A 49,995-nucleotide genomic window follows, 5' to 3' on the forward strand; every position below is an offset into this window, starting at 1 on the left:
TACTAACGGAGTATTGGACGTTAACGCAACAGGAAATCCGGTTTCTTTTGATTGTAACGCATAAGAATGTCCATAGCTTTTAGCAAGCTCCTCCAATGTTTTTTGTGTCCAACCATTCATTTCTTGTGTTGCAACGATATCGGGTTGTAGTTCATTGATGAGTTGTTTATACCTCTCTATGTTTTCAACGGAATCCTTTTGTAGCCCGTATAATACATTGTAGGATAAAATTTTAATTTTCTGTTGGGCTACTACTGCTGGAACATTTATAAAAGCTAGGAAAAAAACGGTTAATAAAACAATTGGAAGTTTATTCTGCATAATATGTTTAAGTTGATCTATTATTTACAATAATACAAAAAAATCTTATATATAGTTAGTTATGATATCGCTTTGGTTTTTGCTTAATCAGGTCAATAAAGTACCGTTGTAGCAATTTTGCATTATCGGTAGTGATAGACAAAACGTAATGCTTGCCATTCGTCTGTTCCGAGAAATGGGTAAAACCCTCATCATCCACTTTTAGTGTACCTGATTTGGAGATATTTAAGAGATTTTCCTCTTGTTCTACAACATAGTATACCGAGGTGAGATCCCAGGTTGGCCTATTGTAGGGGAATGATCTATACTTTTTGTAGGCATCTACTAGGGGATGGTTGGCAGTCCAATCAAAATCCTGCTCAATGGTCGTGGCTGGATAGATAACACTCGTGCCTACTTCAAATGGTGAAAGCACGATACCTGTGGGCCAATTAGCCATGACATACTGTGCTGCAGGACGATCATGGATCACATTAAATTCTGCACGTTTCCGTTCGCCGAATGAGCCTGCCATGACCGAGAGGTATTTCACCTTTCTTGCTACTAGTTCCAGGCCACTTAATGGAGAATGCTTATCCGGGTTAGATTGTAATAATCTGGCAAGGTTGGTAGAAAAACCAACCGATATAACCACTACCGATTGATCTTTCTGCTTAGCCAGAATTTTTCTATAAAGTTCATGTGCCTCTAATAGTTCGTCATGTCTTTCGATCGAATATTTGTATAGTTTGGTTGTATCGTTATACTCAACCATATTCTTACTATAATCTACATAGTCATTAATAAATACACCCTTTTCAATCCTGCCTATAGGAATCTTCTTATAACCGTACCAGGTAGACATCAGGTCAATAAACCGTGTGGAGTAATCCGATTGTTTATTGTTCATAATCGCCAATAAGTTGACTTTCCTCTGGTCTGCATATTTGTATAACATATCCAACGCCAACGCATCGTCAATATCATTTCCCATATCTGTATCCAAAATAACCTTAAACTTGCCCTCCATATAGAACGGATGGGTATGGTGTTGGGAAAATGCATCCTGTCCAAGTAAAATAAAAACTGCTAATACAATATTTTTCATTCTCATATTTTTTATACTACTTATTATTGTCCCGCTGCGATAATCAGTCCCAATCCTACTAAAAATAACAGAAACATCATCGCCAGCTTACCGTTCACATTGATCGGTGAATCCTTAAATTCTTTCCAAATAAACACACCCCACAGCGCTGCAACTAACGTGGCTCCTTGTCCCAGTCCGTATGAAATAGCCGGGCCGGCCTTACCCGCTGCAATTAGGTTGAGTGAATTGCCCACCCCCCAGATTATACCGCCCAATATCCCCGTCAGGTGCGTGCCAAATCCACCTTTGAAGTAAGTTGCGTAGCTCGTCGGATTACCGACAAAAGGACGATTGATTAGAATAGTGTTAAAAAGCAAATTGCTGAGCAATATTCCCACTGAAAATATAAAAACAGCCGTATAGGGTGTCATCTTTCCGAGTTCAGGCGATACAAAGTTTTCCAGATCCATCGAAGCCGCGATAAATCGATAAAAGAAAGCCATCAGTATACCTGCCAATACAGCAAGCACTATACCCTTGGTATTGGCTTTGTCAGTCGTACCTGCACTTTTTAGTTTATAAGCCCAGGCATTGACCAATATAGCGACCATGACCAACGCTACACCGACAAACAGCAAAACAGGATCTCCTTTTGGTGCCGTCATATAGTTGATCAACACCCCAAGCACCAGCGCTATACCCACGCCAACCGGGAAAGCCACCGACATCCCGGCAATAGCAATTGCAGCCGAAAGCAGGATATTGCCGGCATTGAAGACGATACCTCCGATGATCGCACTTCGTATGTTCCCCCATTCAGCCTGTTGCAAATCTGCCACAAAGCCCCTTCCTTCCTGTCCGATGCTCCCAAAGGTAAATGCACTAAGCAATGAAAAGATCATAATGCCCAACACATAATCCCAATAAAACAATTCAAAACGCCAATTCTTGCTGGCAAGTTTCTGTGTATTAGCCCATGATCCCCAACAGAGCATCGTGATAACACAGAAAAATACTGCTTGAAAATAATCGTGTACGATAAACATAATTAATACTTAGATTGTTTGTATAATTAGTAACGGTTCTCTATTTCGTCCAAATATGGCGACGACGATTGCGCACCTAAACGAGTAACAGCTATAGCCGACGCTTGGCCTGCAAACTTCAAAGCTTCCCTAATAGACTTTCCTCCGTTCAAGGCTACAAACAATGCACCGTTAAATACATCTCCCGCAGCTGTCGTATCCAAAGCGGTGACTTTTTGAGCTTCCATATATATATATTCTCCCTCATATAGAGCCAGCGCACCTTTGGCTCCCATCGTGATAATCACATTCTGTACCCCTCTTTCGGTTAAATTTCTTGCTGCTTCTCGTGCAGAAGATACATCATGTACGGATATACCACTCAGAAGGGACGCTTCTTCCTCATTGGGTGTAAGCAGATAAATCTGTGATAATAGGAGTTGCGACAAGTCTTGTGCAGGTGCCGGATTTAAAATAACTTTTGCGCCTCTATTTATAGTTTTAGACACTACATATTCTACAGTTTGGATTGGAATCTCCAATTGCATCAGCATAAAGCTTCCTTCCTCGATCAAATGCTCAACACGCTGTATATCTGTCGGGGACAACGTGCTATTAGCTCCGGGAGCGACCACAATATTGTTTTCACCATTGCGATCTACTGTGATGATCGCTATGCCCGAAGGACTTCCACTATCTATACGGATGTATTCTACATCCACACCCTCCTGTTGTAGCGACTGTAAAGTCATTTTTCCAAAAATATCATTACCGACACTCGACACAAAAAGGACATCACCGCCCAATCTAGCAGCTGCGACCGCTTGATTGGCACCCTTTCCCCCTTGGTTCATAAAAAAGTCCCCACCTAAGATTGTTTCTCCCGGCTTCGGGAAACAATCTGTGCGGATAACCATATCAATATTGGAACTCCCTATAACAATAATTCGCGATTTTGACATCAATATTTGGTATTTATATGTTTATAATTGTTTTGTAGCAGAATTGCACAAACGTTATCGCAATTATAGATTCATCTTTCTTTTAAGAATACAAAATTATAATTATTTGCACCTACTATCTTTTGTTATCAGTAATGAATTTCAATAACGAATATTCAATATTTCCATTATTTTATCGCCTCACTCACCTCAATAGGTAAATCAGACTCCAACACCGTAGCGCCGTCGTTAAATACCGCACGATATTTCTCTGCCCGCTCTTCTTTTGTTGGTAGCTTATCATACGTTGGCGCAGTCGATATCATGCACATCACACCTTTGGATTTAAAGAATTCATACATCGTCTGGTTAGCTTCTTTTATTTCAGGTCCGATATAGACAATCATTCTATCATAGGGCAATCTGGAAGCTTTAAATTCCTCCAAAGCCTTTTTATCCTTTATGTGCATAGATAGGTATTGATTGGGATTTTTGTCTAAATAAAATCTCGCTTGTTCTACGTTATGCACCGTAACCCATACCCATTTATAGGCATTATGCTTTCGAATTATTTCAGCTGTTACCTCCAAAGGCAAATCTTTTTTATCTAGATTGAGGACGGTCTTTCCTTTCGCCCACTTAATCATTTCGTCTAACGTGTTGATACGATATTTAGTGGGATTACCCTGACGGTCTTTCAACCGTAATTTTTTAAGTTCTTTCCAAGTATAATCAGCAACTTTCCCGGTCCCTGTCGTAGTGCGATCTAAGGTTGCATCATGCACCATAATCGGCACACCGTCTTTGGACAAACGTGGATCTATCTCGAAAATAGCGGGAGTATATTTCAACACCTCCTTCATAGCGGCCACGGAGTTTTCAGGAAGTCCCCTCTCCATTGTTCCACGATGACCACTAATAATTTTTTTGCCGGGCGCATACTTAAAGTACGAGTACATCTCCTCTACATTGCTAAAATTCAGTTTATGGAGTTTCTGTGCTGTTACAGAAGAGGCAGTTAATATACATAAGAAGCAGAGCGCAATAGGATGTAGAATGGTTTTCATCTAATTATTTTTCTTTTATTTGTTGATGAGAGCTCTCCCGACAATGTTGGGATCGGTTTCATAATAAATTTGTTAATGGATAAACCTATTTATTTAAGCGTTTAATTTTAGCAATTGGCAACCTTGATGTTGTGATAAAGTAAGTAATGTCAGTGCCGAATTTTCTTGAACCAAGCGTCTATAGTTTTTTAACGGCATCCCTAATTGGCTCGCTAAAAACAATCGGTTCACTCCATTATGCCCAATGACCAAAACGGTTTTACCACTATATCTCTCTATCAAATCGTCATAGAAGGATTGCAGTCGAGAAATCACCTGCATAGCGGTTTCTCCAGTTCTTCCTGCTGCGAACCGTTCAGGTGCTGCCATCCAGTTTGCCCAAGATTCCGGGTCTTTTGTTTGAAATTCATCCGGACGTAAACCTTCCCATTCCCCAAAGTCAACCTCTATCAAACGGTCATCAACTAAAACTTTTTTGGCATTACCTGAGGCAATCTCCGCCGTTTTTCGGGCTCTTTGCAATGAAGAAGAATAAACGGCATCAAAACAGTATTCTTCTAACAATTCATACATTTTCTTCGCTTGGGAAATTCCCTTTGCCGTTAGTTCAACATCCGTTCGACCACAGTATCTGTTTCCGTCGGCATTGAATGATGTTTCGCCATGTCTGAGCAAACAAATTGTAACCATCTATAAATAATTTAATGTCTTAAGTTCCTCTTTGAATTGTTGATATTGTGTTTCATACTGAGCCACTAGTTCCATATCAGGAAAAATCTCCTTTTCCATAATGGTCATGTGGGAAACTGCTTCCGTGACGGATGAATAATAGGTCTTTGAAGCTGCCATGATTGCTGCACCTAATGCACCGCTTGCGGCTTTACATTTATAGATAGGTACGTTCAATACAGCAGCTCTTATCTTTAACCATACCTCACTATTGCTACCACCTCCGGCAGCATACACCGCAGCAACTTTCTCACCGGATAGTTCTTCAATAATTTCATAGGCAAGCCGCTCAATACAAGCTACGCCTTCTAAGTTCGCAGCATACAATTCTGATTTAGATACTTGTTCCGGCGCAATCGCCCGTGCTTGTGGTGCCATTAGCGGATAGCGTTCGCCCTCTTGCAGCAACGGCCAGGCAATTTTACCCGTGGGTATCAATTTCTCCGCCGCTCGGTTCCATTGTAATATATCCGAAGAAAAATCAACGGTAATCCAATCTGCACCCGTATTGCTTGCACCACCCGGCATCCAATACCCTTCGGGGTGTCGATGGCTATATAACCGTCCCAAAGGGTCAATTACTTGGTTTCGTGTTACACCTTTAATGACTAACGTAGTACCGATAGTCGTATTCCAATCGCCCGGCTTAACCGCACCAGATGCCACCTGACTCGCGCAACCGTCTGTCATCCCAACGACTACCTTTATCTTTTTGAGTCCCCAACGGGTAGCTAAACCTTCTTGCAACAGTCCAACCACCGTACCCGATGGAACCACTTTCTGCAGCCATTCTTTTTTCAACCCCAATTCATCGATTATATACGTCGGCCATTTTAAATCGGCGACATCATACCCCGATTTCAATGCATTCGTATAATCTGTTGTGTTATAAATATTAGATAATTTGCCTACTATATAATCCGATGCGTGGATCCATAGGGCAATACGACCTCTCTGTTCGGGATAACGCTCCATAAACCAGAGTATCTTACTGATACCGCTGGAGGCATTAAATCCGGTATAACCATCTTTCACGTGTCTCAAGGCTATTTTCTGAATACGTTTTCCTTGTTCAGCAGACCTTCCATCGCTATACATAATAGCATTATGAAGCGGCTGGTTATTTACGTCCAAAGGAATAACCGTACCGGACGTCGAGGTAACGGATACAGCCTGTATGGCTGACTTATCAAAATCTGCTGACAGTCCATTCAAGATTTCGTCAAGAAGCTTCTCACAAGCATTCCACCAGATGGTAGGTGACTGCTCTTCCCGCGAACGCTCATCTAACACAAAAGAACGGGAAGCAGAAGCGACTAACATCCCCTGCTGATCAACAAGAATAACCCTTGCTCCTTGTGTTCCAATATCTATCCCTATAAAGTATACTTGCATGTTAGGATATGAGTTGTTTAAAGGTTTTACGGGCATTCTTCCACTCTACATATAGCTGTTCAAATTGCTCATGGTTTTCCGGAAATGTTTCATCCAGCAACACCGGTGTTGCATTATCTGTTCCAAGCGCATCATTACAGACAAAAACACCACCCAAAACAGATGCCTGCCGATATGTTGCCCGAATCCGAATGCTTTTACCAAGTAAGTTCGCCAAAAACTGTCGTAGCTTTTTACTTTCTATTCCACCGCCACATGCCCAGATATAGCTTTCCTTATGTTGCGAAACATCGCACAGAAATTTGTAGTTCTCATAAATAGAACAGGCAATATCCCATAAAATAGAAAATACGAAACTCCCTCGCGTAAGCTGATGTGAGACAGGTGCATTAAAAATAAATCCGCCCTTCGTCAGTGGTTCATCTTCATCGGCAATCAACGATCCCAAAGACGCTACACACTGGGAATAACTCGTATTGTCCAATTCCCGTTCAATCACATCATAACCTTCATTCGGGTAAAAAATCTCTTTTAAACGTTGATAGTTCAAGCCCGTAACACCAGCATTAGCCTCTAAAATAAAATGTGATTCATCAATGTGCCTACTTGTCCACGTACGTTGATGGTTGTCTTTAACATACCGTTCCACCATCTTAATGATAGGTGTCGTTGTCCCCGAGACGATAACAACATCATTTGTCGATGGCTCCATGCTGCGTATGGCCAACTGTGTATCTCCACCACCTACTACGACAGCAGCTTCTGCTGAGATGTGCAGTATCTGAGAGACGTCTGAAAGTACTTTTCCCAATACCGTTCCGGATTGTTTCAATGTTGGGAAAATATCATTGGGAATGTCAAACAACGCAATGAGTTCTGTAGACCACTTTTTCCGCTCAACATCATACAACAATGTTTCGGATGCCTGTGAATGCTCATAACAGGTAATGCCTGAAAACTTAAACTGTATCCAATCACTAATACTCATAAAACAGGCCGTCCTTTCAAACAAATCGGGATATATATTACGGAGACCTATCAATTTATATACAGAAAATAGGGACGTCGGATAACGTCCTGACAGTTCGTAAACCAGATCCTTTTGGGTCAGCTCTTTCTCCCACTTGCGACCGCGATGATCGATATTGGGCATGCCCAAGAGGGATAATCCTTCTCTATCGACCACAACAATTCCCTCACGCTGGCTCGTGGATGTGATTGCCTTAATAAGGACTTCTCCTGCATCCGACAACGCCTCCGCTGCCAACTTTAAGATCTGCTGCCATAACGCTTCTGGGTTAAAATAAATGGATTCCTCATAATTAGCATCGGCATGGTACTGTACATTTTCTCTTTTTATGGCCAGTATATCACCTGCTGGCGTTGCTACGCCCACCCTTGCATTACCAGTACCTATATCGACGATTAAATACGCTTCTTTTTGTGCCATAGTCAGTTTGTTGTTTGTTTTTCTAAAACCGCTTTATTTACGAGCTGTTTGATAGTTTTATCGCCCTCATGAAAAAATGCTCGCAAATTGTTGTTCATAATAAAAGCGTGGTGATCTTCCACCTCATGGGTCGCTCCGGCAATATGAGGTGTTGCCAATACATTTTTGTGATGAATCATCTTGTAATCTATCTCATCGGGAGGTTCATGATAAAACACATCCAATACAGCTCCACGAATCTGCTCTGCTTCTAACAACCCCAAAAGATCTTCTCGATTTACTACAGTTGCGCGCGCGGTATTCACAAAAATGGCGTCTTTCTTTAATAAGGAAAGATATTTTTTATCAATCATACCTTGAGTTTCTGCAGTAACCGGCAAATGGATTCCGACCACATCACAAACAGAAAACAATTCGTCTAGACCCACTTTTTTATATACTGGATTAGGATCCTCGTAATAAGGGTCAAAGTATAAAACCTCTGTTGGAAAATTTAACAACATTCGTGCAGTATACTGTCCTACAGCTCCAAATCCGACCATTCCAACTTTTTTACCCGCCAACTCATTTCCTTTAAACTGTAGATACGAGGTATGCGCCCCCTCGCCCCAATTCTTGCCCTCTAGCCAATCAATTGCTGGCAATGTATTTCGCATAAGCGTAATCACATTAGCAATAAACATCTCGGCCACCGCCTGTGCATTTCTTGCCGGTGTATTGAAAACCGGAATCCCTAGCTCAGTAGCTACGTCCAAATCGATGTTGGAAGGTGTGCCTCGGCAGATACCTACAAATTTTAGCTGTGGATTAGCACGTAAAACATCTGCTGTAATTTCATCATGTTCGGATATCAATGCGTCTGCTTTTGTTTCTTCCAATAACACTTTCAATTCCGTTGGATTATATGCCCGCCCATGGGGCTTCCATGACCTATAGATGACTTCATCAAATAACCCCTCTAGTTCTCTCAACGCCTTTTCATTCTCATAAGGCGCTGTAAGTAATACTTTCATCATTATTCGCTAGTGTTTAATCTTATTATTTTATATAATTTCTTTGATTTCTTTCAATTCCGCTATTTTATCTATGGTGATAAATTTGGTCAAGACCGCGCTCAATACATAAAGCCCCGCCAATACCCAGATGACGCCTGCACTACCTATCGTACCAATCAGCACACCGACCAGTGCCGGTCCTACAAATACAGGGAGACCAGCGCCTAAATTCAAAATAGCCATTGCCGCTCCCTTATCTTCCTTGACCAATGAAGGTACCAAAGCCGATAAAGGCACATAGCCAGCCAACAGCGCACCCCATGCTACACCTGCCGCCATAACTGCCCAGTAACTGCCACCAAACCATATCGGTGAATAATAAAATAAAATAGTGGTGATAGCACAGCCTACGCCACCAAACCACATGATCGTGTTCTGCCAGCCCATCCGATCGCCTACAAAACCAAAAATCAAATTGAAGATGATGTTACTTGTGAAAATCGTTCCCCATATTTGCAGCCATTCTTTTGTGGTAAAGCCATGTTCTGCCATATACAAAGGAAGAAATACTGGAAAAGCAAACTGTGCTGTTGTATTGATTACACGCACAATCCCGCCCAGCAATACCTTAGGTTCTTTTTTAACAATGGTAAGTCCATTGGCTAATTCTTTCCATTTCGACCCTTTGGAAGCTTTTGTTTCGAATTTATCTTTATTGAGCACCAAAGCGAAAAATGCTCCTATCAAAACCCAAAATATCGAACTCCACAACGTGTTTTCATAACCTAAACGCCCTATTGCCCAACTAGAATAATAGGCACCAAGCACATTTAATCCTCCTGTGAAAACAAACCAAAACCAACCAACCGCTCTTCCCAACATATTCTGTGGAGTACGATAGGTAACCCACACCATAAATGAATAGGCAAACAATGGATATCCGAAGCCCCGGATTGCATAAAAAAACAACATCGCCCCATAGTCCAGCTTTGCCATCCCTATACCAACAAAACCTATGGTTCCAATAATATAAAGGAGTAAGCCTATAAGCATTGCCTTACGCGGCCCATAACTCTCCGCCAAAACTCCCGAAAACCAAGACGAAATGGCAATAGTAATACCGTATACGGTAAAGAGGGAAGCCGACTGCTGGATATTCATCCCATGCTCGATGAGATAAGGACTTAACCAGCCTTGCTCTACACCGTCCCCCATCATGAAAATTAAAACACCTAAGTATCCCCAGGTTAAATGCGCAGGTATCCCTGCTTTTTCAGAAATTCTATTATTCACACCCATGGTTTATAATTGTGATTAAGTTTGTTCTTCCCATCACCGACTGATAGTCAACGTAGCTTCTACAAAATAGTGATCACTAGGATACCTATCTTTATAGGCATCTCTAATGATGGAGGATGCAATGGATTTTATTTGTTCACCTTTTGTAAAAATGAAATCAATTTTTTTTCCGATATCTTTTTTTTCGTACTTATCCCCTTTAAAAAGGTGTACCGTATATCCTGGTTCCCCGTCGCCGTTAATTTCTGTATAGGAGTCTTTCCAGTCGTACTTGAATACACTTTGCACGACAGGCGTCTCGGCAGAAGCATTAAAATCTCCTACCAGAATTTGCGGAAAATCAGGTGGATATTGAGCAGATTCCTCCAGCACCACTTCTATCTGTTTACGCTTAGCTTCTTTATTAACATGATCTAGGTGTAAATTTATTATCCTACATTCTTTCCCAGTAGATTTATCCAATAGACGCACCCACGAAGCATTTCTGGCACGAGCCGAGCCCCAAGATATACTGCCAGCTACCAGCGGAGTTTCTGACAACCAGTACCCACCTGCAGCCAATAATTCGAAACGCTTTTTTTTGAAAAAAAGAGGATTTTTAGCAATGCCGTGATAACCGGTCCTATATCGATCCATTTCGGGCCCGTCAAATCCAATCCCCCAATATTCTTTTAGGTTTTCTTTCAGGTCTAAGAACTGGTTCTTAAGGACTTCCTGAAAGCCGATCACATCTGCATCTCGCTGCTTTATAATATGCAAACAAGCTTCACGGCGATCGCTCCACCCAACTCCTTTTTTAGCATCATCTTCTAGATCTACTCGGATATTACAAGTTAAAATTTTTAAGCTATCCTTTGCAACAGACAGATCTTTTGCTTCCAGTTTTATTCCACCCCAAAAAGGTAAAACCATAGCCGTTCCCGCATATTGCAGGAACATGCGCCGAGAGTGGTGTAGGTTCTTCTTTTTCATGCTATTACCCTATTATTTTTTCTTCTTCCCCCAAATAAGCACCATGCTTCAACAATTCCGCTCGCAATTCCTCTACGTCAATGCCCCCCGGTGTAGCCTGATGTTTGACCGCTAATTTGGCCGCTCTACCCGCTGCTTCTCCCATCGCCATACAAGGAGCCATGACACGTATAGCCGACATCGCTTCATGTGTAGTCGAAATTGAACGACCCGCCACCAATAGGTTCTTCACCTTTTGAGGCACCAGACTACGGTAAGGGATATCATAACTATCTCCGCACCAAGTTAATGTACAGTCTCCTCCTTCAGGATGATGAATATCTAAAGGATAACTAGCAACTGCTATGGCATCTTCAAAACGGCGTTGACTCAATAAATCCTCTGCTGTCAACACATAATTACCTACAATTCTTCTAGTTTCACGTACACCTAAAAAGGGAGCCATTTTTGTAAAGACAGCCTTCTCGAATCCAGGTACAAATCCTTTAAGGTAGCGTTGGATTTCCTGTACCTGTCGACGCCCTTCCATTTCTCCAAAGGTGAGACTCTCCGGATTGGTACCATCTACACCATTAACTCGAGACATATTTACCCAAATCTCCCCTTCCCGTAATCCTGTAATCAAGATGGTACGTTCTACCGGCAAATTAAGGCCTGCCTCCCGCGCCTTTTGCATAACACTACGCAACCCTACAACGATAAACTGATTGTTTTGACCAAAATATTCGGCAGGAATAAAATCGGTTAAATAAGTACGTGGCTCTTCAACAATACTCATACGTAGCTTCTCGGTATCTACCCCTCCCATACAAAACATTAACGTTGGTGGCTGTACCCCCCCCGATTCATTGCCTTGATCGCATTCTACACCGGCTCGGAAGGCTACATCAGCGTCTCCCGTACAGTCAATAATCGTTTTTGCTAAAATCACTTCTCTACCAGATTTGCTTTCGATAATAACACCCTTTAATTCGTCTCCCTCCATGACCACTCCAGCAGAAAAAACGTAGAGCAACACCTTAACCCCCGCCTCCTCCAATACTTTTAGCCCTATATTTTTTACTGCTTCCGGTTCTACCAATGTCAAACTCATATGCAACGGACACGGTCTATGTTCAGATGCTGCATCTACTTCCTTCAGCCGGTCAATAAATCGCTGGGGCAATCCCTTAATAATCTGGTTTCCTTTTTGTCCCAAAAAACCCAAGATAGGCAAACCGATGGTCATATTTCCGCCTACAAAACTTCGGTTATCTATTAAAGCTACACGCACACCTTCTCCAGAAGCTGCTTGCGCAGCTATTATACCTGCAGGTCCTCCACCTACAACTAATACGTCTACTTCCATTCTCACCGGTGTTTGCCTCGCCGGCTCCATGATTGTTTTTAGCTTTTCCATATTATACATTTATTATGCTATCTATTAGGTTTTTATTTCAATTAACTTCTATCGATTTTACCTGTAGGAGCTTCCTTTTTGACCATCGTCCACAATACCAAGACGGCTAATGGATGCATAAAAGCCATCGCAACGAATATGGTACCTGCATCAACAGATCCCATCATTTGTCCGACGAAATAATTAAAAAGAACAGCCCCCAAAGCACCAAATCCTCCCGCTATCCCTAGTACAGACGCTACATTCTTGACTGGAAACGCTTCGGCAATAACCACACTAACGGTAAAAAGCCAGCTTAAACAGGCTACCGCTACTAGCGCAAAAATCAAAATCGTAAGATAAGGATTATGCACATAGGTTGTTAAACAACACAGGGGAGCAAGAACAGCTACAGATGACAGCATAATCTTTCGTGCTTTTAGCGGCTTTATCCCCTTTCTCACCATTTTATCCGACCATGCCGAAGTACCGATGGCGCCGATATCAGCTACTAAAAACGGGATCCATCCAAACATACCTATCTGCGCCAATGTCAATCCCGATTCTTCTTGTAGATACCCAGGAAGCCAAAAAAGACAGAAATACCAAACGGGATCACTGACAAACCGGATGAGTAGAATGCCCCATAGCGATTTTCGTCCCCACAATTGCCCCCATGAAAAACCAATTTTTGTCCCCTCCTCCCTTGTGTCGCCCACCGCTTCTTTAAATATTTCTGCAGGCGGCTCTACATAGATGAGATACCATAGTAATGCGATGATAAATCCTACAATTCCTGCAACGATAAAGACTGTATGAAAATCATATTTTATAGCTAACCAAGCTACTAGAGGAGGCGCAATGATAGCGCCCACCGAACTCCCCGCAACGCATAAGCTATTAGCAGTAGCGCGAAGTTTTCCCGAAAACCAAATAGTAATTACTTTCAGCTGTGCCGGAAAGTTTGTCGGTTCTGCAGCCCCCAGCAATCCTCTAAAAAACAAGAAGGAGCCAAACGTTCTGGATAGGCCGCCTCCCAAACACGCTGTAGACCACCCTAACACACCGATCAGCATAATTTTTCTTTCACCAAATCGATCAACCAACCAACCCGACACAGGATACATCAATGCATAGAAAACCGTAAACACATTCAAAACTAATGCATATCCCTCATCGCCTAATTCAAATTCATCCTTTAACATAGGTTTTAGAATAGAAACAATCTGGCGATCATAATAATTAAAGACAATAGCCAGAAATATGACAGCGATAATTAACCATCTTCGTCGATTAGGGTGTATTTGAAATATAGGCTTTGACATAGATTTATGTTTCGAATTCAAATCTAAACAAAAAATAAAAAAAAGAAAGAATTTTAAACAAAAAACTTTATTTATTTCTTTTGACATCATCAATGGAATAATATTTTCACAAGCTACTGTTGTAAACCGTAGATATTGGAGCATTAGGTTAAAAGTAGACATAAAAATGTTACATAGACTAGCCGTCATTTATTTACAAACACATTTTACACTTCATAGCACCAAAATTTTAAAAAACAACACAACTATTTTTTTATATTAAAAAATATTTTTTTTACTTTCGAAAAGAACAATATAAACCAATAAAAATGATAAAAAATAAAAGATTTCGACAATTAACAATTGCAGCACATTGAATTAACGTTGTGATTACATAAAAAATATACCTTCGAAACATTATTAAATATTTTTACAAATCTTATAAAATATCATGATATCCTTACGATCTAACATTTATAAAACATGAAAAAACAAGTACATTTACTGCTATTTTGTCTCCTGTTTCAGACTGGACTGGCATTTGCTCAGCAACCCAAAAAAATATCAGGAAAGATCACTAGTGCAGAAGGCGAAACGCTGGAAAGTGTTTCTATTCGCCTAAAGTCATCCAACAATGCCATCACAGCGTCCGATGCAAACGGCCATTATGAAGTCGAAGCAACAGAAGGCGACGTACTGTTATTTTCCTTACTAGGCTATCAAGATGCCGAAGAGATTGTCGGCTCATCATCCACGCTAAATGTCGTCCTCCAATCAAATCTTAGCGAACTGGATGAAGTTGTAGTGGTAGGTTTCGGCACCCAGAAAAAAGGAAATTTGACAGGTTCGGTTTCGATTATAGAGAGCGGGCAATTGGAACGACGACCTAACGTATCGACTTCCGCTGCGTTACAGGGTTTAGCTCCTGGCGTAACGGTCACTACGCAAACTGGTTCCCCCGGAGGAGATGGAGGACAAATCCGAATCCGGGGGATTAGCTCTTTTGGTGGATCCGACAGTTCTCCTTTAGTCATTATAGATGGTGTTGCAGGTACGATAGACAATATTGATTACAACCTCATTGAAAACATCACCGTCTTAAAAGATGCTGCCTCAGCAGCAATATATGGATCACGTGCAGCGAATGGCGTGATCTTAATTACTACTAAGCGGGCAAAAGACCGTTTAGCGGTAGATTACAAAGGGTATACAGGTTTTCAATCTCCGACGGCGATTCCTGAAGTAACGGATGGTTTTACTTATATGGATGTATTTAATAAGGCTAGTTTAAATGACGGGAATGATACGTTATATTTTGAACGTGACATTGAGGATTTTCGCAGACTTTACGAAACTGATCCCAAAAATTTTGATTGGCAGGACGCAATTCTACAGGGTTCGGGATTTACACAGAATCATTTTATCAGTCTCAATGCCAATAGCGGAATTATCCGGGTAGCACCTTCTTTCAGCTATGTAACACAAGATGCCGTGATAAAAAATACTGGCTTCGAGCGTTACACCCTACGCAATAACATGGATATCACTCCGAGTGAAAAATTCAATATCAAATTTGACATTTCACTCACCAATAGAAATCGTAAACAAATTGCTAACGAAGGTACTGTATGGAATTATCTAGGTCGTATGCCGACCATTATCCCTATTCGACGTAACGGCCTATGGAGCGAAGGCTGGGTATCCAATAACCCCGTAGCTTTTATAGAAGATGGCGGCAATCGCACATCGAATAACATCGAGTTATTTGGAAATCTGACATTAAACTACCAACCCGCACCCTGGTTAAACTTAGTCGGTACAGTCGCCCCACGCTATGTGACACAAAACGTCCATAATTTTATTACCCGTATCGAAACATACAATGAAGATGGTTCGTCTGCTGGATCAGCAAATCCCACAACAGAGCTTACAGAAACAGCCTCACGCTTCCTTTATGATAATTATTTTTTCACGGCAACGGCTGATAAAAATATTGGCGATCATGATTTTAAGGTTATGCTAGGTACTTCTCGAGAAGCATATAACGAAAAATACCTTATGGGGTATCGACGTGATTTTATTTACGACACTTACGAAGTACTCGATGCGGGCGCAGACGACGAAACCAGACAGAACGGGGGGAACATTCAAGAATGGTTACTCATCTCTGCCTTTGGACGTTTTAATTATGCATTCAAAAACCGCTACCTCTTTGAAGCTAACTTACGCTACGATGGGAGCTCCCGTTTCGCACCAGCACATCAATGGGCTATGTTCCCCTCGTTCTCTGCCGGGTGGACAATCAGTGAAGAATCTTTTATGGAACCATTACGCAGTACGATAAACCAGTTGAAAATCCGTGGATCATGGGGCAAACTAGGAAACCAAAACATCGGCTCATCCTATTACCCCTTTGCTTCCGAACTTGCTACCGGAAGTATATCCATGGGAGGTGGAACATTCCCGATACTCACTCAAAACGATCTTGCCAATCCTGATTTGAAATGGGAAGCAACAACCATGAGCGGCCTCGGTTTAGACCTTATGCTTTTCAATAAGCTCTCCGTTAACTTCGATTGGTACAGTAAGACGACTGATGATATCCTCATGAGGTTATACGTATCTCAACTGTATGGTATGAATGCGCCTTTCCAAAATGTTGGAAAAGTTTCGAACAAAGGTTGGGAAATAGCGGCTCGATACGATGAAAACTTTGGCGACTTCAAAGTAGGCGTTGGTTTTAACCTATCGGACGTAAAAAACAAAATCCTCAATATGCGAAGTTCGACAATGGGTACATTCTTACGTCAGCAAGAAGGTTACCCCATCAATTCTATCTTTGGTTATATCGCAGAGGGATATTATCAAACACAGGAAGAAATTGACAACGGACCATCGCAATTTGGAACACTGCAACCTGGAGATATCCGTTATCGTGACATCACTGGCGATGGTCGTTTATCCGACGACGATAAGGTCATCATCGGGAGCACCATCCCACGGTATACCTATGGCATAAATCTGGACCTTGGCTATAAGGGATTTAAGTTAAATGCTTTCCTACAGGGTGTAGGAAAAGTGGATGGCTACCTGGATTCACATTATGTTATTCCTACTGTAAATGTGAGCTCCATCAAACCCTGGCAGCTGGATTATTGGACAACGGAAAACCCCAATGCTACCCTACCAAGATTATCAATAGCATCTACCAACAATATACAGAACTCTACTTTTTGGATGAGAAGCGCCGCTTACATGCGCTTGAAAAACCTTCAATTCGGCTATGAAATCCCAAGCAATTTTCTATCGAAATTTAAAATTAATGGTGCATTTCTGTATATAAATGGTCAAAATCTGTTTACGAGAACCAACTTCTACGAAGGATATGACCCAGAAATCAACTACAATGCCGGTGCCTCAGAAGGTGTATCCCTAGGAGGTGGCGCTTATTATCCGCAAGTCAAAGTATACACATTTGGTATTGATCTAAAGTTTTAAAACATGAAAAACATTCAAAAACATATAATAAGGATAGGAATCTGTGCGAGCCTATTCATTTCCTCTTGTGAATTAGATCGAGCTCCTCTGAATGGACCGACAACAGATAGTTTTCCAGAGACATTTGGGGAGACTGAGCTTGGATTACTAGGTGCTTACAAAGGATTAACGTTACTTGATGCCGCGAGTACGCCTATGTTACACGTTATCGACAATGTTACCGATGTCGGGTATACACGCCCGGGAAACAATTATACTCCAGCTATTACAAGCGCATATACAACAGATAATGCGCTGGCAACGAAACCTTGGGGAGCATATTATAAAACGATTGGTCGTGTGCATACGGTACTCGATCATCTTCCAAAATTTGAAGGTACAGTTCCGGACAGCGATTTTAAGCAGCGGGATGCTGAATTACGCTTTATCCGTGCTTACACTTATTCCCAACTCATAGAACTATATGGAGATGCTCCTCTTTTGAAAAATGCCCTTGAATTAGACAGGAACGATATCTACCGTACACCAAAAGCAGAAATTCAACAGTGGATTATTGATGAAATGACGGAAATTGCTGATTATCTACCTGTTTCTTATACGTCTCAAGGCAAAGTCCGCGCCACGCGCATTGCTGCGTATATGCTCAAAGCACGCATAGCTCTTTATTCAAAGCAATATGAGCTCGCCTCGGAAGCCGCACAAACGGCTATAGAACTATCAGCCGGAATCCATGAACTAACACCCTTTAATAGCACGATAGAATTCGCTGGTAAAGATCATACACATGGGGAACCCGATGTAACCAACATATTTGGCCATGATGGCTACGAAAACAGCAAAGAATGGATATGGATAATAGAGTACAATCAAACGATATCGGGAAATGTACACAATCAACAGTATTATTCGGCATCGAGGCTTGGACGTGGCGTGGCGTATTGGGGACCCACTCAGGATTTCATTGATTCCTTTCAAGCACTTGATGGTTTACCAATCACCGAATCATCATTATATGATGCAACAAGCCCTTTTGCCAATCGAGATCCTCGACTTGACATGTATTGCGTTCGTCCAAATTCTCGTTTTATGGGGTATCAATTCGAAATGAATGCCACTTACCCCAAGGTCGCCAATTATTGGCCCGTTATCAACGGCATCAGTGATCAACCGTCATCGATCGACAACACAGATCTCACCAACTCTGCCCGCTCTTATAGCGGCTATCTATGGCGGAAACATTTGGATATAGCAGACTTCAACACTACCTCGGTGAATGGGTTGAGCGATTTAAATGTTGGTATATTTCGTTATGCTGAGCTCTTGCTTTTATACGCAGAAGCTAAAATTGAAAGCAACCAGATTGATGAAACGGTTTATCAAGCTATTAATCAGATCAGAGCTCGTGCGCGTATGCCCGAGTTACCCAATAATCTTACACAAAATGAACTTCGAACAGCGTTGCGTTATGAAAGAAAGATAGAATTAGCAAACGACGGTTTACGTTGGTACGACATCCGCCGCTGGAACATCGCCGAAGACATTATGAATGGATATTTATACCTCAATCGTCCAGCCCGTGGATGGAGTCAAAATACAATAATACGCATTGACGAAAATTATACTCCAAAATACAACCACAACGAAGCGGTCAAGTATTTTGGCACACAAAATGTCATTTATAAAGTCAACAAGGATGAGTACTGGCCTATCTCGTTCTCGGAAATGATTGCTAACCCAAATTTTGAACAGAATCCCGGATATTAAAATTTAAAAACATGAGAACTATTTTTTTTCTTTCTTTCATTTTCTTCACCACTCTTGCACAGATAGGGTCGGCACAAGAAAAATTCGTTAAGCCCCAATTGGAAAATAAAGATTCGTGGAGCATGATTATGCTTCCCGATATACAAAATTACGTTAAGTACAATCGCAATCATCCAATCTTGGATATGATGATGCGTTGGATTGAAGACAACATCGACACCTTAAACATTAAGATGGTAGTTTGCGTAGGCGATCTCGTCGAACAGAGCGACATCATCAATAACGGTCATGACGGAGATCAGTCGGCACAAAAGCAATGGGAAACTGCTGCTCAGGCTTTTGCGCGTCTAAACGGAAAAGTACCTTATATTGCCGCTACCGGCAACCACGACTATACCATCGACCGGAACGGTATACGCACATCCCGATATTCTGAATTTTTTCGCATAGACGACAATTGGTTAAACCGCAAGATAATCGCACAGAACACCGTCAACGAGCAGGGCATCCCTACGCTTGAAAATTCGGCCTATGAAATTAAAGATCTAAATGGCCGAGATTACCTTTTCATGACCGTAGAATATGCGCCGCGGGATACCGTTCTAACTTGGGCCAAACGTGTTGCAGATCTCGAACAATATAAAGATCATCGTATCATACTGACTACACATGCATACCTCAACAACAAAGACATACGCTCAAAAGGGAAACATAGATGGTTTATATACGAGCCGTATGCGATCAACAATGAAATACAGAAATCAGAAAGAATCGATTTACCACAAGCTAATAATGGCGAACAAATATGGCAAAAGCTTGTTCAGCCGGCATCCAATATTGACCTCGTGCTATGCGGCCATATTTCGGGAGAGGGGTATAGGACGGATAAGAACATCGCAGGTAAAGATGTTCATCAGATGCTGTTCGACTCGCAATCGTTGGGAGGAGGACATCGCTACGGAAACGGTGGAGATGGATGGGTTCGCATATTAGAGTTTACACCCGACAATGCTACCGTCCACGTCAAAACTTTCTCTCCCCTTTTTGGCATTTCCCCGACAACACAAGAATATGCATGGAAAACGGACGCTCGAAATCAATACAGTTTTCAGTTAAGTAAATAATATCAAAAAAGGGGAGCAAACCTAGTTGCCCGCTCCCCTTTTTTTAAATACAATGGTCTAGTACACCAACGTGGTTCCCCACTCCCATAATCTCACCTCGCTCGTAAACATATAATCGGTATTCGCCCAAGTCTTAAGGACTTTAATACGAAGATAGCGAACGGAAGGACTATCTTCCCCAAATTCAAACAAATGACCAGCTTCCGCAGCTTGGACGTCTATATCATCATTCTCTCCAACGGGCTTACCGGATGGCTTTACAATTTCGCCGTCTTGCAGCTTTATCCACCCAGTATAACTACCATCGGGAGCCGGATCTACACTGCCCCATATCTCAAATTGCTCAAGATTACCATTTGCATACAATAATTGGTGCTCCGTCATAGAACCTCGTTGCCATAAACGAATTTTACTTATTGCCACTGCTCTACCTAAGTCTATCTGAAAATGGTGCGGTATCCCCGACCCGTTTGCTGTTCGATACCATGCTCTAGCTGGTGCCCCTCCTGCCAGCACACCGCTCCACAGATTAGTAAAATCATTTCCACTACCATCCCAGTCGGGCGCATCGCCCGGAAGGCCATATCGCGAAAAAAGAGCCGGATCAACTTCGTTATCCGCATTAAATTCCAATCGCAAATCCAGCTCCCGATCGACCGATAAAAACGTATCGATAGCAGTAGAGTCTGGTTTGTGCCACGAAGCATATTGAACAGGTGTCTCTTCTTTCCAATCCGTAAGAACTAATTCATGTTGACTAGAATCGATTTCGACAACATGGATTTCATTTTCTTTATTTGTATAAGACACCCTTGTTTTCAATAGCTGTGCACTTGTAGGCCGCCAGTTGAATACCAACGCATTATTTTCTCCGAGTTCTACGCCAGCAAGAGATCTGGGCAATAGCGACGCCGCATATTTACTACCGTACGCATAACCATACGTAGAACGCACTATGGACCGATTACCGGAATCGTCAAAAGTTACCACCTCGAAATCATGCCCCCCCTCTTCCAAATCGGGAACAACCACTGATATCGTATCGATATCATCTGTTTTTTGAAATTCCACCCGCAAAGAATCCCGACGATTGCCCCAATATACTACAGCCCCCTTTATCGTCGGATCGGCCAGCAATAACCATTGCAATTTAACTCTGTTTTTACCAGAAAAAGCTTGTAATGAATCTGCTTTTCCTACATATATTTTTTCGCCCCCTTCTAAGAATTGACGATAAGCGTGATCCTGTTTTTGACAGGAATTTAGGGCAACCAATAATCCCCCGAAAAAATAAGATATGAATAAGGTTTTAAAATATTTCATTGTTTAGTTTTAATTGATTTGACCATAAAACTGCAATTCAGACATCCACATATAACTCGTCTTTCCCCAGGTTTCAAGTATCCTTATCCTTATAAAGCGCGTAAGAGGGACATCTAAAGGAAATGAGTACTCGTGTCCGGCTTGCGCTGCAGTAACATCTTCTGTACTTACCGACCCTGCTGGCAGCCCAGAAGGTTTCACCATATCACATGTTGTCAACAATGTCCATCCATCAAATGAACCGGCAGGATCGGGATCTGTACTTCCCCATACCTCAAAACGCTTCGCACTTCCTCCTGAATATAGAAGATCCTCACGATCAAATGCCCCCCTCTGCCAATATACAAAACGGCTTAATTGAGCGGTTTTCCCCATATCAAACGTAAAATGATGTGGTATGCCCGCCGTCTCATTTGTTCGATACCAAGCCTGCGAATTGGTGGTTCCTACAAAAACACCACTCCAGAGATTACTCATTACGGATCCACTGACCCATCCTGGAGCTTCCGTCGGAAGAGTAGCAAACATCTGCCTGAATCCAGAGGGCGGAATACGCTCTTCATATAAAGGGGTCAACTCTTTTGTCATGATTTCCGTTTGATTTCCCCAACGGTCTTTAACCGCAACACCAAAGACAGTAGGTTCAGCAGCCAATCCTCTTAATGTAAATTCCCCTAATGCTTGACTGGTGTAAAAATTCTGTGTCGGTGCCCAAGCCTCATTTTCATCTTTCCGGAAAATCATAATCGATACATGGTTCTGATATTCATTCTGATAAGACAATCTGAACCCGCCAAAATCTTCCGTCATGTCAATAGACTCAAAGACATCCCAAATAGCGGGTGTGCCCGGTCGCCCTATAATCTCCAACGGTTGCGATCGTTTTAAATTCCGTCCTACACTATAGAGTTTAATCGGATATTCCGAGGTGTCTCCAAACCCCTCTAGAAGCAAGTTTTTCTTATAATAAGAAGATCTTATCTTCTTCACATTGCCATTTCGCATTTCTACTTCCGCTTCTATATACAATAAATCCCCCTCAGGAGGTAAAGAATACGAGATACGGATTCCACCAGGAACCCGTTCCAGCTCTGCACTTCTTAAAGTGGCGGGAGGCTCTCCGGAGCTATCCAACCCTTGAAATGTGTCCTCTCCGCAGCTCCATACCCCAAAGACCAGGAGCAACACTGCATAATGCATTATCTTTATCTGTATCATCATATTCGATTTATAAATTACCATCCTGGCGCTTGCACCAAATTTTGATTTCTTAAAATTTCGGCTTCTTGTATAGGCCATAAATAATCCCGTATGCTAAATTCTTGACTAAACAACAGCATTGGCCTATAATATTCTTCCGGACTCTCCTGCCCAATATCCCATCCTAATATCGGTTGATTTAACACTTCTACCGATTTCTTCCAGCGACGTAAATCCCAAAACCTATGCCCTTCAAAAGCTAATTCGATCAGACGTTCTTGATGAATAATATCGCGCAGACCTTCTTTAGTCGTGAATTTTTCTGGTATTAGTGAATGATTAATCCAGCTTTCTTCAACCCCTTTCAATCCCGCTCTCTCCCGTACTTTATCGATATAAGCTATTACTTCCGCCGATGGACCATAAGCCTCATTCGCGGCTTCTGCGTATAACAAATAGAGATCAGGAAGTCGCATAAGGGGAAAAGGATATTGCTGAACAACATAATTATCGTCGCTTGCCGTATTCAGATAGTTAACCAATTTCTTAGCCCAATAACCGGTCACAGAATAATTAGTAGGATGCCCCGCAGCTTTTCCGCCAGCCCTCGCCTCTACATAAGCATTATCCACATCATTTAACCAACCTGTCCCAAACCAACGTCCACCATCGAAGGCAAGACTACCATAAAAACGAGGCTCCCTGTTAAAGTGTAGCATTGGCAGTCGTTCACCGGGTTTTAAATATAGCTTATCATGCTCCTCTACTTCTTTCAATGTAAACCGGTCTTGATAAGGATAATTTTTATCTTCTTGAATAGGCACACCATTTTTTGTATAAAACTGTTCCGCCATTTTGATAGGTGGCGCATGGACTCCGCTATAATATCCTGGTCCGAGGTGCATACGTGGCTGTGAATAACGCTGCAAGGAATTCCCCATACTGTTATTATCCGCCCAGATGATCTCGCTATTCCACTTTTCTGTGATGGCCCCTCGGAAACTCAACTCTGTTCGTGTCGTATCTGATAATGATGCGCTACCAACAGCAGGGACATAAGTATATAATTTATACCCTTGCGATTCACATAATTCAATCGCCTCCCGACAGGCATTGGCAGCACGGATCCATTTTTGTTCATCCTCCGTCTGATTGAAAAATACAACCCCTGTTTTGGATTTGAAATTAGAAAAATCCCTATTTCCATTAAAAAGTGGGGAGGCTCCTGTAACGAGTACTTTTGCTTTCAAAGCTTTTGCGATTACCTTATTAACCCGGCCTTTTTCCGTTGCAGGAAACAAGACATCATCGGGCAGTACTTCTGCAGCTTCATCCAACAAGTTAATGATATAAGCTACACACTCATCTATTGGTTGTCTAACTACTGCCTTCACTTCATCGACACTAGCTGAAATAGGCAAGTTTTCTCTCATTATCGGAATAGGACCATACATGCGCATGAGATAGAAATGAAAGTAAGCTTTTAAAAATTTCACTTCCCCTATCCATAAAGCACGTTCTGTCTCCGTCATATCCCTTACAGATGCGATGTTCTCCAAAAAGATATTGCATTCGCGTATACCACGGTACAAATCTGTTGCACCTTCTTTTCCTGCCCAAAAATTTAACAGTGGGTTCACCACCCCTTGATTGCCCCGCGCTATTTGCCAATTAGGTCGACCCGACACATTTTGATATAACCATATTTCATCTCCGCTGACAAAATCAGGCACTGCCGAGGAAGCTGCATGACCAGGCAACCAGGAATAGCAGGTGAACAAATATGATTCTGCCGTATTTCTTGTTCGAAACGCATAATCTATAGTCGCGACATTATCGGGGACAATATCTAGATAGTTACAGCCAGAAAATCCAATTCCTACCGATAGACCAATCAAAGCCAATATTTTTTTTACTTTCATCACTAAAAATTAACGTTTATACCCAAGTTAAAAACACGTTGTACCGGATAGCCCAAACCGTTTCCTGCCATTTCAACATCCCAAAGTTTAAACCTACTCCATAATAGCAGATTAGTTCCACTAACATATACCCGTAACCGTTCCATGTATAGTTTTTTTAATTTTTCCGGATTAACCGAATAACCAATTTCGGCCTGTTTCAAACGTAAAAAACTACCGTCACGCATAAACCAAGTACTTTGTACATTCGTGTTCGAATTCACTACAGAACTTAACCTCGGCCACAATGCCATAACGTTATTATCTTCTTCAGACCAATAACTATCAGCATAGGCTTTTATTAATTGCCTTTCGTTTATAAAAGGAGCCGTTTTTTCTGGGTCTATCCAAAACGACTCCTGAGCAAGACCCTGAAAGAACGCTGAGAAATCAAACTGCTTATATCCTAGCGAAAGACCAAATCCATATACAATTTCAGGCATTGTTGGGTTTCCGATAGGCACCTGATCAAGCGGCGTTATTTGTCCATCATCGTTAATATCTCTATATTTAATATCGCCTCCCATCACATCAGTACCAAAACTCTGCTGAGGTGCGTTTGCAGCCTCCTCATCATCTATGAATAGACGCTCCGCAATATATCCCCATTGTTGGCTTAACGAATAGCCTACCCGCGACTTCCAATATTCCGTAAGATATTCTGGTTCTTCATAGACCTTAAACGCACTGGTTGCGTACGTAAAGTTACCTCGGGCCGTCAACCACAAAGATGGATTAAAGCTGTGCTGAAAATCAACAGACATGTCCATCCCTTTTCCCATCGCTTCACCAACATTAGCGCGTACATCCGCCGAAAGGCCCATATAATCTGGAATGGACGCACGTGTCATCAAAATATTCCTTCTGTGTTCTTTAAAAAAGTCAGCTTGTATATTTACTTTTTTAAATACTGACGCCTCCACGCCAAGATTTATTTTTTCTGATGTTTCCCAAGTAATGTTGGGATTCTCGTATCTCGCTATAGATACACCATCCCGTGAATAAATTCTATCAATACCGAATATGGCGCCACGTCCGGTATCATTCATATTCACATTCGACATATAAAAGAACCTGTCCGTGGGACTTCCGATCTCATCATTCCCAACTAAACCATAGGTTGCCCGCAGCTTTAGCTCAGGCAAAACCGTAGAAAAGGGCTCCCAAAATTTCTCATTGGACAACTGCCATGCTATACCATATGCAGGAAAAAAACCAAATCGGTATCGCTCATGAAATCTTTCCGACCCGTTATAGCCAAAGTTAAATTCTGCAAAATATCGATTATCATAGGAGTAAGTAAAACGTCCAGATAACCCGAGATTTCTAAAAGGAAGTGTTTGAAGCAAGTCATCTGCATTGGCGCTAATATTTTGCCTCATAATAAAAACAGACATAGCACTAACGTTATGTTTCTCTGAAAACACACGATTATAATTCAGCGCAGATTCCATATAAAACTGAGAATAGAGCTCTCTACTCCCCAACTTAAAATCCAACCATTCCTGCCCTTCGTTCTCATTAATAACATCTAGCCTATACGTATCATTCATACGATCGTAACCACTTGCAACATAATAAAAGGGGGCATATTGTCTCGACACTTGAAAATGCGCTCTCCGATTCGTGTTTCCCATTAATCGGAAATTCAACCCACTAGTTATAAAGTCGAGATTTTGTTTTAATTCTAATTGAGCCATCATTAAGGAGGAAGAGTATTCCCGATAACCTTTGACCATATCAGCATATGGATTAATATAACCAGCTGTCTCTCCATTTTCTTTGAAAGCATTCCCAAACATAATGTGTTGGATATGCTCATAACCTTCTATAACAGGGAAATATGCAGGAAACATAACAGGGTTTGAGTTCATTACCCGTTCATACATTGCTGCACCGCCATTCAGCGGGCCTATATAATCATCAAATGACCCATACAACCGAACTCCGAGCTCCGTGGTATTTGTAATGTTGACATCGACATTTGAGCGGAGGAGATAAGTTTTAAGATTTATATTATTATTGAAATTATTTCGCCTATCTACTTTTAGCATTCCATTGTCCTTATTAAACGTCCCCGCGATATAGTATCTTGCGACTTTCCCCCCTCCACTGATACTCATATTGGCTCTCTGATTAATCGTATAAGGTTTGAAAAGCTCTTTTCTCCAGTCGTTAGCGGGATACATATACGGATTAACCCCTAAAATAGTATTATCAATTTTCTCTTCAGGATAAGGTATACGCGTCATATTTGATGGATCCCTGGTTACGACAGCTTCATTCCCTAAACGCATATACGTGATTGGATCTGCTAATTCCACATTGGATGTAGGTGCCGAAACGGAGTTTTCCAGTCTAAAATTTAACTTTGCTTTTCCTTCCGCTCCCTGTTTTGTTGTTACGTAAATAACACCATTAGCGCCCCGAGCCCCATACAAAGCCGTTGCGGTCGCATCTTTCATAATTGAAAAACTTGCAATATCGTCTGGCTGCAATCTCGCCAAATCAGTTGATGTCAATTCGACGCCATCAATTAAAATCAGCGGGTCAACTTTATAACCAAAAGTCGTTACCCCCCTAATAAAGAACTCCGCATTATCTTGTCCGGGTTCCCCACTTCGTTGATAAGCTATCATTCCAGCGACTCGTCCTGCTAAAGCGGTTGTCAAATTGCTTGATGGAATCTTTAAGTCTGAGGGCTTGACTTGCGTAACAGCGCCAATGACATCTTGTTTACGCTGCGAACCAAATGCGACCACAACAACGTCATCTAATTCTGACGAGACTGGCTCCATGACTATGTCGATTACTTCTACACCATTAGTCGTCCACTCCTGCGTTTGATATCCCACGATAGAAAATACCAATACGGAGTTAGCAGGCACCTCCAAGATATACTTCCCATTCAAATCTGTACTGGTGGCCAGTCGTTGATTACCTTTCACGACAACGGAAGCACCCGTCAATACACGTCCGGACGTATCCGTCACTGTTCCTCTTATTTCCTTTATTTGTGCGGTGGTTGAATTCTCCTGAGCTGTAACGGAACTTGCGAATAAATTGCAACAGATGATACTAGTCATCAGAAAAAAAACAATTAATTGATTCATAATTATTTAAAATGTTAGTGTATTTATAAAAGGTTCAATTGGATAAAGATGCTCTCTGAGACTTTTCGTCTGGCCTTAACAATCTTTCTCGATATTCTTCGCGAATACCGCGCCAGTGCCAGCTTTATAGGAATTAGCCAACAAAACAAGGAAGGTTTTCTTTTCATAATTATAAATTCTATATTTTAAAAATATTACAGATTCTTCGATTAGTTTTAAAAACATTAAATAATGTTTCAAATTTAAAAGTCATCTGTTAAGACAGTATCAAATAAGTGTTTACTGTTTGTTAAATATGACCTTGCCGATGTTTTAAAATCTACCACTCAGCCCAGAGCTGTGAGCCCAGAGCTGTGAGCCCAGAGCTGGATTTTATTTAAATTTCACCTATTTTTTCTACACTCACCGTAGCTTGAATTGTTTATAATGGCCTCTTCACAAAACTAAAATAAATAAAAAAAAATTAAAAACAAATAAAAAAAACAAAATTAAATAAATAAAAACCACATAAACAGATATTAAGCATTACCTTAGATAATACGAAAGTATTGATGAGCATCTTTTTTATAGAAAATTAAACTTATTCGACTTATTAAAAAGTCTTATTAAATTGCATCAAAACTTTCTAGCTTTGTAACTGAAATATTTTACTTAAGTTTTGTTATCAACATACAATACATGTATCATTCTTAATTTTAATTAATAACAAACATTCTGTTATGATAACAGGAAGTTAACATTTGTAACAATTAGTGGTATAAAATATGGTCTCGATAAAAAACATCACGGATAGACACGAGTATATCTTAAAAAAAATTAAAAATAACACAAAAGTCACTATCCAAGAACTGTGTGACGAAATGAAGGTATCTAGTGTGACTATACGAAAAGATCTCAAACTATTAGAGGAAAAGGAGTTATTGTTTCGGATAAAAGGAGGAGCCTCTAGCACCAACCCGTATGCAGTGGATCGCCCTATTTTGGTTAAAGAAACGATTAATTCGGAAGAAAAGAATCGAATAGCAAAAGCAGCCATACAAATGATTCAAGATACCGACTCTATTTTGATCGGATCTGGCACAACCGCATATGCCTTGGCCCGACATCTAAATCCCGAACATCCGCTTACGGTGATTACACCCGCTCTAAAAGTCGCGTTAGAACTATCAAACAAGCCAAGCATAGAAGTATTGCAATTAGGAGGACTGATTCGACCCAACTCATCTTCCGTGGCCGGACAATACGCTATGCGAATCCTCGAAGATGTATCGTGCGGGATTCTATTCTTAGGCGTTGACGGAATTGATCTGGAGTTTGGAATAACGATCAGCAACATAACGGAAGCGACGCTCAACCAAAAAATGTTACAAACATCACAAAAAATTGTCATCCTTGCTGACAGCACCAAATTCGGAAGAAGGGGGCTAGGAAAAGTCTGTAACCTGGAAGATGTAGATTACATTGTTACAGACAATAACACTTCAAAAAAATATATCCTTGCGTTGGAAGAAGCAGGCATACAGGTTATTATTGCATAAGAGGCAAATGGGTTTTTCCCTTTGCCTCTTATCATTATAAAAAGGATTATTTTACATTATAGTAATACACAGCTCGTCCGGCACTGCCTGTTTCATCTTGGCCCTCAACAACCACTTTATATCTGCCATTACCATCACCATTGTAAAAATTCAGCGTAGCATTACCCTCGCCGTCCAAAACCACATCCGGATTCCAATAGATAGTTGTCCGGTAATCGTTTGTATTTTTACTATCTGGTGTATCGTATTTCGGCGCATAGAATTGTCTTTCTTTTACATAGCCGAGAGGTACCATATCAATGACATTTGTCTTCGGTAACATACTTTCAATTTCAGCCAGCGACATCCGAGGTTGCTTACTTTGATCTTTCTTTTTCGTCATGATCGAAACGACACCATCATTTTGATAAACCCTGCTTACCGTTCCCAATTCATCCCGTAAAAAAATCTCGATAGCCTCGATGTCTGACGGAATAATAGAATTTAAAGCAGGTTCGTCAATCGGCATACCGTCCAAGAAGAACTGGACAGGCACTCTACTCCCCTGGTTATAGTTCCTTGTAATATGGTATTTCAAGGTCTGATTATCATATGTAATACCTGTCAACATCGTTGTTAGACACATAGTCAGCACATTACAACCTGAGAGACGCTCCCCCTCTATACGATGTTCCGGCATGGACAGCCCAGACAGGGACGAGAACTCCTTACTGGTGACAGTTTTCCGTTGGACGCCCGTAACTTGGACCTCATCAATCAAAATAGAAGTTCTATATTCATTCTTGCTATTATTCAAGTAGGCTTTCATTTCCTGATCAATATTTTGGACATTATCACTTGCATAGGGATTCCCCTGGTCTATTCCTGGGAAATACGTCTGATCCATATTAATGACCAAATTTCTAAAGTTATCATTGCCTCGAGCGTTTATAGTTACTTTGGAAGAATCTGGGAATACCAAGTTCTCGAACGCAAATCTTCCTTGGTTGTCTGTATAAGCATCCTTCCGTATATTTCGTGAGGGAATAGATAACAACAGCCCTCCATTGGGTTGAGGGCGCCCCGTATTCAATCGTAATATTCCGGAAAGCGTGATCCCCTGCTCTGGCATAAATTGAACTTGGGGGAGCTTTTCTGCAATCAAGTCATCATACGAAAACCTTCTGAACCCTTGTGTCATCAACAATGCATTTAAAGCTTCCTTTCTATTCTCGTTTTTTTCATTAAAATAATAATTCGGCTGCTCTACATAGCCTTTAAGATCAGACGTTAATAAATAGTTGCTCAAAATCCCCAACTCTTGATCATCGTTATAAGGCACTTTAGCGTCATCAATTACTGACACCGAATAATTACTTTTTAGCGAATCTGTAACAGGTACCTGCAGTGTCAACCTAACGCTTTCTTTCTTTGCATACGTTGTTTTATCCGTTTTCACACCAATGTTCAGCAAAGGTTGAGATTGATTAAACACCAAACGTTCACTCAATAATTTTCCATCCGGTTGCATGATCGACAGTTGCACAATACCATTTGGAAGTTTATCTTTAGGAAGATTAATCAATACAGACGAGTTTTTTAATGTAGCCTGAGCAGCATACACCAGATGTCCGTTTGATTGTCCTAATACATAAAATGGTTGATTTGCCATTTTTTCATAATAGGCGTCATTTGCAATTAACCCCATCTGCAGCGAAACATCCTCTTCGTTATGTAAAACTATATTAATTCCTTCTGCTTTGACTTCGGGGAGATCATAGGTTCGTTGTTCACCGTTTTCAAAAGATATCGTCGCCTTATAGCTCTCACCTGCAACCGGCATGAAGTCAATTGCCCCCATACCAAATGCGATGTCATTGAAAGAAGCGATTTCTTTCTTTTTACTATCGATAATCTTACCTTGTATTTTTAGGCCCTTACCTGTAGAACTAACCGCTTTAAACCCTAATTTTTTGGGCACACCGGCAAGGAGATCGCCTCCTTCTGGAAAAAACTGCACATCAGCATCCCATAAAGCATGTTGTAATGAATAACTACCTACCAAAGTCGGTTCTAATTTGTCTCCGTCAATCTTCACATTAAGCCTACCTTTCTTTAGGTATTCCTTATCCTTAATGGTAAGATTAATGGTTACGCGTCCCATATCATCCGTCTCTCCTTTTCCTTTACTAAACGCATCCCAACCATCAATAGCTTCCCACGTCAGCTTTCGTCTACCCAGCAAGTTACCTTCTCTATTCCTAAACTGTATGGTGGCTTTTGTTTTGTTATTGCCATCGGGCGTATAGGTAATTTCAGCGCCTAATTTTTTATTAATGGCATCACCAACGGGCACAATCTTATTATAAAAATAAGCATTGTCAAAATTTGCCATCCATTTTGTATATGCCCGAAAACGGTAATTATCCTGTGCAATAAACTGTGGATCCAACACCAGTTGTCCTTTACCGCTATTATTGGTAAGAGGTACACGCAATGTTTGTATCAACGAGTCCTTACTCGTTAACATTTCTACGTAAATAATCTTACTAGGTGTATATTCAAATAGATTATGCTGTAGATAGGTCTTAAACCAAAGGGTATCTCCTACAGCGTAATAAGGCTTATCAAAATGTAAATGCACTTTCTCCACCGGATAAACTCCGAAATACTTTTGTACCCGCTCTACCACCGTATTAATAGGTATAGCAGGCCGCTCTTGGGTAAACCCATTTTTTGACCCAAATAGGAAGAAAATAACAAATAAGAAAATAAAAAGCTTCTTCATTAATATACAGTTTTTTCGCGGAGTTAAAGATATCTATTTTTTTCCGAAAACGTATGTTTCCGGCTAGGTTTAACACCTTATAACAATGGAGCAAGCAAACGGCATACAGAATCAAGCCCCCGTTTCCATACATTCCGTTTTTTCCACTCAGACAAGGTCATGAGCTCACAATCTTCTTTATCGCGCTCGAATTGTTCTTCCAGTTGCCGACAAACAGTATCATCGGAAACGACTGCAGCTATTTCATAATTGATGTAAAAGCTACGTGTATCTAAATTGGCCGTTCCGATGTAAGAAAGCTTTCCGTCAATATTGATAGTTTTCGCATGGATAAAACCTTTTTTATAAAAATAGACCTTCACTCCTCGTTCTAACAAGGGTTTAATAAACGAAAGACTAGCATGTTGCACGATATAGGAGTCCGATTTTTCAGGTAACATCAATTCTACTTCCAAACCTGAAGCCGCTGCCACCTTTAAAGCCGTTGACAATTCATCGCTTGGCACATAATAAGGTGTGACAAGTTGGATTTTTTTGTCGGCCTCCCCCAATCCCACAAGAATGGCCTCCATATTAAAGGGTCCTAATGAACCCGGATCACTTTCAACAAAAGAAACCGCGGCACTTCCTTTCTTCTCTACATCCGGCATCTGGTGAAGAAGATAACCTTCACTTAATTGGAAAGGCGTGCCATCTGCTAAGTTCCAAGAATTCCAAAAACTGATCTGAAGCATCGTCACCGCGGGCCCTACTATCTTTAACGATGTGTCACGCCAAAAAACAAAGTTATTATTTGCGGGGTCATTGATATACCTATCCGAAATATTAATCCCTCCTATATATCCTATTTCTCCATCAATGACGGCTATTTTGCGGTGGTTTCGATAATTACTGCTCCCCATAGATGCAAAAGTCACGGGAAGAAAACGGCGGTATTCAAAATTTAGATCCTTTCGACGCGATAAATATCTTACCAATGCAGGGGAACCAATGCTATCAACTAATAAGCGTACAAAAACGCCTTCCTTGGCTTTTTTTTCTAAAATTAACAAGACCTCCTTACCAATTGTATCTACTTCGAAAATATAATATTCCAAATGGATAGAATGATGGGCTTCACGTAAGGATTTTAGAAAGTCTGGAAACTTTTCTTCACCATTGATAAGCAGCTTCGTGCTGTTTCCAGTCGTTGGGGATGACACGCGTTCATTTTTCAAAAAAGTAAATACCCTGGAAAGCGTTCCTATTTTGTCGCTGATACGCGCAATATTCTGTTCCATGTAGGGTTCCAGACGATCCCATTCTTTCTTCAACCGCATCGTCTGTGCATCGTTTACACGCTTGAGACGTCTAACCTTATTAAATTTCTGCCCAAAAAAATAATAAATTAGAAGACCAATAATGGGCAAAAAAACAATGACCAAAATCCAAGATAATGTTTTTGTGGGATTTCTATTTTCAATTAAAATAGTACTAAGCACACCCAAATACAAAAAAACAATAGGTATCCAATACCATTGTTTTAAAAAATTGAGGAGTTCTTGCGTAAATTCCATATATTCACCAAAATCCAATAAAAATAGTGCTTTTACATGAATTAAACGATAATTAGTTTACGTTAAGAATTGTTAAACGAACAACTATTTCACATAAAAAACGTTATAATTGCACATTACCTGTAACTAAACCGTTACAAAAAAAAGACAGGTTTAAAAAGACATAATGCAAAAGATGAATATAAGAAATCGAAAATTAAAACAAATTGTATACGCATTAATGGCTGTAGCCACGACAGTTTTTTTTATAAACTGTAACACAAGCAAATCAGAAGATACTGCAAATAAACCCCTAGCTTTACCGGTACACACGGTAGATACGAGTAATGCAGTTACTGTAAAAGATTATCTAGGAACCATTGAGGGTAAGGTAAACGTAGAAATCCGACCACAAGTTGAGGGTATATTGCAAGAAATATACGTGGACGAAGGGCAATATGTAGAAAAGGGTCAAAACTTATTTAAAATAGATGCCTCCGTTTATCAAGAGGGGCTCAATAACGCAGTCGCGAATCAAAATGTTGCAAAAGCAAGACTGGAGAATGCCAAGCTGGAAGTAGAGCGGCTGAGACCTTTGGTAGAAAACGATGTCATATCGGAAGTTAGGCTCAGGAAAGTGATGTCAGACTACGACGTGGCCAAAGCCTCACTCGATCAAGCCGCCGCAGAGGTAAGAAATGCGGAAATTAGCAAGGAATTTACCATTCTAACAGCCCCTGTTAGTGGTTATATTGGTCGGATTCCCAAAAGAATAGGAAACCTTGTTTCCAAGGGTGATAGAGAACCTATGACTGTATTATCCGATGTACAGGAAGTATATGTCTATTTCTCTATGAATGAGTCGGACTTCCTATATTTTTCAAAAATAAAAGCAAGGGAAGATAGTTTACTCGGTATCAAAAACTCAAAAAACAGACTTGTTTTCCCAGAGGCAACATTGATTCTTGCTGATGGGGAAGAATATAGTAAAAAAGGTATTGTAGATGCCATCGACGGACAGGTCGATAGAACAACAGGCGCTATATCGTTAAGAGCATCTTTTCCGAATGAAGACAATATCTTAAGAAACGGTAGTACAGGTACGCTAAAAATTTCAGAAACTAAAAAAGGTGTTATCCAAATTCCACAAGTTGCGACCAGCTCGTTACAAGACAGAACATTTGTGTATACCTTGGACGACAACAACCAAGTGGAACGCCGTTCTATAAAAATAGAGGGCACCAGTCGAGATAACTATATTGTCACTGGTTTAAATATCGGAGATAGGGTATTGCTTTCCGGAATTGATAAAATTACGGATGGCTCAGTTGTAACTCCTATTTCCCAGTAATTGCGGATGTTCTCTCCATTTGCAATTCCCTCTCACCAGACTGATTTTAAAAATATAGTTCAATGTTAAAAACATTCATAAATAGACCGGTGTTAGCCACCGTAGTGTCCTTAATTCTAGTCATTTTGGGCCTCGTGGGGATGATGACACTTCCCGTTAGTAGGTTTCCCGAAATTGCTCCCCCCAGTGTCGTAGTATCTCTGAGTTACCCTGGCGCGAACTCCGAAACCGTAGCAGAGAGTGTGTTACTCCCAGTGGAAGAGGCCATCAATGGTGTCGAAGATATGACCTATATCCGATCTACAGCAACTAATTCTGGATCAGGTAGCATACAAGTATTCTTTAAGACAGGTACCAACCCAGATATTGCGTCGGTCAATGTACAAACCCGTATTTCCAGAGCGATATCCACTATCCCGACAGAAGTTAACGAGAATGGTATCATCGTACAGCCAAGACAGAGTGGAGCCATCATGACGATAAATCTTTATTCGGATCATAAGGACTCTATCTACGATGAGACATTTTTGCAAGCGTATGCACAAATTAATATGATTCGCCCACTTTTACGGGTGGATGGTGTCGCACAGGTTGCAAGAATTGGTGCTAGGGACTACTCTATGCGCGTTTGGTTGAATCCTGAAAAATTAGCACTGTACAATCTAGTTCCACAAGATATTACAAAGGCTCTAAGTGACCAGAACTTCGAGATGGCACCCGGTAAGTTTGGAGAGGCTACCGACGAAGTCTTCGAGACGGTTATCCGACACAAAGGGCGTTTTTCGCAGCCTGAAGAGTTTGAAAATATGGTCATCAAGACCAATGTCGATGGATCCGTCCTATACTTGAAAGACATCGCCCGCATTGAGTTCGGTGCTACAAACCTAAACAGTGACAACAAAGTGAACGGGTATCCCGGATTAACACTTAATATTACACAAACGAGTGGATCCAATGCACACGCTATCGACCAAGAGGTACGGAAAGTACTGGAAGAAATATCTGCAGCTTTTCCTAAAGGTGTACATTACGAAATATCTTATAGTGTACGGGATCAAATCGACGAATCAATCAACCAAGTAAAGCACACACTTTTTGAAGCCTTTATTTTGGTATTTATCATCGTATTCATTTTCTTGCAAGACTTCCGTTCCACGTTGATACCAGCAATTGCCATTCCGGTATCCCTTGTCGGTACGTTCTTCTTCCTTAGCTTATTTGGTTTCTCTTTGAATGTGCTCACGATGTTCGCACTCGTCCTCGCTATTGGTATCGTGGTCGACGATGCCATTGTTGTTGTTGAAGCCGTCCACCAGAAAATGCACGAGACAGGTTTGAAAGCAAAAGAAGCCACTATTCAAACTATGTCCGAGATTACAAGTGCTATTCTATCCATTACGATGGTTATGGCTGCAGTATTTCTCCCCGTAGGTTTTATGCAAGGCCCAGCAGGTATTTTTTATCAACAATTTGCTTACACATTGGCTACAGCGATATTGATATCGGCTGTCAATGCGTTGACTCTTTCTCCAGCACTTTGCGCGTTGTTGCTCAAGCCAGTGCACCCACAACAGATAGAGGACGAGAAAAAATTGAATACGTTTCAAAAATATAGAAAAAGGTTCTTTAACTCTTTTAATACGGCTTTTGATAAATTTACCGCCAAATATCTTTCCGGCGCAAAGTATTTATTGGATCATAAAAAGATTGCCTTTTTAGGGTTGACCATCGTCACAATCATTGGGGTTGTATTCTTAATGAACACCCCACGAAGCTTTATCCCTACAGAAGATGATAGTTTTGTGACTTACTCATTGGCTATGCCCCCTGGTGCATCCTTATCTAGAACCACTGCGGTATTGCGCAAGGCAGACAGTATACTAAAGAAGCGAGAAGATATTGCGGGTATGACAACAGTATCAGGCTTCAATGCATTGGACGGAGGAGTTAGCCCCGCGTTTGCAGCAGGTTACATCAACATGAAACCGCATAACGAACGGACGGATATTAAATCCATAAATGCGTTTATGGATACCATCCGAAGTGACCTATCCCAAATCGATGAAGCCACATTTACCGTCTTCCCACGACCTACAGTACAAGGTTTCGGTGAATTTGCTGGATTGGAAATGGTATTACAGGATCGTTTGGGAGGAGATATTCGTGACTTTGACCTCGTAGCGGATACGTTTATTCGTCAGATCAACGAACTTCGCGAAGTTGGCAATGCATACACAACGTTTAAATCTAATTTTCCACAATTTGAAGCGGATATCGATGTGGTCAAAGCAAAAAGTCTCGGTGTCGATATTCGTGAAATGATGAGTACCATCCGGCTATATTTCGCGCGTGTAAACGGCGGGGACTTTAACCGCTTCGGCAGAACATACCGGGTATACTTACAAGCTGATTTTGATTTCCGAACCGATCCGGAATCATTAAACTCTATTTTCGTCCGAAACAAAGATGGCAACATGGTACCAGTAGGAACATTATTGACCCTAAATAAAGTTATCGGCCCTGAATCTGTTTCACGTTATAACTTATATAATTCCATCACGGTAAATGCTACACCCGCGACCGGGTATAGTACCGGCGACGCAATGGCCGCTATCGAACAACTCGCCGCGGGAGAGTTACCGGCTAACTATGGTTATGAATGGACAGGGATGGCTTATGAAGAAAGTCAGGCTGGTTCACAAACTATCCTTATTTTTGGGCTGTCGTTTATCTTTATTTATTTCCTTTTAGCCGCTCAATATGAAAGTTATATTCTTCCATGGGCAGTCTTGTTGTCTGTTCCGGTAGGATTAATTGGTGTGTTTTCGACGATCTGGATAGTAGGCTTACAAAATAATATTTATGTACAAGTAGGATTGATTATGTTAATTGGTTTGCTGGCAAAGAACGCAATCCTTATCGTAGAATTCGCTATACAGCAGCGTAACAAAGGTATGAGCATTTACGACGCAGCCATCATGGGTGCAAAATTACGTCTCCGTCCTATTCTTATGACTTCTCTCGCCTTCGTAGCTGGACTCGTACCATTAATGTGGACGGTTGGTCCGTCGGCTATTGGAAACCATTCCATCAGCTTTAGTGCCGCAGGTGGCATGCTTTCGGGCGTAATATTTGGTATATTTATTATCCCTGTCTTATTTATGGTCTTTAAGACATTAGATGAAAAAGTAAGACAGAAACTTAAATCTTCTGACGAATAACGCATGAAACTTATGACACTGAAACAACTGGTATATATTACGGCAGTATTGGTCAGCTTATCAGCATGCAAAGTCGGTAAGCGATACGTTCAACCAGAACTAAATCTCCCCGAAAGTTTTCGAGGGGATACACTGACCTATCAGCAGGACACGATTGCCTTCGCACAGGTTTCCTGGCGTGATTTTTTCAATGATCCACAGCTTATAGCACTTATTGATACGGCACTAGTAAATAACTATGATATGCGAACGGCGTTGAAGAATATAGAAATCGCTAATCGTAATCTGAGACAGAACAAACTAGAATATCTTCCTTCCGTAGACGCAAATATCGCGTCGGTAAATAGGCAGTTCCGCTCGAAAGATTTTTATAGCAATCCATCTTCGAGGTGGTACAGTGAAAATGGAGAGGAAGCTCCCGACCGTCTATATAATTACCAATCACAATTTAGTGCAGGGTTCGAGTTTAGCTGGGAACTGGATATATGGGGTAGAATCGCACATCAGCAAGACGCATTGAAATCAGATTTTTTAGATTCTTATGAAGCAAAAAATGCAATCCAGACTAGGCTAATTGCAGATGTTGCGAAAGGTTATTTCAACCTTATCATGTTGGATGCGCAGATTGAAGTTGCCAAACGTAATTTGCAGCTTAATGATAGCACATTACGCATGATTCGATTACAGTATGATGCTGGAGAAATTACCGCGTTGGCGATTCAACAAACAGAATCACAACGATTGGTTGCCGCTTCACTACTCCCTGAATTGGAGAAAGAAATCGCCTTACAGGAAAATGCCCTAAATGTTTTGATAGGTGAAATGCCAAACGTTGTAACAAGAGGCTTTAAAATAGACAGCCTAATGAACACGAAAAATAGCATCACCCTAGGTGCTCCACTAGAAATTGTTAGAAACCGGCCGGATATTAAACGAGCGGAATATGCGCTCGTTTCAGCCAATGCGGAAATGAATTTACGACAGATTATGCGTTACCCGCAGCTTTCGCTTAGCGGTGTTCTCGGTACAAACGCTATGTTGCCAAAAAACTGGTATAATATTCCGGGAGCATTACTGGGTGGGTTTGTCGGCGGATTGACAACGCCTATCTTTAGAAATGGTCGATTAAAGAATCAATGGGAAGTTGCAAAAATAGAACGGGAGAAGGCCGAATTGGAACTGCAAAAAACCGTTATGGAAGCTGTACATGAAGTATCAAACGCTGTCATTACCGTAGAGAAACAGAAAGAACAGATTGAACTGACGAGACTACGGGTGGAAAACTCCGAATTAGCGGTTAAAAATGCTTCACTTCTGTTTATGAGCGATTACGCGACTTACCTAGAGGTTATCACTGCGCAGAGCAATGCTCTTGATAGTGAGCTGGCATTGGTCGACATCAGACAGAAACAACTGGAAGCTTATGTAGATTTATATCGAGCGCTTGGTGGCGGATGGCAAGAACCAACAACAGAAACAGCGGAATAATCCATATAATTACGCACAATTAATGGCTCCATCTACATGTAATAGCGGACTTAGATAGGGAATATCTAAGTTCGCTCCTCGCAATATGAACCAAACCCCCATGATTAAATAAAGAAATGGTAGCACCCGATTAAATCCACGTTTAAAAATGGGTTTAGAAAAGCTCCCCGCAAAAGAGAAGATAAAGAGCAAAGGCAATGTTCCTAAGCCGAAAAGAACCATAAAAAGAAAACTATTCGCTAAAGAATCTGCATTCATAGCCGATGCCAATGCCATATAAACCATACCACATGGCAAAATACCATTTAACGTGCCCGCCACAAAAGAGCCACCGGGTCTATAAAGCCATTGTCCCATATATTTCGTAAATGGCTGAACAGCTTTTGTTTGAAAACGGGTTAACGCTTGTGTGTTTTTTCCAAAGAGGTAAAACATACCGATTGTTAGCAATATAATTCCGACTGTTATACTCAATCCTTTTTGCCACCCTTGTACGGTAGCTACACTCCCTAGCATTCCCAAAAAAAGTCCCATTATTCCATAAGTGAGAATACGACCAGCTTGATAAAGCATTCTATTAAAAACTACTTTCCACGATAGCCCCATTTGGCTGTTTATAGCGATCAGCAGTGGGCCACACATAACAGCACAGTGTATGCTACCAAAAAGTCCCATAAAAAACGCTAAATAGTGGTAAGTCATGATTATAAATATAGATTATGATCGGAGGTATAAAGTGTTTCTCCCTGTTCCCAAGAGATTTCCAACCGCCAGCTTCCTTTGGTGAAGCTGCTAACAGGCAACCTGTAATCCTGCCCTTCTGTTACAAAAGGCAACGTTATATCCAACATACTATCGGAAGGTCGCTTAAAGATAAGGTCGCCTCGATTATGCGGTTTACTAAACGTAATATACAAGGTATCATTTCTGACGTTCACCGTTGGACGGGCATGATCATCTAACAAATTCTGCTTGCGTTGGTAAACTTCATCGTAAGATAAACTTTTTTCATAGTAATCCTCATCTTCCAACGTATCCGTATTCTTGGTTACCATATATATTCCCGCACTAACAATAAATATGATAAAAGCCCCCAACCCCAATACAATCTTTAGTCCCCAGTTCATGTTTATCCCTATTTTTTATTTGGAGGAGCTATAAAGGTCGTCTTTAAAGTCTCCATTACCTTTCCATCGGAAACGATGTTTATCTTTACATTCTGTTTATATTGTTCAATTTCTCCCTTATCCATCAGCAAGAAAAAACTCAATGTCGCGCTTCCCTCCTTTTTCAGGTCATGGATATTATTGACCATCTGTACATTAACTTTGTCGTCAACACTTTCAATATCAAATTGAATATCTTTCCCGGATTTATTCAGTAGCTCCAACGTGTATAGGTTACTGACTTTTCCGTCTTCGCGAAGCTGATAAGAACTTCCTGTTGCACGCAACAAGCGTCCGTCTATCTCCGAACGGCTAAACAATAAGAAACCAAACACCACAGTCAACACAACTAATATAGCAGAATAAGCGATAGCACGCGTATTATTCTTCTTATCTGCTTTTCCTTCTTCGGATAGGTCATCCATAGAATAAAAACCAATAAGACGCTTGGGTTTTCCTATTTTATCCATAACAGTATCGCATGCATCGATACAGGCTGTACAATTCACACATTCCAATTGCGTACCATTACGAATATCGATGCCTGTTGGACATACATGTACACAAAGCTTACAATCGATACAATCGCCTTGTTGTTGTTCCGCATCATGTTTTTTTAGCTTGCCTCTCGGTTCACCACGGGTCATGTCGTATGCCACCGTTAGACTTTTTTCATCCAGCAATACCCCTTGAAGCCTACCATAAGGACACAACGTCGTACAGACAATCTCACGTACATGTGCGAATACAGCATAAAAAGCAAATGTAAATATAATAATAGACGCAAAACCTACGACATGCTGATCCACGGGATCAGCCATAATTTTATACAGCGCGTCGACACCGATAATATAGGCCAAAAAAATATTCGATATAAAAAATGAAATGGTAAAGAAAATCGTATGTTTCAATACCTTTTTCCAAGCTCTGGCATCCGAATCAGGACCTTCATTTAATTTCCGCTGTTGTATCCAATCCCCCTCAATCACGTATTCGATACGTCGAAATATCAACTCCATGAAAATGGTCTGCGGACACGTCCAACCACACCAGACTCTACCGTAAACCGCTGTAAAAAGAACGATACCCACCATCATAATCAGCATGCCGAAAACGAAGATATGTAAATCTTGCGGGTAAAAAACCGAACCAAAAATCGAGAATTTTCGTTCGATAATATTAAACATCAAAAAAGGATTCCCGTTGATTTTGATAAACGGAGCGGCAAAAAGGAACAGCAATAGTGAATAGCCTACCCACTGTCTGTAGTTGTACAATTTACCGCCAGGCTTTTTGGCGTAAATCCACTGACGCTTTTCATTCCCTGACTTTGTACAGGCACTATTTCCATCTACCACTGTTCCCATAACGTTTTAAATAAAAATTATAGCATTAAATCTTACTATGCTTCATTCTCGGCTACCTCTTGTTCCACGGGCACGTCCGCGCTTTCTTCAGCCGCTTTAGGTGTTACCTTTTCTCCTTCAGGCGCTTTCGGATTTGGCGGATTAGTACCGGTCAAGGTAACAATATAATTACTTACTTCTGCGATTTGTCCCGGTGTCAACGTTTGCTCCCAAGGCACCATTCCTTTCGCCGGAACGCCATATTTGACCACGGCAAAAATATCTTTAATATCACTTCCATGTAGCCAATATTCATCAGTCAAATTTGGACCAATTCCGCCTTCTCCCGCATTTCCATGACAAACTGCACAATTCGCCATAAAGATTCCCTTGCCCGATGCTGCCAATGTACCGGTATCGTCAATTTCTATCGTACTTTCGTCAATCAGATTTGCTGACTGCGCTAAAAATTCCTGTTTCTCCCTTTCCGCCAAGGCCATTTCTCGTTGATACTCCTGGTCTTGATTAGGTCCCCATCCGAAAACGTGGTACACGAGCAGGTAAACCACCCCAAAAGTAATTGTAGAATAGAATAAAGCATTGAACCACGCCGGAACCGGATTATCCAGCTCCTTGATACCATCGTATTCATGGTCGATCTCCAAATCTTTTTCCTCTTCGATTGGTCGCAAGCTTAACAACCGAGCCAAGATCGCCTGCCAATCTATCTTTTTAGTCTTTCTCGTCCGTTGTTCTGCTGCCAATTGTGGCATCGTTAAGGTAATAATCGATTTCATTGCCTTATTTACCACCAATGCTGACGCTAAAAGAGCTATCATAACAATGATGAGAGCGATAATAAGAATATCGTTGTATATATTTCCCGACCCAAAGACCCATTCGGATGCTTTTGTAGTGGTTTCGGCTGCTAATAATAATGTATTCATAAATCTTTATTTCTGCAATGATTGGTCATTCTCCTTTTCCGATTCCCCATCGTCAAAAGGAATATCTTTCATGTGATCGATATGATCTTTTTTCATCCAAAATAACATACAAGCCACCAGTACAAAAAATACCAGAAAGACCCATAACGATGCGATTAGATAAATCTCATCTCCATTTAAATTTGTTATTTGCTTAAACATAAGTCCTCCTTTTAATTATCCGACAACACATTCTCATCAGCTGATTCCGATACTTCAGCCTTAATATCTTTACCCAAACGCTGTAGATAAGCTATCATAGCTATAATCTCACTGTCAGATCGAACTTCCACTTGGTTCGCAGCTAAATCCGCTGTAATCTCATCTGCCTGTTTTTGCAAATCTGTCAATGCATTTTGAATTTCCTCCTGTGAATAAGGCACCCCTAACACGCGCATCGCATTCATCTTCTTATCCAAAAGATTGTTGTTCAATGTCTGCTCGATTAGCCACGGATAAGCAGGCATGATACTTCCCGGAGAAGTGATGGTCGGATCCAGCAAATGGTCAAAATGCCATTTATTCGGATATTTGCCTCCAAGACGATGTAAATCCGGTCCCGTACGTTTAGAGCCCCATAGGAATGGCATATCGTAAACAAATTCTCCTGCCTTACTATACTCACCATAACGTGCAGTTTCCGAACGGAAAGGCCTTACCGTTTGTGAGTGACAGTTAACACAGCCTTCCCGGATGTATAAATCGCGTCCCTGAAGCTCAAGTGCGGTATAAGGTTGAACCGAAGCAATTTTGGGCACATTGCTACTAATCGTAAACGTCGGAATCATTTCCACAATACCACCAATAAGGATAGCAACCAAGGCCAATACCATGAATAAAACAGGTTTACGTTCCAAACGACGGTGTTGAGTAGGCTCTCTTGTCACCACAGGTTCCAAAGCCGGTGCTTCCGCAGCTTCGTTGGCAACCAATTGTCCCGCCTTCATCGTTTTAATTAAGTTATACGTCATAATGATAACGCCCGTTAAGTACAACGCACCACCTACAGCGCGCATCATGTGCATCGGAAGAATTTCCAAAGTTGTAGCCAGGAAGTTTGGATATTTCAACACACCTTCCGGGGTAAACTCCTTCCACATCAAACCTTGTACAACAGCTGCCCAATACATAGGTATAGCATAGAATAAAATTCCTAATGTACCGATCCAGAAATGGACATTCGCTAATTTTTTCGAATACAACGGTGTTTTATAGATTCTTGGAATTATGAAATACAAGACAGCAAATGTCAAGAAACCATTCCACCCCAATGCACCTACGTGCACGTGTGCAACGATCCAGTCTGTAAAATGCGCAATTGCATTAACTTGCTTTAAGGATAGCAGAGGACCTTCAAAAGTCGCCATACCGTAAGCTGTCAACGCCACCACCATAAATTTCAGCATAGGTTCCGTACGCACTTTATCCCAAGCTCCACGCAACGTCAGCAATCCGTTAATCATACCACCCCAGCTGGGAGCTATCAACATGATGGAGAACACAACCCCCAACGATTGAACCCATGAAGGCAATGAAGTATATAGTAAATGGTGAGGCCCTGCCCAGATATAAATAAATATCAACGACCAAAAGTGAAGGATACTCAATTTATAAGAGTAAACCGGGCGGTTGGCCATTTTAGGTAAGAAGTAATACATCATACCTAAATAAGGTGTGGTCAGGAAAAAAGCAACTGCATTATGCCCATACCACCATTGAACCAAGGCATCCTGAACTCCGGCATACACATAATAACTTTTCCAGAAACTAATAGGAAGCTGAATAGAATTTACGATATGCAATACAGCAACGGTTACAAAGGTGGCTATGTAAAACCATACCGCTACATACATGTGACGTTCACGACGCTTAATGATCGTACCGAACATATTGATTCCGAACACGACCCAAATTAAGGTAATAGCAATATCGATAGGCCACTCCATTTCTGCGTATTCGTGTGAAGATGTATATCCTAACAGTAAGGTAACTGCTGAAGCCACAATAATTAATTGCCAACCCCAAAAATGGATTTTGCTCAAAAGATCACTGAACATCCTTGCCTTTAGTACGCGTTGCATGGAATAATACACTCCCATAAAAATAGCGTTACCCACGAACGCGAATATAACCGCATTAGTGTGTACAGGGCGTACCCTGCCAAACGTCGTGTACTGCGTCAGAAAGTTCATCTCGGGCCAAATCAATTGCGTGGCCGCGAGTAGACCGATGGACATCCCCACCAAGCCCCAAATAATTGTAGCGACTCCAAAGTCCCGCACAATCTTGTTGTCATAATTAAATTGCTCTACCTGCATACTCTAATAGTTGATTTCGGCAGTAAAGATAGAGGTTTTTTTATGACATTGTAATGATACATCTTTTTTAAAAAAGTGACATTTATCACTCTTTAAACTTTACGCGAAAAGCCATATTTCATAAACAAAAAAGACTTTCCAAAAGGAAAGTCTTTCTAGCTTACAGTCTATGGATTACAGCAAATTCTGTTCATTTGCGTGTTGATATCTATCGTACGTTTGGGCATAACGTTTATACCCATGTTTATAAGGATTTTCTATCACCTGTTTCATCGAAACAAGTTTATAAACATAAGAGCCGGTCTCTCTATTTAAGTTTAAATTATAATAGTCCTTTATGCCCTGTCGGCGTATAGTATTCTTTAAACTGCCACCACCTACATTATAGGCTGCGGCGACCAATGTCCAATCATTAAATTCTTTATATAGGCTCTTTAAATAACGCGCTGCAGCGTGCGTAGATTTGATCAAATCCTTACGTTCATCTACGCTGCCATTAACTTTCAAGCCATAAAGCCGTGCAGTAGCCGGCATAAATTGCCAGTAACCGCCTGCTCCTTTATGGGACGTTATCCGAGGATTCATGTCGCTTTCTACCAATGGAACATATTTGAAATCTTCGGGAATCCCGTATGATTTTAATATAGCTGCTATTTTCGGTAAATGTTTCGCTGCTTTTTTATGCAAATCATACGATTGCTGTTTGCGAAAAGAGAAATTTGCTAGATATCTCTCAAATTTTTTCTCTACCAAGGGGTTATGTAGAGGAACCTGTTCATCTGCAAACACGACGGAGCGATAATACGCTTCTTTTTGTTTCTCCGGCGATAAGGCTATCGCTTGCTTTTGTTTCTCAACCTGCTCCATTAAAGCTTTCCTTATCGGGTCCTTTTTGGATGTTGAGTTTGGGGTGGAGTGTAGTTTTGACAAAATCATCACAGACAAAACAACACTGCAACACAGTACTCTTTTTTTTATCATTCAATCCCTTACTGCTATCTCTCCACGAAATTAAGATGATCACTTAAAATCGATTCAAGAATAGCTTGGTTTAATTACAGCCTGCGAAAATACAAAGAATTTACCTTCCCTCCAAACCACTATTTAGTCGGTAAGCGTCTTTCAATTATAAAAAACGCCATTTATAAAGTGTGAATGCATTTTTCCAACACAATATTTTTTTTCTGTCATCCAAATAAAAACGCTACCTTTGTAACTTAATTTATTTACAAATATGCCATTCAATAACAAAAGGAACAGTCGCGACGACAACTCCAAAAAAAGCAGAAGCAACTCCGAAAACTTCCGCTCAAAAAATGGCCGCTCACAACGGTCGTCTTCAACAAATGATTTTAGAAAACCAAGATTTGAAGAAGAAGACAACAAAAAGTCACATCCATTCGCCAAGTTTGAAAAGAAAAACAGAAAGGATGATTCTGATCGTTCTTTTAATAAATTCGACAAATTGGTTAAGCGGAACACGGAACGTTCTTTTCAAAAGGATGAAAAAGGCGCTTATAACGGTCCTAAGAAGTTTGACAGACCCGGAAAAAGATCATTCAATCGTTTCGATGACGGAAATAAAAACAGAAACGAAAATAGAGATAGAGATAAATACAAAAACAAGGATACTTCTAGAACGTCTTATCCGAGGAAAAAAATCGCTACTGCGGAACCTAAAGATGACGGTCTAATCCGTTTAAATCGTTATATCTCCAATGCAGGTGTATGTTCGCGCCGTAAAGCAGATGAATTAATCGAATCAGGAGTAGTCACCGTGAATGGCGAAGTAGTCACGGAGTTAGGGACTAAGGTTGATCCTGCAAAAGATGAAATAAGATATAACGGAGAGCGACTAAAACGTGAAAAAATGGTGTATGTGCTTTTGAATAAGCCCAAAGACTTTATCACGACCACCGACGATCCACAAGAGCGTAAAACCGTTATGCAACTTGTAGCAAAAGCCTCAAAAGAACGGATTTATCCGGTAGGACGCTTAGATAGAAATACTACAGGTTTGCTATTGCTTACAAATGATGGTGCGCTTGCTGAAAAGCTTTCCCACCCAAGAAACAATATTAGTAAAATATACCACATCGAGTTGAGCAAAAACTTAACACAAGGCGATTTTAATAAAATACAATTTGGTCTTGAATTAGAAGACGGGTTCATCAAACCTGATGATATAAGCTATGTACAAGGGGGAGGCAAAAACGAAATTGGTATCCAAATCCATTCTGGAAAAAACCGGATTGTAAGACGCATTTTTGAATCGTTAGGTTATGAAGTCCTTAAATTGGATCGTGTAGTTTACGCCAATCTAACGAAAAAAGACTTGCCACGTGGAAGATGGAGATATCTAGAGGAAAAAGAACTCATACAATTAAAGCATTTCATTAAATAGAAATCAGTATAACGGCTGCCTTATGATAAGAATAAGGCAGTTTTTTTTGGTATGAGTTTTATTTTTTACTTTTGGCTTTTAACTTTTGACTTTTGACTTTAAAATATGACAGATCCTAAAACATTGACTTCCGTAGCAGAATTTCATAAAACCTTTCAACACCCTATTCTGGAGGAGCCAACCATTCCTTCGGAAGTACGTTGCAATCTACGTGTTGCTTTGATAGCGGAAGAATTAAAGGAATTACAGGAAGCCATTGAAAACAATGATATTGTAGAAATTGCCGACGCACTATGCGATATCCAGTATGTACTTTCAGGTGCCGTTTTGGAATTTGGATTAAAAGACAAATTTAATGCATTATTTGAAGAAGTACAACGCTCGAATATGAGCAAAGCATGTAAAACAGAAGAAGAAGCAAAGGCAACCCAAGCCCATTACCTCGCTAAAGGTGTTAATTCTTACTATAAAGAAATCGATGGACTATTTTTAGTTTATCGGGAGGGCGATAACAAAACGCTCAAATCTATTAACTATTCCCCTGCTGATTTAAAAGGTATCTTGGAAAAATAAAGACTTCCCTGCTTCACCCCCCGGCTTTCCAAACCTTTATCAATATGCGTTTGTATTTTTGATTTTGGAAAGCCCCAATTGGGTGCAATCAACAATTCTCTGTCTGCAATACCAAAAATACGTTGGATGATAATATCAGGACGCAATAAGGGAATGAATTTAGCTAAGAAATCTGTATATTCGTCTATAGAGAACAACTTAAACGGTTCCCGTTTGTATTTTACCCCCATGATAGAACCTTCTACAATATGAAGATGATGCAATTTGACAAATTTTATATGTGGATGCTTATTGATTTCGTCTGCATATTGTAACATCATTTCTTCCGTCTCCCAAGGAAAACCAAAAATAGTATGTACACATAGATCTAGTTTTGTATTTTGAAGCATCTGCATTGTCGAAAGAAATTCGTCATGGGAACAACCTCTGTTGATCTGCTCCAGTGTATCGTTATAAATTGATTCCATTCCCATTTCCAAATCGACATCAAGACGATCTGTATAAGATTCCAATAAATTGATTTTCTCAAAATCCAAACAGTCTGGACGTGTGCCAACAGACAAACCTAGGGTGTTTTTGGGGTCTATACTTAAAGCTTCATCATACATCATCTTTAACAGATGTGTAGGCGCATAGGTATTGGTATTGGGTTGAAAATAAATGATAAATTTCTCCGCGCCATACGAATTTCGTGCTCTTGCTATCCCATTTTCAACCTGTTCTCGAATAGAAGGTATTTTACGGGCAGTATCAGGTGTAAAAGAATCCACATTACAATATGTACATCCCCCATAGCCCTTACTACCATCTCGGTTGGGGCAAGTAAAGTTTCCATCTACAATAACTTTAAACACCTTTTGTCCGTCATACTTTTCTTTTAAGTATGCTCCATAATGATTATACGGTTTTATACCGCTATCTAGTAAAGTAGCCATCTCTTGCAAAGATAAGAATTAGTATTGAGTGATAAGCAACAAAAAAGCCCCTGTAGTTTCCTGCAGGGGCTTTGTATAAAATTTGGCACCGACCTACTCTCCCACCTTTTACGGCAGTACCATCGGCTCTGGCGGGCTTGACTGCTCTGTTCGGAATGGGAAGAGGTAGACACCGCCGATATAGGCACCTGAATATCTTTATGTAGTCAATAAGCTTGTCAATTATGGGTGAGAAGTTCTAGACTTATCACTTATAATATATTTTCGTAACTACTGAAATGACATTCATTGGGAAAAAAAGTTGACAAAGGAAAGAGGACAGCGGAACTTTCCGGCGCGGAAAGCTTCGGGCTATTAGTACCGCTCGGCTGTGGTGTCTCCACCTCTACACCTGCGGCCTATCGACGTGGTAGTCTCCCACGGCCCTGTAAGGAAGCCT

At 40.9% G+C, this 49,995-nt stretch carries 36 protein-coding genes and 2 rRNA genes (1 of these 38 running past the window's edge); 9 read left to right on the plus strand and 29 right to left on the minus strand.

Annotated features, from left to right (window positions below):
- The 13 genes from H8B21_RS16020 to H8B21_RS16080 all read right to left on the minus strand — a co-directional run.
- Positions 1 to 321 carry the 5' end (the start) of an endonuclease/exonuclease/phosphatase family protein gene (locus tag H8B21_RS16020; RefSeq protein WP_190314735.1) on the minus strand. The gene continues 567 nt to the left of window position 1, outside the view, so the window shows 321 of its 888 coding nt (coding positions 1-321); the start codon lies at positions 319 to 321; its stop codon lies off the left edge, out of view.
- 55 nt (positions 322 to 376) lie between these two features.
- A complete protein-coding gene (locus H8B21_RS16025) occupies positions 377 to 1,414 on the minus strand; it encodes a nucleoside hydrolase (RefSeq protein ID WP_190314736.1) in 1,038 nt (345 codons plus the stop codon).
- Positions 1,415 to 1,431: 17 nt separating this feature from the next.
- Positions 1,432 to 2,436, minus strand: coding sequence for a GRP family sugar transporter (locus H8B21_RS16030; protein ID WP_190314737.1), 1,005 nt, complete (start codon positions 2,434 to 2,436; stop codon positions 1,432 to 1,434).
- Between the two features lie 26 nt (positions 2,437 to 2,462).
- Positions 2,463 to 3,377 carry a ribokinase gene (gene rbsK, locus H8B21_RS16035; protein WP_190314738.1) on the minus strand — a complete coding sequence of 305 codons (915 nt, stop codon included), beginning with the start codon at positions 3,375 to 3,377 and terminating at the stop codon, positions 2,463 to 2,465.
- 167 nt (positions 3,378 to 3,544) lie between these two features.
- Positions 3,545 to 4,423, minus strand: a complete 879-nt coding sequence (locus H8B21_RS16040; protein ID WP_190314739.1) for a glycerophosphodiester phosphodiesterase family protein — start codon at positions 4,421 to 4,423, stop codon at positions 3,545 to 3,547.
- A gap of 93 nt (positions 4,424 to 4,516) precedes the next feature.
- Positions 4,517 to 5,113, minus strand: coding sequence for a histidine phosphatase family protein (locus H8B21_RS16045; protein ID WP_190314740.1), 597 nt, complete (start codon positions 5,111 to 5,113; stop codon positions 4,517 to 4,519).
- Entirely contained in the window at positions 5,114 to 6,547 is a 1,434-nt protein-coding gene (locus H8B21_RS16050; protein WP_190314741.1) for an FGGY-family carbohydrate kinase, read from the minus strand. It lies immediately after the preceding gene.
- Position 6,548: 1 nt separating this feature from the next.
- A complete protein-coding gene (locus H8B21_RS16055) occupies positions 6,549 to 7,997 on the minus strand; it encodes an FGGY-family carbohydrate kinase (protein WP_190314742.1) in 1,449 nt (482 codons plus the stop codon).
- Positions 7,998 to 7,999: 2 nt separating this feature from the next.
- A complete protein-coding gene (locus H8B21_RS16060) occupies positions 8,000 to 9,013 on the minus strand; it encodes an NAD(P)-dependent oxidoreductase (protein WP_223815074.1) in 1,014 nt (337 codons plus the stop codon).
- Between the two features lie 27 nt (positions 9,014 to 9,040).
- Positions 9,041 to 10,285 (minus strand): MFS transporter, encoded by a 1,245-nt coding sequence (locus H8B21_RS16065; protein ID WP_317170403.1) that lies wholly within the window; start codon positions 10,283 to 10,285, stop codon positions 9,041 to 9,043.
- Between the two features lie 39 nt (positions 10,286 to 10,324).
- A complete protein-coding gene (locus tag H8B21_RS16070; RefSeq protein WP_223815076.1) occupies positions 10,325 to 11,263 on the minus strand; it encodes an endonuclease/exonuclease/phosphatase family protein in 939 nt (312 codons plus the stop codon).
- Between the two features lie 4 nt (positions 11,264 to 11,267).
- Complete coding sequence (locus H8B21_RS16075) at positions 11,268 to 12,662, minus strand: FAD-dependent oxidoreductase (protein WP_190314743.1); 1,395 nt, start codon at positions 12,660 to 12,662, stop codon at positions 11,268 to 11,270.
- A 41-nt stretch (positions 12,663 to 12,703) separates the two neighbouring features.
- Positions 12,704 to 13,966: an MFS transporter gene (locus tag H8B21_RS16080; RefSeq protein ID WP_190314744.1), complete on the minus strand. Its 1,263-nt coding sequence runs from the start codon at positions 13,964 to 13,966 to the stop codon at positions 12,704 to 12,706.
- Between the two features lie 462 nt (positions 13,967 to 14,428).
- Between H8B21_RS16080 and H8B21_RS16085 the strand changes: the two genes are divergently transcribed.
- From H8B21_RS16085 to H8B21_RS16095, 3 genes are read left to right on the plus strand one after another with little or no spacing between them, the layout of a single operon-like run.
- Positions 14,429 to 17,443: a SusC/RagA family TonB-linked outer membrane protein gene (locus H8B21_RS16085; protein ID WP_190314745.1), complete on the plus strand. Its 3,015-nt coding sequence runs from the start codon at positions 14,429 to 14,431 to the stop codon at positions 17,441 to 17,443.
- 3 nt (positions 17,444 to 17,446) lie between these two features.
- Positions 17,447 to 19,207, plus strand: a complete 1,761-nt coding sequence (locus H8B21_RS16090; RefSeq protein ID WP_190314746.1) for a RagB/SusD family nutrient uptake outer membrane protein — start codon at positions 17,447 to 17,449, stop codon at positions 19,205 to 19,207.
- 11 nt (positions 19,208 to 19,218) lie between these two features.
- Positions 19,219 to 20,331, plus strand: a complete 1,113-nt coding sequence (locus H8B21_RS16095; protein WP_190314747.1) for a metallophosphoesterase — start codon at positions 19,219 to 19,221, stop codon at positions 20,329 to 20,331.
- Between the two features lie 57 nt (positions 20,332 to 20,388).
- Here the strand turns inward: H8B21_RS16095 and H8B21_RS16100 are convergent, their stop codons facing one another.
- The 4 genes from H8B21_RS16100 to H8B21_RS16115 are packed head-to-tail and all read right to left on the minus strand — an operon-like array spanning position 20,389 to position 27,928.
- Positions 20,389 to 21,654 carry a DUF4998 domain-containing protein gene (locus H8B21_RS16100; RefSeq protein ID WP_190314748.1) on the minus strand — a complete coding sequence of 422 codons (1,266 nt, stop codon included), beginning with the start codon at positions 21,652 to 21,654 and terminating at the stop codon, positions 20,389 to 20,391.
- Positions 21,655 to 21,663: 9 nt separating this feature from the next.
- Positions 21,664 to 22,875: a DUF5000 domain-containing lipoprotein gene (locus H8B21_RS16105; RefSeq protein ID WP_190314749.1), complete on the minus strand. Its 1,212-nt coding sequence runs from the start codon at positions 22,873 to 22,875 to the stop codon at positions 21,664 to 21,666.
- A gap of 14 nt (positions 22,876 to 22,889) precedes the next feature.
- The gene (locus tag H8B21_RS16110; protein WP_190314750.1) at positions 22,890 to 24,776 is read right to left on the minus strand and encodes a RagB/SusD family nutrient uptake outer membrane protein; all 1,887 of its coding nucleotides are present in this window, start codon (positions 24,774 to 24,776) and stop codon (positions 22,890 to 22,892) included.
- 2 nt (positions 24,777 to 24,778) lie between these two features.
- Complete coding sequence (locus H8B21_RS16115) at positions 24,779 to 27,928, minus strand: SusC/RagA family TonB-linked outer membrane protein (RefSeq protein WP_190314751.1); 3,150 nt, start codon at positions 27,926 to 27,928, stop codon at positions 24,779 to 24,781.
- Between the two features lie 764 nt (positions 27,929 to 28,692).
- Between H8B21_RS16115 and H8B21_RS16120 the strand changes: the two genes are divergently transcribed.
- Positions 28,693 to 29,466 (plus strand): DeoR/GlpR family DNA-binding transcription regulator, encoded by a 774-nt coding sequence (locus H8B21_RS16120; protein ID WP_223815077.1) that lies wholly within the window; start codon positions 28,693 to 28,695, stop codon positions 29,464 to 29,466.
- Between the two features lie 46 nt (positions 29,467 to 29,512).
- On the opposite strand, the gene H8B21_RS16125 is transcribed toward H8B21_RS16120, so the two are convergent.
- Together H8B21_RS16125 and cls are read right to left on the minus strand one after the other, a co-directional pair.
- On the minus strand, positions 29,513 to 32,233 hold the full coding sequence (locus tag H8B21_RS16125) for a carboxypeptidase-like regulatory domain-containing protein (protein WP_190314752.1): 2,721 nt from the start codon (positions 32,231 to 32,233) through the stop codon (positions 29,513 to 29,515).
- Positions 32,234 to 32,310: 77 nt separating this feature from the next.
- On the minus strand, positions 32,311 to 33,789 hold the full coding sequence (gene cls, locus H8B21_RS16130; RefSeq protein WP_190314753.1) for a cardiolipin synthase: 1,479 nt from the start codon (positions 33,787 to 33,789) through the stop codon (positions 32,311 to 32,313).
- Between the two features lie 175 nt (positions 33,790 to 33,964).
- Between cls and H8B21_RS16135 the strand changes: the two genes are divergently transcribed.
- From H8B21_RS16135 to H8B21_RS16145, 3 genes are all read left to right on the plus strand, one after another.
- A complete protein-coding gene (locus tag H8B21_RS16135; protein ID WP_190314754.1) occupies positions 33,965 to 35,119 on the plus strand; it encodes an efflux RND transporter periplasmic adaptor subunit in 1,155 nt (384 codons plus the stop codon).
- A gap of 62 nt (positions 35,120 to 35,181) precedes the next feature.
- The gene (locus H8B21_RS16140; protein WP_190314755.1) at positions 35,182 to 38,340 is read left to right on the plus strand and encodes an efflux RND transporter permease subunit; all 3,159 of its coding nucleotides are present in this window, start codon (positions 35,182 to 35,184) and stop codon (positions 38,338 to 38,340) included.
- 12 nt (positions 38,341 to 38,352) lie between these two features.
- On the plus strand, positions 38,353 to 39,828 hold the full coding sequence (locus H8B21_RS16145) for an efflux transporter outer membrane subunit (RefSeq protein WP_223815078.1): 1,476 nt from the start codon (positions 38,353 to 38,355) through the stop codon (positions 39,826 to 39,828).
- Positions 39,829 to 39,837: 9 nt separating this feature from the next.
- Here the strand turns inward: H8B21_RS16145 and H8B21_RS16150 are convergent, their stop codons facing one another.
- From H8B21_RS16150 to H8B21_RS16180, 7 genes are all read right to left on the minus strand, one after another.
- A complete protein-coding gene (locus H8B21_RS16150; RefSeq protein ID WP_190314757.1) occupies positions 39,838 to 40,530 on the minus strand; it encodes a sulfite exporter TauE/SafE family protein in 693 nt (230 codons plus the stop codon).
- A gap of 2 nt (positions 40,531 to 40,532) precedes the next feature.
- Entirely contained in the window at positions 40,533 to 40,955 is a 423-nt protein-coding gene (locus H8B21_RS16155) for a FixH family protein (RefSeq protein WP_190314758.1), read from the minus strand.
- A gap of 8 nt (positions 40,956 to 40,963) precedes the next feature.
- A complete protein-coding gene (gene ccoG / locus H8B21_RS16160) occupies positions 40,964 to 42,361 on the minus strand; it encodes a cytochrome c oxidase accessory protein CcoG (protein WP_190314759.1) in 1,398 nt (465 codons plus the stop codon).
- 35 nt (positions 42,362 to 42,396) lie between these two features.
- Entirely contained in the window at positions 42,397 to 43,287 is an 891-nt protein-coding gene (locus H8B21_RS16165; RefSeq protein ID WP_190314760.1) for a cbb3-type cytochrome c oxidase N-terminal domain-containing protein, read from the minus strand.
- Between the two features lie 6 nt (positions 43,288 to 43,293).
- Positions 43,294 to 43,488, minus strand: coding sequence for a hypothetical protein (locus tag H8B21_RS16170; RefSeq protein WP_130139505.1), 195 nt, complete (start codon positions 43,486 to 43,488; stop codon positions 43,294 to 43,296).
- 11 nt (positions 43,489 to 43,499) lie between these two features.
- On the minus strand, positions 43,500 to 45,644 hold the full coding sequence (gene ccoN / locus H8B21_RS16175) for a cytochrome-c oxidase, cbb3-type subunit I (protein ID WP_190314761.1): 2,145 nt from the start codon (positions 45,642 to 45,644) through the stop codon (positions 43,500 to 43,502).
- Between the two features lie 174 nt (positions 45,645 to 45,818).
- Complete coding sequence (locus H8B21_RS16180; protein ID WP_223815079.1) at positions 45,819 to 46,511, minus strand: lytic transglycosylase domain-containing protein; 693 nt, start codon at positions 46,509 to 46,511, stop codon at positions 45,819 to 45,821.
- A gap of 367 nt (positions 46,512 to 46,878) precedes the next feature.
- Between H8B21_RS16180 and H8B21_RS16185 the strand changes: the two genes are divergently transcribed.
- Together H8B21_RS16185 and H8B21_RS16190 are read left to right on the plus strand one after the other, a co-directional pair.
- On the plus strand, positions 46,879 to 48,048 hold the full coding sequence (locus tag H8B21_RS16185) for a pseudouridine synthase (protein ID WP_190314763.1): 1,170 nt from the start codon (positions 46,879 to 46,881) through the stop codon (positions 48,046 to 48,048).
- 105 nt (positions 48,049 to 48,153) lie between these two features.
- Positions 48,154 to 48,621 carry a pyrophosphohydrolase domain-containing protein gene (locus H8B21_RS16190; RefSeq protein ID WP_190314764.1) on the plus strand — a complete coding sequence of 156 codons (468 nt, stop codon included), beginning with the start codon at positions 48,154 to 48,156 and terminating at the stop codon, positions 48,619 to 48,621.
- Here the strand turns inward: H8B21_RS16190 and H8B21_RS16195 are convergent.
- The 3 genes from H8B21_RS16195 to H8B21_RS16205 all read right to left on the minus strand — a co-directional run.
- Entirely contained in the window at positions 48,582 to 49,556 is a 975-nt protein-coding gene (locus tag H8B21_RS16195) for a TIGR01212 family radical SAM protein (protein WP_190314765.1), read from the minus strand. The genes H8B21_RS16190 and H8B21_RS16195 overlap by 40 nt on opposite strands.
- A gap of 80 nt (positions 49,557 to 49,636) precedes the next feature.
- A 5S ribosomal RNA gene (gene rrf / locus H8B21_RS16200) occupies positions 49,637 to 49,748 on the minus strand.
- 142 nt (positions 49,749 to 49,890) lie between these two features.
- Positions 49,891 to 49,995: ribosomal RNA gene (locus tag H8B21_RS16205) — 23S ribosomal RNA — on the minus strand; the annotation flags it as partial.

It is taken from the genome of Sphingobacterium chuzhouense (assembly GCF_014692525.1).
In the GTDB taxonomy this organism is placed as follows: Bacteria; Bacteroidota; Bacteroidia; order Sphingobacteriales; family Sphingobacteriaceae; genus Sphingobacterium; species Sphingobacterium chuzhouense.

Coding starts and splice junctions, on each gene's coding strand:
- H8B21_RS16120 (WP_223815077.1), top strand. CDS start 28,693: ATGGTCTCGATAAAAAACATCACGGATAGACACGAGTATATCTTAAAA.
- H8B21_RS16080 (WP_190314744.1), bottom strand. CDS start 13,966: ATGTCAAAGCCTATATTTCAAATACACCCTAATCGACGAAGATGGTTA.
- H8B21_RS16185 (WP_190314763.1), top strand. CDS start 46,879: ATGCCATTCAATAACAAAAGGAACAGTCGCGACGACAACTCCAAAAAA.
- H8B21_RS16140 (WP_190314755.1), top strand. CDS start 35,182: ATGTTAAAAACATTCATAAATAGACCGGTGTTAGCCACCGTAGTGTCC.
- H8B21_RS16055 (WP_190314742.1), bottom strand. CDS start 7,997: ATGGCACAAAAAGAAGCGTATTTAATCGTCGATATAGGTACTGGTAAT.
- H8B21_RS16115 (WP_190314751.1), bottom strand. CDS start 27,928: ATGAATCAATTAATTGTTTTTTTTCTGATGACTAGTATCATCTGTTGC.
- H8B21_RS16180 (WP_223815079.1), bottom strand. CDS start 46,511: ATGGAGCAGGTTGAGAAACAAAAGCAAGCGATAGCCTTATCGCCGGAG.
- H8B21_RS16125 (WP_190314752.1), bottom strand. CDS start 32,233: ATGAAGAAGCTTTTTATTTTCTTATTTGTTATTTTCTTCCTATTTGGG.
- H8B21_RS16070 (WP_223815076.1), bottom strand. CDS start 11,263: ATGAAAAAGAAGAACCTACACCACTCTCGGCGCATGTTCCTGCAATAT.
- H8B21_RS16155 (WP_190314758.1), bottom strand. CDS start 40,955: ATGAACTGGGGACTAAAGATTGTATTGGGGTTGGGGGCTTTTATCATA.
- H8B21_RS16195 (WP_190314765.1), bottom strand. CDS start 49,556: ATGGCTACTTTACTAGATAGCGGTATAAAACCGTATAATCATTATGGA.
- H8B21_RS16030 (WP_190314737.1), bottom strand. CDS start 2,436: ATGTTTATCGTACACGATTATTTTCAAGCAGTATTTTTCTGTGTTATC.
- H8B21_RS16040 (WP_190314739.1), bottom strand. CDS start 4,423: ATGAAAACCATTCTACATCCTATTGCGCTCTGCTTCTTATGTATATTA.
- H8B21_RS16190 (WP_190314764.1), top strand. CDS start 48,154: ATGACAGATCCTAAAACATTGACTTCCGTAGCAGAATTTCATAAAACC.
- H8B21_RS16145 (WP_223815078.1), top strand. CDS start 38,353: ATGACACTGAAACAACTGGTATATATTACGGCAGTATTGGTCAGCTTA.
- H8B21_RS16165 (WP_190314760.1), bottom strand. CDS start 43,287: ATGAATACATTATTATTAGCAGCCGAAACCACTACAAAAGCATCCGAA.
- H8B21_RS16135 (WP_190314754.1), top strand. CDS start 33,965: ATGAATATAAGAAATCGAAAATTAAAACAAATTGTATACGCATTAATG.
- H8B21_RS16025 (WP_190314736.1), bottom strand. CDS start 1,414: ATGAGAATGAAAAATATTGTATTAGCAGTTTTTATTTTACTTGGACAG.
- H8B21_RS16170 (WP_130139505.1), bottom strand. CDS start 43,488: ATGTTTAAGCAAATAACAAATTTAAATGGAGATGAGATTTATCTAATC.
- H8B21_RS16045 (WP_190314740.1), bottom strand. CDS start 5,113: ATGGTTACAATTTGTTTGCTCAGACATGGCGAAACATCATTCAATGCC.
- ccoG (WP_190314759.1), bottom strand. CDS start 42,361: ATGGGAACAGTGGTAGATGGAAATAGTGCCTGTACAAAGTCAGGGAAT.
- H8B21_RS16050 (WP_190314741.1), bottom strand. CDS start 6,547: ATGCAAGTATACTTTATAGGGATAGATATTGGAACACAAGGAGCAAGG.
- ccoN (WP_190314761.1), bottom strand. CDS start 45,644: ATGCAGGTAGAGCAATTTAATTATGACAACAAGATTGTGCGGGACTTT.
- H8B21_RS16090 (WP_190314746.1), top strand. CDS start 17,447: ATGAAAAACATTCAAAAACATATAATAAGGATAGGAATCTGTGCGAGC.
- H8B21_RS16095 (WP_190314747.1), top strand. CDS start 19,219: ATGAGAACTATTTTTTTTCTTTCTTTCATTTTCTTCACCACTCTTGCA.
- cls (WP_190314753.1), bottom strand. CDS start 33,789: ATGGAATTTACGCAAGAACTCCTCAATTTTTTAAAACAATGGTATTGG.
- rbsK (WP_190314738.1), bottom strand. CDS start 3,377: ATGTCAAAATCGCGAATTATTGTTATAGGGAGTTCCAATATTGATATG.
- H8B21_RS16075 (WP_190314743.1), bottom strand. CDS start 12,662: ATGGAAAAGCTAAAAACAATCATGGAGCCGGCGAGGCAAACACCGGTG.
- H8B21_RS16085 (WP_190314745.1), top strand. CDS start 14,429: ATGAAAAAACAAGTACATTTACTGCTATTTTGTCTCCTGTTTCAGACT.
- H8B21_RS16105 (WP_190314749.1), bottom strand. CDS start 22,875: ATGATGATACAGATAAAGATAATGCATTATGCAGTGTTGCTCCTGGTC.
- H8B21_RS16100 (WP_190314748.1), bottom strand. CDS start 21,654: ATGAAATATTTTAAAACCTTATTCATATCTTATTTTTTCGGGGGATTA.
- H8B21_RS16150 (WP_190314757.1), bottom strand. CDS start 40,530: ATGACTTACCACTATTTAGCGTTTTTTATGGGACTTTTTGGTAGCATA.
- H8B21_RS16110 (WP_190314750.1), bottom strand. CDS start 24,776: ATGAAAGTAAAAAAAATATTGGCTTTGATTGGTCTATCGGTAGGAATT.
- H8B21_RS16060 (WP_223815074.1), bottom strand. CDS start 9,013: ATGATGAAAGTATTACTTACAGCGCCTTATGAGAATGAAAAGGCGTTG.